This is a genomic window from Mycobacterium sp. HUMS_12744610 (genome assembly GCF_041206865.1).
Taxonomy (GTDB): domain Bacteria; phylum Actinomycetota; class Actinomycetes; order Mycobacteriales; family Mycobacteriaceae; genus Mycobacterium; species Mycobacterium servetii.
Genome location: NZ_JBGEDP010000001.1, coordinates 1885913 through 1941870 on the forward strand (window position 1 = coordinate 1885913; position 55958 = coordinate 1941870).

Annotated in this window: 54 protein-coding genes, 1 tRNA gene, 3 rRNA genes and 1 pseudogene (1 of these 59 cut by a window edge); 41 read left to right on the forward strand and 18 right to left on the reverse strand. The window is 66.9% G+C overall.

Annotated elements, in window-relative coordinates; translation table 11 throughout:
* The 3 genes in view from atpD to AB8998_RS09355 are tightly spaced (at most 40 nt apart) and all read left to right on the forward strand, a layout consistent with a single transcriptional unit that may run on beyond the window.
* On the forward strand, positions 1 to 1016 hold the 3' portion of the coding sequence (atpD, locus tag AB8998_RS09345; protein ID WP_369737634.1) for a F0F1 ATP synthase subunit beta. The gene continues 433 nt to the left of window position 1, outside the view; 1016 of the gene's 1449 nt are visible here — the last part of the coding sequence; its start codon lies off the left edge, out of view; it ends in the stop codon at positions 1014 to 1016.
* 40 nt (positions 1017 to 1056) lie between these two features.
* The gene (locus AB8998_RS09350; protein WP_369737635.1) at positions 1057 to 1422 is read left to right on the forward strand and encodes a F0F1 ATP synthase subunit epsilon; all 366 of its coding nucleotides are present in this window, start codon (positions 1057 to 1059) and stop codon (positions 1420 to 1422) included.
* 6 nt (positions 1423 to 1428) lie between these two features.
* Positions 1429 to 1872, forward strand: a complete 444-nt coding sequence (locus AB8998_RS09355) for a DUF2550 domain-containing protein (protein WP_369737636.1) — start codon at positions 1429 to 1431, stop codon at positions 1870 to 1872.
* Between the two features lie 8 nt (positions 1873 to 1880).
* Here AB8998_RS09355 and AB8998_RS09360 read toward each other — a convergent pair whose 3' ends face one another.
* Entirely contained in the window at positions 1881 to 2465 is a 585-nt protein-coding gene (locus tag AB8998_RS09360; protein ID WP_369737638.1) for a cob(I)yrinic acid a,c-diamide adenosyltransferase, read from the reverse strand.
* 128 nt (positions 2466 to 2593) lie between these two features.
* Here AB8998_RS09360 and murA point away from each other — a divergent pair, with 128 nt between their 5' ends.
* The 4 genes from murA (at position 2594) to rrf (ending at position 9290) form a co-directional block, all read left to right on the forward strand.
* A complete protein-coding gene (gene murA, locus AB8998_RS09365; protein WP_369737639.1) occupies positions 2594 to 3847 on the forward strand; it encodes a UDP-N-acetylglucosamine 1-carboxyvinyltransferase in 1254 nt (417 codons plus the stop codon).
* Between the two features lie 362 nt (positions 3848 to 4209).
* Positions 4210 to 5727: ribosomal RNA gene (locus tag AB8998_RS09370) — 16S ribosomal RNA — on the forward strand.
* Between the two features lie 291 nt (positions 5728 to 6018).
* Positions 6019 to 9106 (forward strand): 23S ribosomal RNA (locus AB8998_RS09375).
* 70 nt (positions 9107 to 9176) lie between these two features.
* Positions 9177 to 9290, forward strand: a 5S ribosomal RNA gene (rrf, locus tag AB8998_RS09380).
* The 16S, 23S and 5S rRNA genes sit together here, the layout of an rRNA operon.
* Positions 9291 to 9567: 277 nt before the next feature.
* Here the strand turns inward: rrf and AB8998_RS09385 are convergent.
* The 3 genes from AB8998_RS09385 to AB8998_RS09395 all read right to left on the reverse strand — a co-directional run bounded on the left by AB8998_RS09385 (position 9568) and on the right by AB8998_RS09395 (position 12165).
* Positions 9568 to 9930, reverse strand: a complete 363-nt coding sequence (locus AB8998_RS09385) for a PE family protein (RefSeq protein WP_369737640.1) — start codon at positions 9928 to 9930, stop codon at positions 9568 to 9570.
* Between the two features lie 271 nt (positions 9931 to 10201).
* The gene (locus AB8998_RS09390; RefSeq protein WP_369737641.1) at positions 10202 to 10684 is read right to left on the reverse strand and encodes a methylated-DNA--[protein]-cysteine S-methyltransferase; all 483 of its coding nucleotides are present in this window, start codon (positions 10682 to 10684) and stop codon (positions 10202 to 10204) included.
* Entirely contained in the window at positions 10681 to 12165 is a 1485-nt protein-coding gene (locus AB8998_RS09395) for an AlkA N-terminal domain-containing protein (RefSeq protein ID WP_369737642.1), read from the reverse strand. The genes AB8998_RS09390 and AB8998_RS09395 overlap by 4 nt, the downstream gene beginning before the upstream one ends.
* A gap of 152 nt (positions 12166 to 12317) precedes the next feature.
* On the opposite strand from AB8998_RS09395, the gene AB8998_RS09400 reads away from it, so the two are divergent.
* The 6 genes from AB8998_RS09400 (at position 12318) to AB8998_RS09425 (ending at position 17895) form a co-directional block, all read left to right on the forward strand.
* Complete coding sequence (locus AB8998_RS09400; RefSeq protein ID WP_369737643.1) at positions 12318 to 12875, forward strand: sigma-70 family RNA polymerase sigma factor; 558 nt, start codon at positions 12318 to 12320, stop codon at positions 12873 to 12875.
* Positions 12872 to 13570: an anti-sigma factor gene (locus tag AB8998_RS09405; protein WP_369737644.1), complete on the forward strand. Its 699-nt coding sequence runs from the start codon at positions 12872 to 12874 to the stop codon at positions 13568 to 13570. Before AB8998_RS09400 ends, AB8998_RS09405 begins: the two co-directional genes overlap by 4 nt.
* 235 nt (positions 13571 to 13805) lie before the next feature.
* On the forward strand, positions 13806 to 14342 hold the full coding sequence (locus tag AB8998_RS09410; protein ID WP_369741490.1) for a fasciclin domain-containing protein: 537 nt from the start codon (positions 13806 to 13808) through the stop codon (positions 14340 to 14342).
* A gap of 90 nt (positions 14343 to 14432) precedes the next feature.
* Entirely contained in the window at positions 14433 to 16145 is a 1713-nt protein-coding gene (locus AB8998_RS09415) for a cytochrome c biogenesis protein DipZ (protein ID WP_369737645.1), read from the forward strand.
* Between the two features lie 138 nt (positions 16146 to 16283).
* Positions 16284 to 16847 carry a fasciclin domain-containing protein gene (locus AB8998_RS09420; protein ID WP_369741491.1) on the forward strand — a complete coding sequence of 188 codons (564 nt, stop codon included), beginning with the start codon at positions 16284 to 16286 and terminating at the stop codon, positions 16845 to 16847.
* Positions 16848 to 16902: 55 nt separating this feature from the next.
* Positions 16903 to 17895, forward strand: coding sequence for a 2-hydroxyacid dehydrogenase (locus AB8998_RS09425; RefSeq protein WP_369741492.1), 993 nt, complete (start codon positions 16903 to 16905; stop codon positions 17893 to 17895).
* 6 nt (positions 17896 to 17901) lie between these two features.
* On the opposite strand, the gene AB8998_RS09430 is transcribed toward AB8998_RS09425, so the two are convergent.
* Positions 17902 to 19527, reverse strand: a complete 1626-nt coding sequence (locus AB8998_RS09430) for an adenylate/guanylate cyclase domain-containing protein (RefSeq protein WP_369737647.1) — start codon at positions 19525 to 19527, stop codon at positions 17902 to 17904.
* 45 nt (positions 19528 to 19572) lie between these two features.
* Here AB8998_RS09430 and nucS point away from each other — a divergent pair, with 45 nt between their 5' ends.
* Both nucS and AB8998_RS09440 read left to right on the forward strand, forming a co-directional pair.
* Positions 19573 to 20244, forward strand: coding sequence for an endonuclease NucS (nucS, locus tag AB8998_RS09435; RefSeq protein WP_369737649.1), 672 nt, complete (start codon positions 19573 to 19575; stop codon positions 20242 to 20244).
* Positions 20245 to 20267: 23 nt separating this feature from the next.
* Positions 20268 to 20564 (forward strand): hypothetical protein, encoded by a 297-nt coding sequence (locus AB8998_RS09440; protein ID WP_369737651.1) that lies wholly within the window; start codon positions 20268 to 20270, stop codon positions 20562 to 20564.
* 22 nt (positions 20565 to 20586) lie between these two features.
* Here AB8998_RS09440 and mce read toward each other — a convergent pair whose 3' ends face one another.
* Positions 20587 to 21051 (reverse strand): methylmalonyl-CoA epimerase, encoded by a 465-nt coding sequence (gene mce, locus AB8998_RS09445; RefSeq protein ID WP_369737653.1) that lies wholly within the window; start codon positions 21049 to 21051, stop codon positions 20587 to 20589.
* A gap of 91 nt (positions 21052 to 21142) precedes the next feature.
* Between mce and AB8998_RS09450 the strand changes: the two genes are divergently transcribed.
* Positions 21143 to 22336: an acetyl-CoA C-acetyltransferase gene (locus tag AB8998_RS09450; protein WP_369737654.1), complete on the forward strand. Its 1194-nt coding sequence runs from the start codon at positions 21143 to 21145 to the stop codon at positions 22334 to 22336.
* 170 nt (positions 22337 to 22506) lie between these two features.
* Positions 22507 to 23418: a tetratricopeptide repeat protein gene (locus tag AB8998_RS09455; RefSeq protein ID WP_369737656.1), complete on the forward strand. Its 912-nt coding sequence runs from the start codon at positions 22507 to 22509 to the stop codon at positions 23416 to 23418.
* Between the two features lie 79 nt (positions 23419 to 23497).
* On the opposite strand, the gene glgB is transcribed toward AB8998_RS09455, so the two are convergent.
* Together glgB and AB8998_RS09465 are read right to left on the reverse strand one after the other, a co-directional pair.
* The gene (gene glgB, locus AB8998_RS09460) at positions 23498 to 25693 is read right to left on the reverse strand and encodes a 1,4-alpha-glucan branching protein GlgB (RefSeq protein WP_369737657.1); all 2196 of its coding nucleotides are present in this window, start codon (positions 25691 to 25693) and stop codon (positions 23498 to 23500) included.
* 22 nt (positions 25694 to 25715) lie between these two features.
* The gene (locus AB8998_RS09465) at positions 25716 to 27812 is read right to left on the reverse strand and encodes an alpha-1,4-glucan--maltose-1-phosphate maltosyltransferase (RefSeq protein ID WP_369741493.1); all 2097 of its coding nucleotides are present in this window, start codon (positions 27810 to 27812) and stop codon (positions 25716 to 25718) included.
* 436 nt (positions 27813 to 28248) lie between these two features.
* On the opposite strand from AB8998_RS09465, the gene glgP reads away from it, so the two are divergent.
* Complete coding sequence (glgP, locus tag AB8998_RS09470) at positions 28249 to 30834, forward strand: alpha-glucan family phosphorylase (protein ID WP_369737658.1); 2586 nt, start codon at positions 28249 to 28251, stop codon at positions 30832 to 30834.
* 10 nt (positions 30835 to 30844) lie between these two features.
* Here the strand turns inward: glgP and AB8998_RS09475 are convergent, their stop codons facing one another.
* Positions 30845 to 32881, reverse strand: coding sequence for an ATP-dependent DNA helicase (locus tag AB8998_RS09475; protein WP_369737659.1), 2037 nt, complete (start codon positions 32879 to 32881; stop codon positions 30845 to 30847).
* Between the two features lie 9 nt (positions 32882 to 32890).
* Positions 32891 to 34198, reverse strand: a complete 1308-nt coding sequence (locus AB8998_RS09480) for a nicotinate phosphoribosyltransferase (protein WP_369737660.1) — start codon at positions 34196 to 34198, stop codon at positions 32891 to 32893.
* A 67-nt stretch (positions 34199 to 34265) separates the two neighbouring features.
* Between AB8998_RS09480 and clpS the strand changes: the two genes are divergently transcribed.
* From clpS to AB8998_RS09525, 9 genes and pseudogenes are all read left to right on the forward strand, one after another.
* Positions 34266 to 34571 (forward strand): ATP-dependent Clp protease adapter ClpS, encoded by a 306-nt coding sequence (gene clpS / locus AB8998_RS09485; RefSeq protein WP_369737661.1) that lies wholly within the window; start codon positions 34266 to 34268, stop codon positions 34569 to 34571.
* 16 nt (positions 34572 to 34587) lie between these two features.
* Positions 34588 to 35175, forward strand: a complete 588-nt coding sequence (aosR, locus tag AB8998_RS09490; RefSeq protein ID WP_369737662.1) for an oxidative stress transcriptional regulator AosR — start codon at positions 34588 to 34590, stop codon at positions 35173 to 35175.
* Positions 35176 to 35186: 11 nt separating this feature from the next.
* Positions 35187 to 36230: a P1 family peptidase gene (locus AB8998_RS09495; RefSeq protein ID WP_369741494.1), complete on the forward strand. Its 1044-nt coding sequence runs from the start codon at positions 35187 to 35189 to the stop codon at positions 36228 to 36230.
* 4 nt (positions 36231 to 36234) lie between these two features.
* Positions 36235 to 36912, forward strand: a complete 678-nt coding sequence (locus AB8998_RS09500) for a rhomboid family intramembrane serine protease (protein WP_369737663.1) — start codon at positions 36235 to 36237, stop codon at positions 36910 to 36912.
* Entirely contained in the window at positions 36909 to 37736 is an 828-nt protein-coding gene (gene murI, locus AB8998_RS09505; protein ID WP_369737664.1) for a glutamate racemase, read from the forward strand. Before AB8998_RS09500 ends, murI begins: the two co-directional genes overlap by 4 nt.
* Before the next feature lie 85 nt (positions 37737 to 37821).
* Positions 37822 to 38604 (forward strand): cyclic nucleotide-degrading phosphodiesterase, encoded by a 783-nt coding sequence (locus AB8998_RS09510; RefSeq protein WP_369737665.1) that lies wholly within the window; start codon positions 37822 to 37824, stop codon positions 38602 to 38604.
* A 33-nt stretch (positions 38605 to 38637) separates the two neighbouring features.
* Positions 38638 to 39417, forward strand: coding sequence for a ribonuclease PH (gene rph / locus AB8998_RS09515; RefSeq protein WP_369737666.1), 780 nt, complete (start codon positions 38638 to 38640; stop codon positions 39415 to 39417).
* Positions 39414 to 39503, forward strand: a pseudogene (locus AB8998_RS09520) (hypothetical protein); the annotation flags it as partial. The gene rph and the pseudogene AB8998_RS09520, both read left to right, overlap by 4 nt.
* Before the next feature lie 264 nt (positions 39504 to 39767).
* Complete coding sequence (locus AB8998_RS09525) at positions 39768 to 40310, forward strand: DUF4395 family protein (protein ID WP_369741495.1); 543 nt, start codon at positions 39768 to 39770, stop codon at positions 40308 to 40310.
* Between the two features lie 10 nt (positions 40311 to 40320).
* On the opposite strand, the gene AB8998_RS09530 is transcribed toward AB8998_RS09525, so the two are convergent.
* Positions 40321 to 41421 carry a ferritin-like domain-containing protein gene (locus AB8998_RS09530; protein WP_369737667.1) on the reverse strand — a complete coding sequence of 367 codons (1101 nt, stop codon included), beginning with the start codon at positions 41419 to 41421 and terminating at the stop codon, positions 40321 to 40323.
* Between the two features lie 207 nt (positions 41422 to 41628).
* Here AB8998_RS09530 and AB8998_RS09535 point away from each other — a divergent pair, with 207 nt between their 5' ends.
* The gene (locus AB8998_RS09535) at positions 41629 to 42252 is read left to right on the forward strand and encodes a non-canonical purine NTP pyrophosphatase (RefSeq protein ID WP_369737668.1); all 624 of its coding nucleotides are present in this window, start codon (positions 41629 to 41631) and stop codon (positions 42250 to 42252) included.
* Between the two features lie 14 nt (positions 42253 to 42266).
* Here the strand turns inward: AB8998_RS09535 and AB8998_RS09540 are convergent, their stop codons facing one another.
* A complete protein-coding gene (locus AB8998_RS09540; RefSeq protein WP_369737669.1) occupies positions 42267 to 42617 on the reverse strand; it encodes a DUF3817 domain-containing protein in 351 nt (116 codons plus the stop codon).
* A complete protein-coding gene (locus AB8998_RS09545; protein ID WP_369737670.1) occupies positions 42614 to 42994 on the reverse strand; it encodes a hypothetical protein in 381 nt (126 codons plus the stop codon). The genes AB8998_RS09540 and AB8998_RS09545 overlap by 4 nt, the downstream gene beginning before the upstream one ends.
* A 74-nt stretch (positions 42995 to 43068) precedes the next feature.
* Between AB8998_RS09545 and AB8998_RS09550 the strand changes: the two genes are divergently transcribed.
* A tRNA-Leu gene (locus AB8998_RS09550) sits at positions 43069 to 43152 on the forward strand.
* A 53-nt stretch (positions 43153 to 43205) separates the two neighbouring features.
* Here the strand turns inward: AB8998_RS09550 and AB8998_RS09555 are convergent.
* Both AB8998_RS09555 and AB8998_RS09560 read right to left on the reverse strand, forming a co-directional pair.
* Positions 43206 to 44357: a tyrosine-type recombinase/integrase gene (locus tag AB8998_RS09555; protein ID WP_369737671.1), complete on the reverse strand. Its 1152-nt coding sequence runs from the start codon at positions 44355 to 44357 to the stop codon at positions 43206 to 43208.
* Complete coding sequence (locus AB8998_RS09560; protein WP_369737673.1) at positions 44344 to 45057, reverse strand: hypothetical protein; 714 nt, start codon at positions 45055 to 45057, stop codon at positions 44344 to 44346. The genes AB8998_RS09555 and AB8998_RS09560 overlap by 14 nt, the downstream gene beginning before the upstream one ends.
* A gap of 114 nt (positions 45058 to 45171) precedes the next feature.
* Here AB8998_RS09560 and AB8998_RS09565 point away from each other — a divergent pair, with 114 nt between their 5' ends.
* From AB8998_RS09565 to AB8998_RS09580, 4 genes are read left to right on the forward strand one after another with little or no spacing between them, the layout of a single operon-like run.
* The gene (locus AB8998_RS09565; protein WP_369737674.1) at positions 45172 to 45393 is read left to right on the forward strand and encodes a helix-turn-helix transcriptional regulator; all 222 of its coding nucleotides are present in this window, start codon (positions 45172 to 45174) and stop codon (positions 45391 to 45393) included.
* Positions 45390 to 46472, forward strand: coding sequence for a hypothetical protein (locus AB8998_RS09570; RefSeq protein WP_369737675.1), 1083 nt, complete (start codon positions 45390 to 45392; stop codon positions 46470 to 46472). Before AB8998_RS09565 ends, AB8998_RS09570 begins: the two co-directional genes overlap by 4 nt.
* Positions 46469 to 46801 (forward strand): DUF2742 domain-containing protein, encoded by a 333-nt coding sequence (locus AB8998_RS09575; protein WP_369737676.1) that lies wholly within the window; start codon positions 46469 to 46471, stop codon positions 46799 to 46801. Before AB8998_RS09570 ends, AB8998_RS09575 begins: the two co-directional genes overlap by 4 nt.
* Positions 46798 to 46959: a hypothetical protein gene (locus AB8998_RS09580; RefSeq protein WP_369737677.1), complete on the forward strand. Its 162-nt coding sequence runs from the start codon at positions 46798 to 46800 to the stop codon at positions 46957 to 46959. The genes AB8998_RS09575 and AB8998_RS09580 overlap by 4 nt, the downstream gene beginning before the upstream one ends.
* Positions 46960 to 47052: 93 nt before the next feature.
* Here AB8998_RS09580 and AB8998_RS09585 read toward each other — a convergent pair whose 3' ends face one another.
* A complete protein-coding gene (locus AB8998_RS09585) occupies positions 47053 to 48312 on the reverse strand; it encodes an ISL3 family transposase (RefSeq protein WP_369737678.1) in 1260 nt (419 codons plus the stop codon).
* Positions 48313 to 48454: 142 nt separating this feature from the next.
* Between AB8998_RS09585 and AB8998_RS09590 the strand changes: the two genes are divergently transcribed.
* From AB8998_RS09590 to AB8998_RS09615, 6 genes are all read left to right on the forward strand, one after another.
* Positions 48455 to 49807, forward strand: coding sequence for a DUF3631 domain-containing protein (locus AB8998_RS09590; RefSeq protein WP_369737679.1), 1353 nt, complete (start codon positions 48455 to 48457; stop codon positions 49805 to 49807).
* 11 nt (positions 49808 to 49818) lie between these two features.
* Positions 49819 to 50127, forward strand: coding sequence for a hypothetical protein (locus tag AB8998_RS09595; RefSeq protein WP_369737680.1), 309 nt, complete (start codon positions 49819 to 49821; stop codon positions 50125 to 50127).
* The gene (locus tag AB8998_RS09600; RefSeq protein ID WP_369737681.1) at positions 50124 to 50567 is read left to right on the forward strand and encodes a helix-turn-helix domain-containing protein; all 444 of its coding nucleotides are present in this window, start codon (positions 50124 to 50126) and stop codon (positions 50565 to 50567) included. The genes AB8998_RS09595 and AB8998_RS09600 overlap by 4 nt, the downstream gene beginning before the upstream one ends.
* A gap of 2 nt (positions 50568 to 50569) precedes the next feature.
* Positions 50570 to 51295, forward strand: coding sequence for a hypothetical protein (locus tag AB8998_RS09605; RefSeq protein WP_369737682.1), 726 nt, complete (start codon positions 50570 to 50572; stop codon positions 51293 to 51295).
* Between the two features lie 12 nt (positions 51296 to 51307).
* Positions 51308 to 51727 carry a hypothetical protein gene (locus AB8998_RS09610; protein WP_369737684.1) on the forward strand — a complete coding sequence of 140 codons (420 nt, stop codon included), beginning with the start codon at positions 51308 to 51310 and terminating at the stop codon, positions 51725 to 51727.
* 138 nt (positions 51728 to 51865) lie between these two features.
* The gene (locus tag AB8998_RS09615) at positions 51866 to 52054 is read left to right on the forward strand and encodes a hypothetical protein (RefSeq protein ID WP_369737685.1); all 189 of its coding nucleotides are present in this window, start codon (positions 51866 to 51868) and stop codon (positions 52052 to 52054) included.
* A gap of 969 nt (positions 52055 to 53023) precedes the next feature.
* On the opposite strand, the gene AB8998_RS09620 is transcribed toward AB8998_RS09615, so the two are convergent.
* Both AB8998_RS09620 and AB8998_RS09625 read right to left on the reverse strand, forming a co-directional pair.
* Positions 53024 to 53278 carry a hypothetical protein gene (locus tag AB8998_RS09620; RefSeq protein ID WP_369737686.1) on the reverse strand — a complete coding sequence of 85 codons (255 nt, stop codon included), beginning with the start codon at positions 53276 to 53278 and terminating at the stop codon, positions 53024 to 53026.
* Entirely contained in the window at positions 53275 to 53907 is a 633-nt protein-coding gene (locus AB8998_RS09625; protein WP_369737688.1) for a RelA/SpoT domain-containing protein, read from the reverse strand. The genes AB8998_RS09620 and AB8998_RS09625 overlap by 4 nt, the downstream gene beginning before the upstream one ends.
* Before the next feature lie 774 nt (positions 53908 to 54681).
* Here AB8998_RS09625 and AB8998_RS09630 point away from each other — a divergent pair.
* Together AB8998_RS09630 and AB8998_RS09635 are read left to right on the forward strand one after the other, a co-directional pair.
* Positions 54682 to 55026, forward strand: coding sequence for a hypothetical protein (locus AB8998_RS09630; RefSeq protein ID WP_369737689.1), 345 nt, complete (start codon positions 54682 to 54684; stop codon positions 55024 to 55026).
* Between the two features lie 51 nt (positions 55027 to 55077).
* Positions 55078 to 55734 (forward strand): GNAT family N-acetyltransferase, encoded by a 657-nt coding sequence (locus AB8998_RS09635; protein ID WP_369737690.1) that lies wholly within the window; start codon positions 55078 to 55080, stop codon positions 55732 to 55734.
* Positions 55735 to 55958 lie beyond the last annotated feature (224 nt).

Genomic DNA, 55958 nt, shown 5'->3' on the forward strand with positions numbered 1-55958 from the left:
AGACCGGTCTGAAGGTCGTCGACCTGCTGACCCCGTACGTGCGTGGCGGCAAGATCGCGCTCTTCGGCGGTGCGGGCGTGGGCAAGACGGTGCTTATCCAGGAGATGATCAACCGCATCGCCCGGAACTTCGGCGGCACCTCGGTGTTCGCCGGTGTGGGCGAGCGCACGCGCGAGGGCAACGACCTGTGGGTGGAGCTGCAGGAAGCCAACGTGCTCAAGGACACCGCGCTCGTGTTCGGCCAGATGGACGAACCGCCCGGCACCCGTATGCGGGTGGCGCTGTCCGCCCTGACCATGGCCGAGTGGTTCCGCGACGAGGCCGGCCAGGACGTGCTGCTGTTCATCGACAACATCTTCCGGTTCACCCAGGCCGGTTCCGAGGTGTCGACGCTGCTCGGTCGCATGCCGTCGGCGGTGGGGTACCAGCCCACGCTGGCCGACGAGATGGGGGAGCTGCAGGAGCGCATCACCTCGACGCGTGGGCGTTCGATCACGTCGATGCAGGCGGTCTACGTGCCCGCCGACGACTACACCGACCCGGCGCCGGCCACGACGTTCGCGCACCTGGACGCCACCACCGAGTTGTCCCGTTCGGTCTTCTCCAAGGGCATCTTCCCCGCGGTGGACCCGCTGGCCTCCAGCTCGACGATCCTCGACCCCGGCGTCGTCGGCGAGGAGCACTACCGCGTGGCGCAGGAGGTCATCCGGGTCCTGCAGCGCTACAAGGACCTTCAGGACATCATCGCCATCCTCGGCATCGACGAGCTGTCCGAGGAGGACAAGCAGTTGGTGAACCGAGCCCGGCGCATCGAGCGTTTCCTCTCCCAGAACATGATGGCCGCCGAGCAGTTCACCGGACAGCCGGGTTCGACGGTGCCGCTGAAGGAGACCATCGAGGCGTTCGACCGGCTGACCAAGGGCGAGTTCGACCACGTGCCCGAGCAGGCGTTCTTCCTGATCGGCGGTCTTGACGACCTGGCCAAGAAGGCCGAGAGCCTCGGCGCCAAGCTGTGATCGGAATCCGGGCCGGAATCAGGGCGAAAGGCGGTGTGAGATGGCGGGATTGAACGTCGAGATAGTCGCCGTGGACCGGAAGATCTGGTCTGGGGAGGCCACCTTCCTGTTCACCCGCACCACCGTCGGCGAAATCGGCATCCTGCCCCATCACATCCCGCTGGTGGCTCAGTTGGTCGATGACGCCATGGTGCGCGTCGAACGGGAGGGCCAAGACGACCTGCGGATCGCGGTGGATGGCGGATTCTTGTCGGTCACCGAGGAGAGCATCAGCATCCTGGCCGAATCCGCGGCGATCGAATCGGAGATCGACGAGAGCTCCGCCAGGGAGGATTCCGAGTCCGACGATCCGCGTATCGCCGCACGGGGTCGCGCGAGATTGCGTGCCGTCGGCGCGATCGACTAGGCGCTGATGAGCGCGCCCATGGGTCTCATGGTCGCGCTCATCGTCGCGCTGGGCGCGGCCGTTCTCGCCTTGAGCTACCGGTTGTGGAAGCTGCGCCAAGGCGGCACCGCGGCGATCATGCGGGACATTCCCGCAGTCGGCGGCCATGGCTGGCGGCACGGTGTGATCCGTTACCGCGGCGGCGAAGCCGCGTTCTACCGGCTGTCCAGTCTGAGGTTGTGGCCGGACCGGCGGCTCAGCCGGCGCGGCGTGGAGATCGTGGGGCGGCGTGCGCCGCGGGGCGACGAATTCGACATCATGACCAACGAGATCGTCGTGCTGGAATTGCGCGACACGACCCAGGACCGCAGGTCGGGATACGAGATCGCCCTGGACAAGGGGGCTTTGACCGCATTCCTGTCCTGGCTGGAGTCCCGGCCGTCGCCCCGCGCCCGGCGGCGCAGCGTCTAGTCTTTCGGTCAGCCCGGTGCCGGTGCGCCACCGCCGGGCTTCCAGAGGACGTCATCGCCGTCATTGGTCACCCGTGCCAGGATGAACAGCAGGTCGGACAACCGGTTGAGGTATTGCGCCGGCACGATGCTGACGGCCTCGCGATCGGCATCCACGGCGGCCCACGCCGAGCGCTCGGCCCGGCGTACGACGGTGCGCGCGACGTGCAACAGCGCGGACAGCGGCGAACCACCCGGCAGCACAAAGGAGTTCAGCGCCGGCAGCGCATCGTTATATGTGTCACACCACTTTTCGAGCCGATCGATGTAGGGCTGAGTGACCCGCAGCGGCGGGTATTCGGGGTTTTCCACCACCGGCGTGGACAGGTCCGCGCCGGCGTCGAACAGGTCGTTCTGGATCTGGCGCAGCACGCCGGAGATTTCCTGGCCGGGCCGGCCGAGTGCGAGGGCGACACCGATCGCGGAGTTGGCCTCGTCGCAGTCTGCGTATGCCACCAGGCGCGGGTCGTTCTTCGAGACCCGCGAGAAGTCGCTCAACCCGGTCGTTCCGTCGTCGCCGGTCCGGGTATATATGCGGGTCAGGTGTATCGCCATGACCAAACCGTACCGCGGCCCGACCGCTCGGCTCGACGGCTTGACCCCACCGCACTCCGCACCACGGAGCGCATCGTCGTCAAGCGGGCTGACTGACAAGCCGATAGGGCTTCACTAGACTGACGCGGGTGGCTGAGCGATTCGTGGTGACCGGTGGCAACCGGTTGTCCGGCAAGGTCGCAGTCGGCGGTGCCAAGAACAGCGTGCTCAAGCTCATGGCCGCGACGCTGTTGGCCGAGGGCACCAGCACCATCACCAACTGCCCCGACATCCTCGACGTGCCGTTGATGGCGGAGGTGCTGCGCGGTCTGGGTGCCACCGTCGAACTCGACGGTGACGTCGCCCGCATCACGTCCCCCGACGAGCCGAAATACGATGCCGACTTCGCGGCGGTGCGCCAGTTCCGGGCGTCGGTCTGTGTGTTGGGACCGCTGGTGGGCCGCTGCAAGCGGGCCAGGGTCGCCCTGCCAGGCGGTGATGCGATCGGATCCCGTCCGCTAGACATGCATCAGGCCGGTCTGCGCCAGCTGGGCGCGCAGTGCAACATCGAGCACGGTTGCGTGGTCGCGCAGGCGGAGACGTTGCGCGGCGCGGAGATTCAGCTGGAGTTCCCGTCGGTGGGGGCGACCGAGAACATCTTGATGGCCGCGGTGGTGGCCGACGGTGTGACCACGATCCACAACGCGGCGCGGGAGCCCGACGTGGTCGATCTGTGCACGATGCTGAACCAGATGGGGGCTCAGGTCGAGGGTGCGGGCTCGCCGACGATGACGATCACCGGCGTCCCACGGCTGTACCCGACCGAACACCGGGTCATCGGGGACCGCATCGTTGCGGCGACCTGGGGTATCGCCGCGGCGATGACCCGCGGTGACATCTCGGTGACCGGGGTCGACCCCGCCCACCTGCAGCTGGTGCTGCACAAGCTGCACGACGCCGGCGCCACCGTGACCCAGACCGAGGACAGCTTCCGGGTAGCCCAGTACGAACGTCCCAAGGCCATCAACGTTGCGACATTGCCGTTTCCGGGTTTTCCGACCGATCTGCAGCCGATGGCCATCGCGCTGGCGTCGATCGCAGACGGCACGTCGATGATCACCGAGAACGTCTTCGAGGCACGCTTCCGCTTCGTCGAGGAGATGATCCGGCTCGGTGCCGATGCCCGTACCGACGGCCATCACGCGGTGGTCCGGGGTCTCCCGCAGCTTTCCAGCGCGCCGGTGTGGTGTTCGGACATTCGCGCCGGCGCCGGCCTGGTGTTGGCGGGGCTGGTGGCCGACGGCGATACCGAGGTGCACGACGTCTTCCACATCGACCGCGGCTACCCATTGTTCGTGGAAAACCTGCAGATTTTGGGAGCGGAGATCGAGCGGGTACAGTAGTCCGAGTCAGCGCCCAAAGGTGCGGCCAGAACGAAGTTGGCCAAAACCGGGCTTGACCCTCCTGCTGGATCTGTACTAACCTGGCGCGGCCCGCCCCGAAGGGGGCCACTTGAAAAGGCCTAAAAACTGGGGCTTGACTCCAAAGCCAAGTTTGTATTAAGCTGGCAGGGTTGCCCCAGAGCGGGTGACAAAAGCAAGAGTGTTGTTTGAGAACTCAATAGTGTGTTTGGTGTTTTTGTTTGTTGTTGTTTTTTGACCATACTTACACGCCCCGTGTGTGGGTATGGTCGTTTTTTGACGCCAGATTTTGGTGTCTTGTCAGGTATCTCTGATTTGAATTCACCTCGTTTGCGAGGAGTTTTTGTTTGGAGAGTTTGATCCTGGCTCAGGACGAACGCTGGCGGCGTGCTTAACACATGCAAGTCGAACGGAAAGGCCTCTTCGGAGGTACTCGAGTGGCGAACGGGTGAGTAACACGTGGGCAATCTGCCCTGCACTTCGGGATAAGCCTGGGAAACTGGGTCTAATACCGAATAGGACCTCGAGACGCATGTCTTGAGGTGGAAAGCTTTTGCGGTGTGGGATGGGCCCGCGGCCTATCAGCTTGTTGGTGGGGTGATGGCCTACCAAGGCGACGACGGGTAGCCGGCCTGAGAGGGTGTCCGGCCACACTGGGACTGAGATACGGCCCAGACTCCTACGGGAGGCAGCAGTGGGGAATATTGCACAATGGGCGCAAGCCTGATGCAGCGACGCCGCGTGGGGGATGACGGCCTTCGGGTTGTAAACCTCTTTCAGCAGGGACGAAGCGCAAGTGACGGTACCTGCAGAAGAAGCACCGGCCAACTACGTGCCAGCAGCCGCGGTAATACGTAGGGTGCGAGCGTTGTCCGGAATTACTGGGCGTAAAGAGCTCGTAGGTGGTTTGTCGCGTTGTTCGTGAAAACCGGGGGCTTAACCCTCGGCGTGCGGGCGATACGGGCAGACTAGAGTACTGCAGGGGAGACTGGAATTCCTGGTGTAGCGGTGGAATGCGCAGATATCAGGAGGAACACCGGTGGCGAAGGCGGGTCTCTGGGCAGTAACTGACGCTGAGGAGCGAAAGCGTGGGGAGCGAACAGGATTAGATACCCTGGTAGTCCACGCCGTAAACGGTGGGTACTAGGTGTGGGTTTCCTTCCTTGGGATCCGTGCCGTAGCTAACGCATTAAGTACCCCGCCTGGGGAGTACGGCCGCAAGGCTAAAACTCAAAGGAATTGACGGGGGCCCGCACAAGCGGCGGAGCATGTGGATTAATTCGATGCAACGCGAAGAACCTTACCTGGGTTTGACATGCACAGGACGCCGGCAGAGATGTCGGTTCCCTTGTGGCCTGTGTGCAGGTGGTGCATGGCTGTCGTCAGCTCGTGTCGTGAGATGTTGGGTTAAGTCCCGCAACGAGCGCAACCCTTGTCTCATGTTGCCAGCACGTAATGGTGGGGACTCGTGAGAGACTGCCGGGGTCAACTCGGAGGAAGGTGGGGATGACGTCAAGTCATCATGCCCCTTATGTCCAGGGCTTCACACATGCTACAATGGCCGGTACAAAAGGCTGCGATGCCGCAAGGTGGAGCGAATCCTTTAAAGCCGGTCTCAGTTCGGATCGGGGTCTGCAACTCGACCCCGTGAAGTCGGAGTCGCTAGTAATCGCAGATCAGCAACGCTGCGGTGAATACGTTCCCGGGCCTTGTACACACCGCCCGTCACGTCATGAAAGTCGGTAACACCCGAAGCCAGTGGCCTAACCCTTGGGAGGGAGCTGTCGAAGGTGGGATCGGCGATTGGGACGAAGTCGTAACAAGGTAGCCGTACCGGAAGGTGCGGCTGGATCACCTCCTTTCTAAGGAGCACCACGAAAAGCACCCCAACAAGTGGGGTGCGAGCCGTGAGGGGTTCTCGTCTGTAGTGGACGGGGCCGGGTGCGCAACAGCAAATGATCGCCAGACACACTATTGGGCCCTGAGACAACACTCGGGCTGTCCTGCTGGGACTGCCTCAGTGGTGTCCCTCCATCTTGGTGGTGGGGTGTGGTGTTTGATTACTGGATAGTGGTTGCGAGCATCTAAGCGGATTCGTCGCTCATAGCAGTGGCGTATTCGTTTTGTGTAATTTCTTCTTGGTTTTTGTGTGTTAGTAAGTGTTTAAGGGCGCATGGTGGATGCCTTGGCATCGAGAGCCGATGAAGGACGTGGGAGGCTGCGATATGCCTCGGGGAGCTGTCAACCGAGCATTGATCCGAGGATTTCCGAATGGGGAAACCCAGCACGAGTCATGTCGTGTTACCCGCATCTGAATATATAGGGTGCGGGAGGTAACGCGGGGAAGTGAAACATCTCAGTACCCGTAGGAGAAGAAAACAATTGTGATTCCGCTAGTAGTGGCGAGCGAACGCGGAACAGGCTAAACCGCACGCATGTGTAACCGGGTAGGGGTTGTGTGTGCGGGGTTGTGGGAATGATATGTCTCAGCTCTACCTGGCTGGGAGGTAGTCATAAAGTGTCGTGGTTAGCGGAAGTGGCCTGGGATGGTCTGCCGTAGACGGTGAGAGCCCGGTACGCGAAAACCCGACACCTACCTAGTATCAACTCCCGAGTAGCAGCGGGCCCGTGGAATCTGCTGTGAATCTGCCGGGACCACCCGGTAAGCCTAAATACTTCTCGATGACCGATAGCGGATTAGTACCGTGAGGGAATGGTGAAAAGTACCCCGGGAGGGGAGTGAAATAGTACCTGAAACCGTGTGCCTACAATCCGTCAGAGCCTCCTCGTGGGGTGATGGCGTGCCTTTTGAAGAATGAGCCTGCGAGTCAGGGACACGTCGCAAGGTTAACCCGTGTGGGGTAGCCGCAGCGAAAGCGAGTCTGAATAGGGCGATTGAGTGGCGTGTTCTGGACCCGAAGCGGAGTGATCTACCCATGACCAGGGTGAAGCGCGGGTAAGACCGCGTGGAGGCCCGAACCCACTTAGGTTGAAGACTGAGGGGATGAGTTGTGGGTAGGGGTGAAAGGCCAATCAAACTCCGTGATAGCTGGTTCTCCCCGAAATGCATTTAGGTGCAGCGTCACGTGTTTCACCACGGAGGTAGAGCTACTGGATGGCCGATGGGCCCTACTAGGTTACTGACGTCAGCCAAACTCCGAATGCCGTGGTGTATAGCGTGGCAGTGAGACGGCGGGGGATAAGCTCCGTACGTCGAAAGGGAAACAGCCCAGATCGCCGGCTAAGGCCCCTAAGCGTGTGCTAAGTGGAAAAGGATGTGCAGTCGCAGAGACAACCAGGAGGTTGGCTTAGAAGCAGCCACCCTTGAAAGAGTGCGTAATAGCTCACTGGTCAAGTGATTGTGCGCCGATAATGTAGCGGGGCTCAAGCACACCGCCGAAGCCGCGGCAACCGCAAGGTTGGGTAGGGGAGCGTCCCTCATTCAGCGAAGCCTCCGGGTAACCGGTGGTGGAGGGTGGGGGAGTGAGAATGCAGGCATGAGTAGCGATTAGGCAAGTGAGAACCTTGCCCGCCGAAAGACCAAGGGTTCCTGGGCCAGGCCAGTCCGCCCAGGGTGAGTCGGGACCTAAGGCGAGGCCGACAGGCGTAGTCGATGGACAACGGGTTGATATTCCCGTACCCGTGTGTGGGCGTCCCTGACGAATCAGCGGTACTAACCACCCAAAACCGCAATGACCGTTCCCCTTCGGGGGCATGGCGTTTCGGGGCTGCGTGGGACCTTCGCTGGTAGTAGTCAAGCAATGGGGTGACGCAGGAAGGTAGCCGTACCAGTCAGTGGAAATACTGGGGTAAACCTGTAGGGAGAGCGATAGGCAAATCCGTCGCTCACTAATCCTGAGAGGTGATGCATAGCCGATTGAGGCGAATTCGGTGATCCTCTGCTGCCAAGAAAAGCCTCTAGCGAGCACACACACGGCCCGTACCCCAAACCGACACAGGTGGTCAGGTAGAGAATACCAAGGCGTACGAGATAACTATGGTTAAGGAACTCGGCAAAATGCCCCCGTAACTTCGGGAGAAGGGGGGCCGGCATGCCGTGAACACCCTCGCGGTGGGAGCGGAAACCGGTCGCAGAAACCAGTGAGAAGCGACTGTTTACTAAAAACACAGGTCCGTGCGAAGTCGCAAGACGATGTATACGGACTGACGCCTGCCCGGTGCTGGAAGGTTAAGAGGACCCGTTAACCGTAAGGTGAAGCGGAGAATTTAAGCCCCAGTAAACGGCGGTGGTAACTATAACCATCCTAAGGTAGCGAAATTCCTTGTCGGGTAAGTTCCGACCTGCACGAATGGCGTAACGACTTCTCAACTGTCTCAACCATAGACTCGGCGAAATTGCACTACGAGTAAAGATGCTCGTTACGCGCGGCAGGACGAAAAGACCCCGGGACCTTCACTACAACTTGGTATTGGTGTTCGGTACGGTTTGTGTAGGATAGGTGGGAGACTGTGAAACTCCAACGCCAGTTGGGGCGGAGTCGTTGTTGAAATACCACTCTGATCGTATTGGACACCTAACGTCGAACCGTATATCCGGTTCACGGACAGTGCCTGGCGGGTAGTTTAACTGGGGCGGTTGCCTCCTAAAATGTAACGGAGGCGCCCAAAGGTTCCCTCAACCTGGACGGCAATCAGGTGTTGAGTGTAAATGCACAAGGGAGCTTGACTGCGAGACCTACAAGTCAAGCAGGGACGAAAGTCGGGATTAGTGATCCGGCACCCCCGAGTGGAAGGGGTGTCGCTCAACGGATAAAAGGTACCCCGGGGATAACAGGCTGATCTTCCCCAAGAGTCCATATCGACGGGATGGTTTGGCACCTCGATGTCGGCTCGTCGCATCCTGGGGCTGGAGCAGGTCCCAAGGGTTGGGCTGTTCGCCCATTAAAGCGGCACGCGAGCTGGGTTTAGAACGTCGTGAGACAGTTCGGTCTCTATCCGCCGCGCGCGTCAGAAACTTGAGGAGTGCTGTCCCTAGTACGAGAGGACCGGGACGGACGAACCTCTGGTCTACCAGTTGTCCCGCCAGGGGCACCGCTGGATAGCCACGTTCGGCTAGGATAACCGCTGAAAGCATCTAAGCGGGAAGCCTTCTCCAAGATCAGGTTTCTCACCCTTTTAGAGGGATAAGGCCCCCCGCAGACCACGGGTTCGATAGGTCAGACCTGGAAGCTCAGCAATGAGTGCAGGGAACTGGCACTAACCGGCCGAAAACTTACCAACACACCTCGCAACCACTGTCTTAAGACACCACACCCCCCACCAGAACACTTTTGTTCAAAATAAATAGAGTTACGGCGGCCAGAGCGACAGGGAAACGCCCGGTCCCATTCCGAACCCGGAAGCTAAGCCTGTCAGCGCCGATGATACTGCCCTTTTCGGGTGGAAAAGTAGGACACCGCCGAACATACACAAAAACACCCCCGGTTTCCCGAGGGTGTTTTTGTGCTTTCTGGTCGAATGAAGGCGAATTTCCGCGGTGCGCGCCTGCGGTCGAGACCGCACGTGACCGGTGTGGCTCCGCCGGCGCCCGGCAACTGTAATGAAAGTTGCCTATAAAAGCCCGGCGATCTTGTCGATGATGCAGAGGAATGGGGCGAGGACTATCGCCAGCCCGATAACGAGCAAGGACGGCGATACCATAAGAGCGTAAAACGGCACCGTGGCAAGTGCTGTCGCGAGAATCAAAGCGGCCTGAATGGAGTAGACCAATTGGCCCCCGCCGCCGCGGCCGCGCCCATACCGGCAGTCAGCGGTTTCAACATCGCGACGTTAGCGGCCTCGGCGCCCGCATAGGGGCCTGCACTGGAAGTCAGGCGCTGCACCAATTGATCGTGGAACGAAGCCGCGCGTGCGGCCAGCGCCTGATAATCCTGGGCATACCGGGAAAACAGCTGTGCGATGGTCGATGACACCGCGTCGGCAGCGGCGGGAACCATGGCGACGGTCGGGGCGGCCGCCGCCAGATGAGCAACATTGACCGCCGACGCGATAGTCGCCAAGTCGGCCGCCGCCCCGGTCATCGATTCGGGGACCGCGATCAACATTGGGCTTCCTCTCGGCTATCCCTGTCGGCTCGGCAAGCAGCCTCGCACGAACCCGTTAGCCGCTCAACGCGAACTGCGGCGCTCGCAGGTTGTTGGCCCGTTAGGCGTCTTTCCTTTCCTTTCTGGCAAGATTCGTCGATCTGTGGGCAGCGAACGGTGAACTCCCCTGCGCCGGGGGGCGTGGCAGCGGTGCGCCCGTCCGTGGGTGTGGGGGGCTCAGGGCAGTCGCCTCGGCGGGCTCTCCAGGATCCCGGTCGCGCCAGCGGGTGTCTCACATGCGCCGGCGCCCGCCTTTCTCCAGTTCCAGCAGGCCACGTTTGCGCTCGAGCCCCCCGCCGTAACCGGTGAGGCTTCCGCCTGCGCCGATGACGCGATGGCAGGGCACGACGATCGCGATCGGGTTCCGGCCGTTGGCCAACCCGACTGCGCGCGCAGCACCGGGGGCGCCGATCTGTGCGGCGATTTGTCCGTACGACCGGGTCTCCGCGTACGGAATCGTCAACAGCGCCTGCCAAACTCGCTGTTGGAACTCGCTTCCCCGCAGGTCGAGGTCGAGGTCGAATTCGACGAGCTCCCCGGCGAAATAAGCGCGGATCTGCTCGACCGCGTGGCCGAACGCCCTCGGCGCCGGTGACCAGCCGGCGCGGCTCGGTTCGTGTGTCTGGTCGACCATGCGCAGGTTGGTCAGAACCGTGCCGTGCCCGGCCAGGGTCAGCGACCCGATCGGGCTGTCGATGGTGCGGTATTCGATCATGCGACCTCCCAATGGTTTACCGCATGTGGCAGCGTGGTCCACAGATGTTGGGTGGCATACGAACGCCGGGGACGCCAACGAGCGCTGTGCTCGACGAGGGTCCGTTGCCGGCTGGGCAAGCCCAGCCGCTCGGCGGCCAGCCTCAAGCCGAGGTCACCGGCGGGAAATGCATCGGGGTCACCGAGCCCGCGCATGGCGATCACCTCCGCGGTCCAGGGGCCGATTCCCGGCAGCGCCAATAATTGGGCACGTGCTCCGCTCCAGTCGCTGCCGGCATCCAGCACGATATGCCCATCGGCGAGGCCGGAGATCAGGGCGGCCAGCGTCCGCCGCGGGGCCCCGGGCACCGCCAGAAGTGCCGGATCGAGCTCTGCGAGTTGATCGACCGAGGGGAACGTGTGGGTCAATTCGCCGTCGGGGTCCTGAATCGGGTCGCCGTAAGCCGATGCCAGCCTGCCGGCGTGAGTCCCTGCGGCCTTGGTGGACACCTGTTGGCCCAGGACCGCGCGCACCGCGAGTTCGGCTTCGTCGACGGTGCGGGGAATGCGCTGCCCCGGGGACCGAGCCACGACGGGCCCGAGCGCCGGGTCGTCGGCCAGCGCGTCGACCACCGCCACGGGATCGGCATCGAGGTCCAGCAGTCGCCGGAAGCGCGCGATCGCGGTGGCGAGATCGCGGAAGTCGTCGAGCACCAGGCGGCAGCGCACTTGGTCGGCGGCGGGCGTGAGGGCTACCACGGCGTTGCCGGCGGGAAGCCGCAGGCTGCGCCGGTAGGCGCCGGCGCGGACCTCTTCGCAACCGGGGACAGCGGTAGCGGCGAGATGGCCGAACACGCCCTGGTAGGCGAACGGTATGCGGACCGGCAGCCGCAGGTTCACCGGCCCCGGGGACGGTTCGCATGTCGAGCGTCGTGGCCCAGTCGCCACGCTCCGGCGCATCGCCGTCGGCGTGCCTTCGAACACCAGACGCACGGTGTCATTGAACTGGCGGATGCTGGAGAACCCGGCGGCGAAAGCGATGTCGGCGAACGGCAGGTCGGTGGTCTCGATCAGCAGCCGCGCGGTCTGCGCCCGCTGCGCGCGGGCCAACGCGAGCGGGCCGGCGCCGGCTTCGGCGCGCAACACACGTTCCAGTTGCCGAGCGGTGTAGCCCAAGCGCGCCGCCAGGCCGCCGACGCCTTCGCGGTCCACCGTGCCGTCGGCGATCAACCGCATGGCGCGGGCGACGAGGTCGCCGCGCACGTTCCATTCGGGGGAGCCCGGCGACGCATCGGGACGGCACCGCTTGCAGGCCCGAAACCCCGCCCGCTGGGCGGCCGCCGCGGTCGGAAGGAACCAGACATTGCGGGCAGAGGGTGGTCGCACGGGGCAGCTGGGCCGGCAGTAGATCCGGGTCGTGAGCACGGCGGTGACGAACCAGCCGTCGAACCGGGCGTCCTTGGACTGCACGGCCCGGTAGCAGCGTTCGAAGTCTTCGTGCACGTCTCCACAGTTACACCCGCCCGCCGACAAAGCTGGCGGGAATGCGACATCAAAGTGGGGTGCGGGGAAGGCTCGTCCGTCTGTCCGGCAGCTTCGAATCACCAGCGTGAAAGAAAGACCGGCGCGCGGGAGCTCACATAGGCTACCCATCGATGAGTGGACGACCGCGCGACGAGCTGGACGCATTGCTGCGTCGAGTCGCGCGCGGCGACGGTGCCGCGTTCGCCGCCGTCTACGACCTCACCGCAAGCCGCGTGTACGGACTGGTGATGCGCGTGCTGCGTGACCCTGGCTACAGCGAGGAAACGACCCAGGAGATCTATTTCGAGTTGTGGCGCACGGCGGGGGAGTACGACCCGGCCAGAGGTTCGGCTCTGGCCTGGCTGCTGACCATGGCGCACCGGCGCGCCGTCGACCGGGTGCGCTCCGAGGAGGCGTTCAGCAGGCGGGAGTCTCGCTACGCCGCCTCCAGCGCCGAGCCGCCGGGCGACGTGGTCGTCGACTCGGCGATCGCCGGTGAGGAACGTCGTGCGGTGACCGAATGCCTGGACGCATTGACCGACACGCAGCGGCAGTGTATCCAGTTGGCGTATTACGAGGGATTGACCTACAGCGAAGTGTCGCAGCGGTTGGACGCGAATCTGTCGACGATCAAATCGCGCATGCGCGACGCGCTGCGGAGCCTGCGGAACTGTCTGGACGTGCGATGACCGAACCGACCGAATTCGAACTGCTCGAACTGGCCGCGCCGTACGCGCTCGACGCCGTGTCGGACGCGGAACGCGTCGACATCGAGCGGCGCGTAGCGGCCGCCCCGCGGCCGCTGGCGGCGGCCTTCGAGGCCGAAGTCCGCGCCATCCGCGAGACGCTGGCAGTCGCGTCGGCGGCGATAGCGGTCGAGCCGCCGCCCCGGCTGCGGGCCGCCACGCTGGCGGCGGCGGAATCCCCCGGCAAGCGGCGGTCGGGTTGGCGGAACGCGGCCGTGGCTTCCGCGGCGGCCGCAATCGTGGTCGGAGCGGTCGCCTTCGGTGTCGGCGTGCTGATGCGGCCGCATCCCCCCGCGACGGTCGCGGCGCAAGTCTTGGCCGCCCCGGACGTGCGAACGGTGTCCCGCCCGCTCGCGGACGGCACGGCCACGGTGGTGTTCTCCCGTGATCGCAACGCGGGCGTGCTGGTGATGAACAACGTCCCGCCACCGTCACCGGGCACCGTCTACCAGATGTGGTTGCTGAGTGCCAAGGGCGCGACCTCGGCGGGGACGATGGGCACGGCGGCGGTAGCGCCCTCGACCACCGCGACGCTGTCCAACCTCGGCGCCTCGACGGCCCTGGCGTTCACCGTCGAACCCGGCACCGGTTCGGCCCAGCCGACCGGGGCGATACTGGCCGAGTTGCCGCTGCGCTGAACGGATCACTGCCCGCACCCATCCGCGGCCGCGGTGTCTCCGAATCACCTGCGTCCGGTCGAAAGGCGGCGCAGGAGGCCGTCCGTGATGAAGGAGTGCAAAAGCGATGAAGGACTCTCGGGCCAGAACAGTCGCCGCGGCAGGTCTGGCGACGATCGCGGTCGTCGGCTTCTCGGCGTGTTCGAGCAACAAGTCGGCGTCCGGGTCGTCGACGACTGAGACGACGCCGTCGAGCATGGCGGCACCCACGACGACGTCGGCCATGGCCGACCCCGCTGCCGACCTGATCGGTACCGGTTGCGCCGCCTACGCCAAGCAGAACCCCAGCGGTCCCGGCTCCGTCGCCGGGATGGCCCAGGACCCGGTTGCCACGGCCGCGTCGAACAACCCGATGCTGACCACCCTGACGTCGGCGCTGTCCGGCAAGCTGAACCCGGACGTCAACCTGGTCGACACGCTGAACAACGGCCAGTACACGGTGTTCGCCCCGACCGACGCCGCCTTCGGCAAGCTGCCGGCCGCCACCATCGACAAACTCAAGACGGACGCCCCGTTGCTCACGAGCATCCTGACCTACCACGTGGTGCAGGGTCAGGAGAGTCCGGCCAGGGTCGACGGCGCCCACCCGACCCTGCAGGGCGCCACCGTGACGGTGACCGGCCAGGGTGACGCCCTCAAGGTCAACGACGCCGGTCTGGTCTGCGGTGGCGTTCGCACCGCCAACGCGACCGTGTACATGATCGACACCGTGCTGATGCCTCCGGGTCAGTAGAGCGGGCGAGACGAGAACAGCCCGGCCACGGTCGGGCTGTTCTTCCCGATAGGCACCAATCCGGGACCGCAGCGGCCACGAATAACTGTCGTGTTGACCGTAGCGCTGATCGGCTTCCTCGGTGGCCTGCTGACGGGCGTCTCGCCGTGCATCCTCCCGGTGCTTCCGGTGATTTTCTTCGTGGGCACCCCAAACGCCGCCAACGACGATGTGCCGCAACGCAAGCGGTCGAGGCCCTTGCGGCCCTACCTGGTCGTCGTCGGCTTGGTGGTCAGCTTCAGCCTGGTCACGCTGACCGGTTCCGCACTGCTGTCCCTGCTGCACCTGCCGCAGGACGCCATCCGCTGGGCCGCGCTCACCGCGCTCGCCGCGATCGGCCTGGGCCTGATCTTCCCGCCGGTCCAGCATCTGCTCGAGCGGCCGTTCGCGCGCATCCCGCAAAAATCCATCGGCATGGACGGCGGCGGGTTCGGCCTGGGTCTGGCGCTGGGCGCGCTCTATGTCCCCTGCGCGGGGCCCGTCCTCGCCGCCATCGCGGTGGCCGGCGCCACGGATTCCATCGGTCCGGTCACCGCGGTGCTGACGGTCGCGTTCGCGCTCGGCGTCGCCGTGCCCTTGCTGGTTTTCGCTCTGGCGGGCCAACGAGTAGCCCAGCGGATCAACGTGTTCCGGCGCAACCAGCGGCAGATCCGCATCGCGGCGGGGCTGCTGATGATCTCGCTCGCGCTGGCCTTGGTGTTCAATGTGGCCGCGGCGCTGCAGACCGCCGTGCCCGACTACACCGGATCGCTGCAGGACAGGCTGGCCGCCGACCCTGGGATCCGGCAGCACCTGCAACTCGGTGGCCTCGTCAACGACCAGAACGCGCAGCTGTCCAACTGCGGCAACGGTGCCACGGAGCTCGAAAACTGCGGCCCGGCACCGGGTCTCAAGGGCATAACCGAATGGCTGAACACACCCGGGGACCGGCCGGTCGAACTCGCGTCGCTGCGCGGCAAGGTTGTCCTGATCGATTTCTGGGCGTACTCGTGCATCAACTGCCAGCGCGCCATCCCCCACGTCGTCGGCTGGTACGACGCGTACAAGGAGTACGGGTTCGAGGTGGTCGGGGTGCACACGCCCGAGTACGCCTTCGAGAAGGTGGCCGGCAATGTCGCCAAAGGCGCCGCCGACCTGGGCATCCGGTATCCGATCGCCCTCGACAACCGGTATTCGACGTGGACGAACTACCGAAACCGCTACTGGCCCGCGGAATATCTGATCGACGGTGCCGGCCAGGTGCGGCACATCAGGTTCGGCGAAGGTGACTACAGCGTCACCGAGAAGCTGATCCGGCGGCTCCTCGTCGACGCGCATCCCGGACTCGAGCTGCCGCCGCCGCGGGACACGACCGGCTCCGCTCCCCGCCGACAGACCACCCCGGAGACTTATTTGGCAGTCGGCAAGGTCGTCAACTACGGCGGTGGCGGCCGTTACGACGAAGGGGCCGCGACGTTCGACTACCCACCGGCCCTCGCCGCCGACAGCTTCGCGCTGCGGGGACGGTGGTCGCTGGACTACCAGGGCGCGACGGCCGACACGGACCGGTGCGGCATCGAACTGAACTACCACGCCCAAGACGTCTATGTCGTCGCCGGTGGAAGGGGAACTCTGACCGTCACGCGCGGCGGACACTCCGTTGCGGTGCCGATCAGCGGTCCGCCGACGTCGCACCAGATCGTCGCCGACGATCGTCTGGCGCCGGGAACGCTCGAGGTTCGCCCCAGCCAGGGGTTGCAGATCTACTCGTTCACCTACGGCTAAACCCCGGCGCGATTGATTTGCACGGTCGGCAGTCCAAACCGGTTCGAGCTCCGAACTACTCGTGTCGATACCAATCCGGCGGCGGATACCGTCGCCGACACGTAGGAGGCCAGACACATGAAAGCACGCACCACCTCAATGTTGGCGACGGGTTTCGCGGCGGCGACCCTCATCGGTCTCACCGTGACCACCGCCCCGACCGCGGCAGCGGCCGACCTGGTGGGGCCCGGATGCGCGGATTACGCGGCGGCAAATCCCAGCGGTCCCGCATCGGTAGAGGGCATGTCGCAGGTCCCCGTCGCGGTGGCGGCGTCGAACAACCCGATGCTGACGACGCTGACCGCCGCGCTTTCCGGCAAGCTGAATCCCGATGTGAACCTGGTCGACACGCTCGACAACGGCCAGTACACGGTGTTCGCACCGACCGACGCCGCCTTCGGCAAGCTGCCGGAGTCGACGATCGGCCAGCTCAAGACCGATTCGAAGCTGCTGACCAGCATCCTGACCTATCACGTGGTGCAGGGGCAGCTGAGTCCGGCTCGGGTGGCGGGTTCCCACAAGACCCTGCAAGGCGCGAACGTGAACGTGACCGGCCAGGGGAACGATCTCAGGGTCGCAAACGCCCGCGTTGTCTGCGGTGGCGTGCCGACGGCGAACGCCACGGTGTACCTGATCGACACGGTGCTGATGCCGCCGATGTAGTCGTTCGGTCGGGAAAAGCTCCGTCACAACGTGATCGGTGGGGAAATTCATCGGCATGGTGGGCGATGATGGAAGCGTGACGCTGAAGAGTCCCGACGGCGTGCTGGGCATCGGCGAGTTCGAGCCCACCTTCGAGGCCGAGCTGGCCGCGCGTTACCGGATCCCCAGGCTGCCCGACGGTCCCGGTCGGGCCGATTTCCTGGCGGGGCGCGCGGCCGGTGTCCGGGTGCTGGTCACGTCCGGGCGGCCCGGCGTCGACGCGGAGATGATAGCGGCGCTGCCCGGCCTGGAGGCGATCGTCAATAACGGCGCCGGTGTGGACCTGATCGACCTGGACGCGGCGGAGCGCTTGGGGGTCGGCGTGAGCAACACCCCCGGCGTGCTCTCGGACACGGTCGCCGATACGGCGCTGGGGCTGATCCTGATGGCGGTGCGGCGTTTCGGCGCCGCCGACCGCTACGTGCGGGGCGGCCGATGGGCGCGCGAGGGCCAGTTCCCGTACGCCAGGGACGTCAGCGGCCTGCGGGTCGGCATCCTGGGCCTCGGTCGCATCGGTTCGGCCATCGCGAGCAGGCTGCTCGGGTTCGACTGTGCCATCGCCTATCACAACCGCAACCGGATCGAAGGGTCGCCGTACCGCTACGCCGAGTCTCCGGTCGAGTTGGCCGAATCGGTCGACGTCCTCGTCGTCGCCACCACGGGTGATCACGAAGCGCGCCACCTGGTCGACCGCAGAGTCCTGCACGCGTTGGGGCCCGAGGGCTACCTGATCAACATCGCGCGCGGCAGCGTGGTCGACCAGGACGCGCTGGTGGAGCTGGTGACCAGCGGCGGGCTGGCCGGCGCGGGCCTGGACGTCTTCGCCGACGAGCCCCGGGTGCCCACGGAGTTGCTCGGGCTCGACAACGTGGTGCTCTTCCCGCACATCGGCAGCGCGACGGCCCGGACGAGACGGGCGATGGCGCAGCTCGCGATCCGCAATCTGGACAGCTATCTCCAGACCGGTCAGCTCGTGACACCCGTGCTGCGGCCCCGCGGCCGGCGGTGACGCGGTCTACTCGGTCGGGGGAGCGGGCTCGGCGGGCGAGGCGAGCCGGGTGGGGCGCTCGTGCCCGCGGAGGGTGACCGTCTCGCCCAGCGACCAACGGGCGCGCTCGTTTTCGCTCGCGCCGTCGAGCGTGCCGGCCGTCGCGAGCAACCGGCCCGGATATGACTTGGCCAGCTCGCACAGCCGCGCGGCCTCGTTGACCGGCTCACCGATCACGGTGTACTCGAAGCGTTCCCGGGCGCCGACGTTGCCGGCGACCACTTGGCCCGCCGCGACGCCGATGCCGGCCTGGCATTCGGGCATCTCCTCGCCGAGCCGCTCGGCGATGCGGCGGGCAGCCGCCAGCGCCTCCTCTTCGGGGCGCTCGAGGCGGTTCGGGGCGCCGAACACGGCCAGCGTCGCATCTCCCTCGAACTTGTTGACCAGGCCGCGGTGTCGGTCGACCTCCTCGACGACGATGCCGAAAAACCCGTTGAGCACCGCGACGACTTCGGCGGGCGGGCGGCTGGTCACCAACTGGGTGGAGCCGACGATGTCGATGAACACGACGGCGACGTGGCGTTCTTCCCCGCCCAGCTTCGGGCGCTCGCGTTCGGCGGCGGCGGCCACCTCGCGTCCGACGTGCCGGCCGAACAGGTCGCGCACGCGTTCCCGTTCACGCAGGCCGTCGACCATCGCGTTGAAACCGCGTTGCAACTCGCCGAGTTCGGTCCCGTCGAACACCACCAGGTTGCCCCGCAGATCGCCGCGCTCGACCCGCTCGAGCGCCGTGCGCACCACCCGCACCGGCGTTGCCGTCAGCCACGCCAGGATCCACATCAACAGGCAACCGAAAATCAGCGTGGCGGTGGAGATCATCACCACGCCGACGGCGAACTCGGTTTCGGTCATGTTGCGCATCAGGAGCTGGAAGAAGGCCACCAGCGCGATACCGATCACCGGGACGCCCGAGCCGAAGAACCAGACCATCATGGTCCGGCCCATGATGCCCGCGGTCAGCCGCTGGGGCGGACGTCCCGCCTCGAGCGCCTGCGCGGCCACCGGACGTAGCGCGAACTCGGTTGCCAGATAGCTCCCGGTGGCGACCAGGACGCCCGCAAACGTCACGACGAACAGGAACCGCGGGACGAACAAGACGTTGACCAGCCCGTAGAGGGTGGTCAGCAGCGCCGCGCCGGATCCCCACAGGACGATGTCGACGATCGCGACCCGCCACGGCGCCAGGAACGTGTTGCGCTCGTCCTCGCGGGTCGGTGTGCGCTCCTCGATCGACCAGCGCAGCGCGATCACGGTCCGCCGGGTGATCCAGAACGCGCCCAGTGCCAGCGCTACCGCGATGTAGGCGGGCACCACCGCGAACGTGAGCCAGAGCGGCGCGTCGTCGAACACGCTCGGCTCGGGGATCGCGACCGTCACCAACAGCAGGGCGACGCCGATGCCGATCAGGTTCACGGCCACGACGAGCACGGTCAGGATCACCTGGATGCGGATGCGCCGGCGCCGTTGGCTTTCGGTGACCCGCCCGAGCAGCAGCGAGCCGTACGCCGGGGTCTCCGACAGCCGGCCGCTCTGACGGGTGACCGCTTCGAGCACCCGGCCCAGGCGCCGTGCCACCGTCTTTTCTGCCGACATGGTGGCGTCAGCCTAATTTGTCGGCCACGCTCTAAGGTGAGTCGGGTGCGACTCGTGATTGCCCAATGCACCGTCGACTACGTCGGCCGGCTCACCGCGCATTTACCGTCCGCGCGCAGGTTGTTGCTGTTCAAGGCCGACGGGTCGGTCAGCGTGCACGCCGACGACCGCGCCTACAAGCCGTTGAACTGGATGAGTCCGCCGTGCCGGCTGACCGAGGAGCCCGTCGGCGAGGCGCCGGTGTGGGTGGTGGAAAACAAAGCAGGAGAACAGCTGCGCATCACCGTCGAAGCGGTCGAGCATGACTCCAGCCACGACCTGGGCGTCGATCCCGGGTTGGTCAAGGACGGCGTCGAGGCCCACCTGCAGGCGTTGCTCGCCGAGCACGTGCAGCTGCTGGGCGAGGGGTACACGTTAGTGCGCCGGGAGTACATGACCGCGATCGGGCCCGTCGATCTGCTCTGCCGCGACGAGCGGGGCGGGGCGGTCGCGGTGGAGATCAAGCGGCGCGGCGAGATCGACGGCGTCGAGCAGCTCACCCGTTATCTCGAGCTGCTCAACCGCGACAGCCTGCTGGCCCCGGTCCACGGGGTGTTCGCCGCCCAGCAGATCAAACCGCAGGCGCGCACGCTGGCCGAGGACCGCGGGATTCGTTGTCTCACACTGGATTACGACAAGATGCGGGGCATGGACAGCGACGAGTACCGGCTGTTCTGAGGGCCCCGGATTAGACTGGCCGCATGGCACGGCGCCGCACACCGCCGCGACGACAGCGGCCCGTGCCGTTGTCGGCAGTCTCGCGGCGGGTCGAGACGGGACCCGACGGGCACGAATACGAGGTTCGCCCGGTCGCGGCGGCGCGTGCCGTCAAGATCTACCGCTGCCCCGGCTGTGACCACGAGATCCGTTCGGGCACCGCGCATGTGGTGGTCTGGCCGACCGATACTCACGACGCCGGGATCGGGGACCGCCGGCACTGGCACACGGGGTGCTGGGCCGCCCGCGCGACGCGCCGGCCTACCCGGAAATGGTCGTGAGGCCCTTCAATGCCGCAGCCGTTCAGGAAGCGGGTTCGACGAGCTCGATGAGGACTCCGCCGGCATCCTTGGGATGGACGAAGTTGATGCGGGAGTTGGCCGTACCGCGGCGGGGTGCTTCGTACACCAGACGGACCCCGTGGGAGCGCAGGTGCTCGCTGATGACGTCGAGGTCGCCGACCCGGACGGCCATCTGCTGGATGCCCGGCCCGCGCTTGTCGAGGAACTTGGCGATCGTCGACGAGTCGTCGATCGGGGCCATCAGCTGAATCTGTGCGGTGCCGGGCGGCGCGTCGCGCACCGCCAGCATGGCCTCACGGATACCCTGATCGTCGTTGACTTCCTCGTGCACCAGGATCATGCCGAGGTGGTCGTGGTACCAGGCGATGGCCGCGTCGAGGTCGGGGACTGCGATGCCGACATGATCAACCGCCGTCACGAGCGTGGTAGACAGCAACTGACGGGCGTCAACTTGATCCGTCGTCATCTCACAACGGTAACCTGACGGCAAAGATTTCGCTTCTTCGGGGATCGGAATCGGCCCCCAGTGAGCGCCTAGTAGGCCTAAGGAGATAGTCATGACGACGTCGGTGATCGTTGCTGGAGCCCGTACTCCCATCGGCAAGCTGATGGGTTCGCTGAAGGACTTTTCGGCCAGTGACCTGGGCGCCATCGCGATTTCCGGCGCGCTGGAAAAGGCCTTCCCGAACGTCGAGGCGCCGGCGTCGCTGGTCGAGTACGTGATCATGGGCCAGGTGCTGACCGCCGGAGCCGGTCAGATGCCCGCGCGCCAGGCGGCGGTGGCGGCCGGCATCGGCTGGGACGTCCCGGCACTGACGATCAACAAGATGTGCCTGTCCGGTATCGACGCCATCGCCCTGGCTGACCAGCTGATTCGCGCCGGAGAGTTCGACGTGGTGGTGGCCGGTGGGCAGGAGTCCATGACCAAGGCGCCGCACCTGCTGATGGACAGCCGCTCGGGCTACAAGTACGGCGACGTCACCGTGCTGGACCACATGGCCTACGACGGCCTGTACGACGTGTTCACCGACCAGCCGATGGGCGCGCTCACCGAGCAGCGCAACGACGTCGACAAATTCACCCGCGAGGAGCAGGACTCCTACGCCGCGCGTTCGCATCAGCGGGCGGCCGCGGCGTGGAAGGACGGGGTGTTTGCCGACGAGGTGGTGCCGGTCAACATCCCGCAGCGCAAGGGTGACCCGCTGCAGTTCGCCGAGGACGAGGGCATCCGCGCCAACACCACCGCCGAATCGCTGGCCGGTCTCAAGCCGGCGTTCCGCCGTGACGGCACCATCACCGCGGGTTCGGCGTCGCAGATCTCCGACGGCGCGGCCGCGGTCGTGGTGATGAACAAGGAGAAAGCCCAGGCGCTGGGCCTGACGTGGCTGGCCGAGATCGGTGCGCACGGCGTCGTGGCCGGACCGGATTCGACGCTGCAGTCGCAGCCGGCCAACGCGATCAGGAAGGCGCTCGGGCGCGAAGGCATCTCGGTCGACCAACTCGACGTGGTGGAGATCAACGAGGCGTTCGCGGCGGTCGCGCTGGCCTCGACCCGCGAGCTGGGGCTGAATCCCGACATCGTCAACGTCAACGGCGGCGCGATCGCCGTCGGGCACCCGATCGGCATGTCGGGAGCCCGCATCGCGCTGCACGTCGCCCTGGAGTTGGCGCGCCGCGGCTCCGGCTACGGTGTCGCCGCCCTGTGCGGGGCGGGTGGACAGGGCGACGCGCTGATTCTGCGGGCCGGGTAACGGCCCGCGCGCCGCGTTGCTGGCGCGCGGTTCGCGCGCACACGTGTGATGTTCGTCATATCGGGCGCTCAGGAGCCTTTCGGCGGGGGCCGCGGCCGGATTTTCACTTTGCGCGAGTGTCCGCGCGACCGGGTGGATCGGGCGCCGATGTGCATGACAGACTTGACGGCGTGACGCGTCCGCGATCCTCCATAGGGCCTGCGCTGGCTGGTGCGGTCGACCTGTCCGGCCTCAAGCAGCGCGCTCAGCAAAAAGCATCGGCAGCTGGGGCCGGCGGCCGGGCGGCGCCGGCGGCGGGGGTGACCGAGGTCACCGAGGCCAATTTCGAAGACGAGGTGCTGATCCGGTCCGGCGAAGTGCCGGTCGTGGTGCTGTTGTGGTTGCCGCGCAACGACGCGTGTGCCCAGCTGGCCGAAACGCTGTCCGCGCTGGCCGCCGAGGACAACGGCAAATGGTCGCTGGCCACGGTGGACGTCGAGGTGGCTCCCCGGGTCGCCCAGGCGTTCGGTGTGGAGGCGGTTCCGACCGTGGTGGCGTTGGCCGCCGGGCAGCCGTTGTCCAGTTTCGAGGGCGTGCAACCGGCCGACCAGCTGCGCCGTTGGGTGGATTCGCTGCTCGCGGCAACGGACGGCAAGCTCAGGGGCCCGGGGGAGGCCGGGGAGTCGCCGCAAACCGATCCGGAGCTGTTGCAGGCGCGCCAGCGACTCGAGGCCGGCGACTTCGAGGCCGCCAAGGAGTCGTACCAGGCGATCCTGGACGCCAACCCCGGCAGCGTCGAGGCGAAGGCCGCGATCAGGCGGATCGACTTCCTCACGCGCGCAACGGCTCAAGTCCCCGACGCGGTCGCGGTGGCCGATGCGGCGCCGGGTGACATCGACGCCGCCTTCGCGGCCGCCGACGTGCAGATCCTCAACCAGGACGTCGGCGCCGCCTTCGAACGTCTGATCACGTTGGTGCGCAAGACATCCGGGGACGAGCGCGCCAAGGTGCGCACCCGCCTCGTCGAGTTGTTCGAACTGTTCGATCCGGCCGATCCGGAGGTCGTCGCCGGCCGGCGCAACCTCGCCAACGCGCTGTACTGACGCGGCGAGCAGACGCAAAATCGCCCTGAAACCTCCGGTTTAGGGCGATTTTGCGTCTGCTCGCGCTGAATGCCGAGCGCTACTCGGGCGCCAGCCACAGCGCCGACGTGGGCGGCAACACCAGACACGCCGACGCCGGCCGCCCGTGCCACGGGTCCTCGGTCGCGTCGACGCCACCCATGTTGCCGACCCCGGAACCGTTGTAGTCCGTGGCGTCGGTGTTGAGCACCTCGCGCCACCGGCCGGCGCACGGCAGTCCGAGCCGGTAGCCGCTGTGCTCGGCACCCGCGAAGTTGAAGACGCAGGCCATGACCGAACCGTCGCTGCCGTAACGCAGGAAGCTCAGCACGTTGTTGGCGGAGTCGTTGGCGTCGATCCAGGAGTAGCCGTCGGGAACGGTGTCCTGGCTCCACAGCGCCGGATGACTGCGGTAGATGGCGTTGATGTCGCGCACCATCCGCAGGATGCCGTTGGAGAAGCCCTGCTCGTCGAGTTGCCACCAATCCAGGCCGTGCTCCTCGGACCACTCGTTGCGCTGGCCGAATTCCTGGCCCATGAACAACAACTGCTTGCCCGGGTGCGCCCACTGGTAGGCGAGCAGGCTGCGCAGGCCGGCGGCCTTGACGTGGTTGTTGCCCGGCATCCGCCCCCACAGCGTGCCCTTGCCGTGCACCACCTCGTCGTGGCTGATCGGCAGGACGTAGTTCTCGCTGAACGCATAGAGCATCGAGAACGTCATCTCGTGGTGGTGGTAGCTGCGATAGATCGGGTCGCGACTGATGTAGTCCAGGGTGTCGTGCATCCAGCCCATGTTCCACTTCATCGAAAAGCCCAGGCCGCCAAGGCTTGTCGGACGCGTCACGCCTGGCCACGACGTCGACTCCTCGGCGATGGTGACGATCCCCGGCGCCGTCTTGTGCACCGTGGCGTTCATCTCCTGCAGGAACTGGACCGCCTCGAGGTTCTCGCGCCCGCCGTAGACGTTGGGCGTCCAGCCGCCGGCCGGGCGCGAGTAGTCCAGGTAGAGCATCGAGGCGACGGCGTCCACGCGCAGGCCGTCGACATGGAACTCCTCGATCCAGTACAGCGCGTTGGCCACCAGGAAGTTGCGCACCTCGCGGCGGCCAAAGTCGAACACGTAAGTGCCCCAGTCGAGTTGCTCGCCGCGTCGTGGATCGGAGTGCTCGTAGAGTGCGGTGCCGTCGAAGCGGCCCAGCGCCCACGCGTCCTTGGGAAAGTGTGCGGGCACCCAATCCACAATGACCCCGATGCCGGCCCGGTGCAGGGCGTCGACGAGTTCGCGGAACTCGTCGGGTGTGCCGAACCGCGACGTGGGCGCGTAGTAGGAGGTGACCTGGTATCCCCACGAGCCGGCGAACGGGTGCTCGGCCACCGGCAACAGTTCGACGTGGGTGAAGCCGTGCTCCACCACATAGTCCGTGAGCTCGCGGGCGAGCTGGCGGTAGCTGAGCCCCGGGCGCCACGAACCCAGGTGGACCTCGTAGGTGCTCATCGGCTCGAACACCGGATTGCGCTCGGCGCGTCGGGTCATCCAGTCCTCGTCGCTCCAGCGGTAGCTGCTGACCGCCACGCGTGACGCGGTGTGCGGGGGCACCTCGGTAGCAAACGCCATCGGGTCAGCCCGTTCGGTCACCACGCCGTCGGCGCCGTGCACGCGGAACTTGTAGAGGCCGCCGACGGAGAACCCGGGCCAGAACAACTCCCACACGCCCGAGGAGCCCAGTTCCCGCATGGGCGCGTCGGTGCCCGTCCAGCCGTTGAACTCCCCGATCAGGCTGACGCCTTTGGCGTTGGGTGCCCAGACGGCGAAGGAGACACCGTCGACCACACCGTCGGCCGTGGTGAAGGAGCGGGGATGGGCGCCGAGGACTTCCCAGAGCCGCTCGTGACGTCCTTCGCCGAACAGGTGCAGGTCCATCTCGCCCAGGGTGGGCAGGAAGCGGTAGGCGTCGGCGACCGTGTACGGGTCGGAGCCCTCATAGCTGATCTGCAGCCGGTAGTCGATCAGGTCCGTGAAGGGCAGCGCCACGGCGAACAGGCCTGATTCGATGTGACGCATCGGGTACCGGTCGTCACCGACGAGCGCGACGACCTCGGTGGCGTGCGGCCGGTATGCCCGGATAACGGTGTGGTCGGCATACTCGTGGGCGCCCAGAATGCTGTGCGGGTTGTAATGGGTGCCGGCCACCAGAAGCGACAGGTCGTCATGGTCGGGCGCCAGGTGCGTTTCGGCGAGTTGATCGGCATTGCTCATATCCCTTTCACCTCCGGTGCGTTCAACCCCTGCGTAGCAGCGTGATTCGGGATTCGTGCGGTATGAGGGGCATGTTGATGACGTGCGCGACTGCTTGCGCCGGGTCTAGGCGAACGTAATTGGCTTGGCCCCATTGGAATTCGTGTCCTGTTATCTCGTCGCGCACCCAGAATCGTTCGTAGGGCTCCATACCCAGTGCGGCCATGTCCAACCACAGGGTGGCTTCCTCGGGCCCGAACGCGTTGAGACTCACCACCACCAGCACGCAGTCGCCGGTGGCGGGGTCGAACTTGCTGTAGGCCAACAGGGCGTCGTTGTCCACGTTGTGGAAATGTATGGTGCGCAGCTGCTGCAGCGCAGGATGACGCCGGCGGATCTCGTTGAGCTGGGAGATGAACGGCTCGAGCGACCGACCCTCGGCGAGTGCGCCCGCGTAGTCGCGGGGACGCAGTTCGTACTTCTCCGAGTCCAGGTACTCTTCGCTGCCCTCCCGCACCGCCCGGTGCTCGAAGAGTTCGTAGCCGGAGTACATGCCCCAGGCCGGGCCCATCGTGGCGGCCAGCACGGCGCGGATGGCGAACATGCCGGGACCGTTGTGCTGCAGGATCGCGTGCAGGATGTCGGGGGTGTTGACGAACAGGTTGGGCCGGCGGAAGTCGGCGAGCGCGGCGATGTCGTTGCCGAACTCGGTGAGTTCCCACTTGGCCGTGCGCCAGGTGAAGTAGCTGTAGGACTGGGTGAAACCGAGCTTGGCCAGCCCGTATTGCCGGGCCGGCGGCGTGAACGCCTCGGAGAGGAACAACACGTCGGGGTCGCGGTCTTTGATCTGGGCGATCAGCCAGGCCCAGAAGTTCGGTGGCTTGGTGTGCGGGTTGTCGACCCGAAATATCTTGACGCCGTGATCGATCCAGTGCCGGCACACGCGCAGAACCTCCTCGTAGAGGCCGGCGGGGTCGTTGTCGAAGTTGAGCGGATAGATGTCCTGGTACTTCTTCGGCGGGTTCTCGGCGTAGGCGATGGTGCCGTCCGGCAGCTCGGTGAACCACTCCCGGTGTTCGCGGGCCCAGGGGTGATCCGGCGCGCATTGCAGTGCCAGATCCAGCGCCACTTCCATGCCCAAAGCCCTTGTCGCGGCCACGAAGTCGTCGAAGTCATCGATGGTGCCCAGGCTGGGGTGGATGGCGTCGTGGCCGCCCTCGTCGCTGCCGATCGCCCACGGCGAGCCCACGTCCCCGGGTGCCGCGGTGGGGGAGTTGTTGCGGCCCTTGCGGTGCACCTTGCCGATCGGATGGATCGGCGGAAGGTACACGACGTCGAACCCCATGTCGGCGATGCGTGGCAGCTGGGCGGTCGTCGTGGCGAAGGTGCCGTGCACCGGGTTGCCGTCGGCGTCCCATCCGCCGGTGGAGCGCGGAAACAGTTCGTACCAGGCGCCGAAGCGGGCCAGCGGCCGGTCCACCCAGATCGCGAACTGTTCGCCGTGGGTCACCAGGTCGCGCAACGGGTGCTCGGCCAGCAGTTCGTCGATCTCGGGCGCCAGGGCCAGCGCGGTGCGGGTGACCGGGTCGCCGGGGGCCCGCAGCGTTGCGGCCGCGGCCAGCAGCGGATCGCGGAGCGCGCGGGGCACCCCGGCCGCGGCGCGCTCGAACAGCCCGGCACCGACCAGCAGGTCGTTGGACAGTTCGGTCTCGCCCTGGCCGGCGTCCAACTTCGCGATCAGCCCGTGCTTCCACGTGGCGATCGGGTCGCCCCACCCGTCGACGCGGAACATCCACAGGCCGACCCGGTCGGGGGTGAACTGGCCGTGGAACACGTAGGGCTCTTCGCCCATCGTCATGGGGAACAGCTGCGGCTTGACCCGCTGCTGATCGGCCGCGCCCGCCTCGTGCGCCCCGGCTGGCCGCGTGGGGGCCTCGACCGCCTTGATTTGACGGACCTCGGTCACCTGCGGATAGCGCTGTCCGAGGTGGCGCACCACCAAGGTCGCCGCGACGGCGTCGTGGCCCTCCCGCCACACCGCCGCGCTGACCGGGACGACCTCGCCGACCACCGCCTTGGCGGGGTACGCGCCGCACGAAACGACGGGCTGGACGTTATCGATCTCGACGCGACCCGGCACCACCACTCCATTCAATCTGCCCGGCTCCTCCTCCGCCCGCTGCTCGGGCGGATTCGTCGCCGGGGGATTCAATCTGCCCGGCTCCTCCTCCGCCCGCTGCTCGGGCGGATTCGTCGCCGGGGGATTCAATCTGCCCGGCTCCTCCTCCGCCCGCTGCTCGGGCGGATTCGTCGCCGGGGGATTCAATCTGCCCGGCTCGTCGGCGGCCCGCGGTAGTGGCCGGGGCCGTTCCGGTTGTGCGGCACGACCGCGGGGTCCCTCGTCGCGGAATGCCTTTCGTGCGGGAAAACTCGTTTCGTGGGGGACCACGCCTGGAAAGTCTCGCCGCGCCCCCATTACTTCCCGATACCCACCCTAGGGTCCGGCCACACCACTGAAGGTAAACGCTGGGTTAGTAGCGCTGCACCGGTTGGCAGCCTCAGTAAGGTAAGGACGTGTGAAAGCCCTCCGCCGCTTTACCGTCCGTGCTCATCTACCCGAGCGCCTGGTCGCGCTGGAACAGCTCTCCACCAACCTGAGGTGGTCGTGGGACAAGCCGACACAGGACCTGTTCGCCACCATCGACCCGACGCTGTGGGCCCAGTGCGGCTCCGATCCGGTTGCGCTGCTGGGGGCGGTGAGCCCCGCCCGGCTTGACGAATTGGCCGTCGACGAGGGATTTCTCAGTCGGCTCGACGCCCTGGCCGCCGACCTGCGCGACTACCTGAGCCGTCCGCTCTGGTACCAGCAGCAGCAGGACAACGGGGTGGCGATGCCGACGGCGATCGCCTACTTCTCGATGGAGTTCGGCGTCGCCGAGGTGTTGCCCAACTACTCGGGCGGGTTGGGGATCCTGGCCGGCGACCACCTGAAGTCCGCCTCCGATCTGGGGGTGCCGTTGGTGGCCGTGGGCCTCTATTACCGCTCCGGATACTTCCGGCAGTCGCTGACCGCCGACGGCTGGCAGATGGAGACCTACCCGTCGCTGGACCCGCAGGGGTTGCCGCTGCGGCTGCTCACCGACACCAGCACCGGCGATCCGGTGCTGGTGGAGCTGGACCTGCCCGACTCGGCGCAGTTGCGAGCCCGGGTCTGGGTCGCGCAGGTCGGTCGCGTTCCGCTGCTGCTGCTGGATTCCGACGTGCCCGAGAACGAACACGAGCTGCGCGGCGTCACCGACCGCCTCTACGGGGGCGACCAGGAACACCGCATCAAACAGGAGATCCTGGCCGGCGTCGGCGGGGTGCGGGCGATCCGCGCGTTCACGGCCAACGCGGGCCTGCCCGCGCCCGAGGTATTCCACATGAACGAGGGGCACGCGGGCTTCCTCGGTGCGGAGCGCATCCGTGAGCTGGTCACCGACTCGGGACTGGACTTCGACACCGCGCTGACCGTCGTCCGCTCCAGCACGGTGTTCACCACCCACACCCCGGTGCCCGCCGGAATCGACCGGTTCCCGCTAGAGATGGTGCAGCGCTACTTCGACGACCAACGCGAGGCGACGTTGCTGCCGGGCCTGCCGACCGCCCGGATTCTCGAACTGGGCGCCGAGGCCGACCCGGCCAAGTTCAACATGGCCCACATGGGCCTGCGGCTGGCCCAGCGCGCCAACGGCGTCTCCCTGCTACACGGGCGGGTGAGCCGCGCCATGTTCAGCGAGCTGTGGCCCGGGTTCGACCGGGGCGAGGTCCCGATCGGCTCGATCACCAACGGCGTGCACGCACCCACCTGGGCCGCGCCGCAGTGGCTGGAGTTGGGTCGCGAGCTGGCCGGCTCGGACTCGCTGAGCGAACCCACGGTCTGGCAGCGGCTGCAGCAGGTCGACCCCGGCCACCTGTGGTGGATCCGCTCCCAGTTGCGTTCGCTGCTGGTCGAGGACGTGCGGGCGCGGCTGCGCCGGTCGTGGCGGGAGCGCGGCGCGGCCGACGCCGAGCTGGCCTGGATCGGGACGGCCTTCGACCCGGACGTGCTGACCATCGGGTTCGCCCGGCGGGTGCCGACCTACAAGCGGCTGACCCTGATGCTGCGCGATCCCGACCGGCTGGAACGACTGCTGCTCGACGAGGAGCGGCCGATCCAGCTGATCGTGGCCGGGAAGTCCCACCCCGCCGACGACGGCGGCAAGGCGCTGATCCAGCAGGTCGTGCGCTTCGCCGACCGCCCGCAGGTGCGCCACCGCATCGCCTTCCTGCCCGACTACGACATGTCGATGGCCCGGCTGCTGTATTGGGGCTGCGATGTCTGGCTCAACAACCCGCTGCGTCCCCTGGAGGCGTGCGGCACCTCCGGGATGAAGAGCGCGCTGAACGGCGGACTGAACCTGTCCATCCGCGACGGCTGGTGGGACGAGTGGTACGACGGCGAAAACGGCTGGGAGATACCGTCGGCCACGGGGCTGGCCGACGAGGTGCGCCGCGACGACCTGGAGGCCAACGCGCTCTACACGCTGCTCGAAGAGGCGGTGGCACCGAAGTTCTACGAGCGCGACCAACACGGGGTGCCGCCGCGGTGGGTCGAGATGGTGCGCCACACCCTGCAGGCGCTGGGGCCCAAAGTGCTGGCCTCCCGAATGGTGCGGGACTACGTCGAGCAGTACTACATGCCCGCGGCGCAGTCGCTGCGCAAGACCATCGGCGGCGAGAAGCCCTTCGGCGCCGCGCGGGAGCTGGCCGTCTACCGTCGGCGCGTCGAGGAGGCGTGGCCCAAGATCGAGGTCACCGACGTCGACAGCACCGGCCTGCCGGACACCCCGCTGCTCGGGTCGAAGCTGACCCTGACCGCGACCGTGCGGCTGGGCGGACTGCGGCCCGACGAGGTGGCCGTGCAGGCGGTGCTCGGCCGGGTGGACTCCAGCGACGTGTTGCAGGACCCGGTGACGGTCGACATGCCGCACACCGGCAGCGCCGACGGCGGGAAAGCGGTGTTCGCGACGACGACGCCACTGCCGATGGCCGGTGCGGTCGGATACACGGTGCGGGTGCTGCCCCGCCATCCGATGCTCGCCGGCAGCGCCGAGCTCGGTCTGGTGGCCCTGGCCGGATGACCGCCTACGGTCAGGCCGGCACGCCGTCGGGCGCGGTGCGTAGCCGCTCCAGCGCCCCCCGCACCTGGGCGGCATCGGTTGTCGGCCAGAACGGCGGCAGCGAGGCCCGCAGGTAGGCGCCGTAGCCGGCCGTGACCATTCGAGAGTCGAGTACGGCGACGACGCCGCGGTCGGTCACCCGACGCAGCAGCCGGCCGGACCCCTGTGCCAGCAGCAACGCCGCGTGGCTGGCGGCCACCGCCATGAAACCGTTGCCGCCGCGGGCGGCGACGGCCCGCTGCCGCGCGCCCAGCAGGGGATCGTCCGGCCGGGGAAAGGGGATGCGGTCGATCAGCACCAGCGACAGCGACGGGCCCGGCACGTCGACGCCCTGCCACAGCGACAGCGTGCCGAACAGCGAGGTCTCCGGGTCGGCGCTGAAACGTTCGACCAGCGCCGAGGTGCTGTCGTCGCCCTGACACAACACCGGTGTCGACAACCGTTCGCGCATGGCCTCGGCGGCGGCCCGGGCGGCCCGCATCGACGAGAACAGCCCCAGTGTGCGCCCGCCGGCGGCGGTGATGAGCTCGGCGATCTCGGTGAGCTGCTCGGCCGACCCGGTGCCGTCGCGACCGGGCGGCGGCAGGTGGGCGGCGACGTAGAGGATTCCCGCTTTGGCGTGCTCGAACGGCGACCCGACGTCGAGACCCCGCCATTTGGGCCACGTCGGATCGCCGCCGGGCTCCGATCCGGTCAGGCCCCACGCGGCCGCCATTGCGTCGAAGGACCCGCCGACCGTCAGCGTCGCCGACGTCAACACGGTCGTCGACCGTGAGAAAACCCGGTCGCGCAGCAGGCCGGAGACCGACAGCGGCGCCACGCGCAGCACGGGCCGCGGCGAACCCCGGTTGTCCTCGTGCTCCAGCCAGACCACGTCGGTCCGATCCGGGATGGCCGGAGCGAACGAGACAAGGATGCGAGACGCGGTGTCGAATATCTCGCCGAGCGCGGCGACCGCCTCGGCACGGGCCGATGCCGCTCCGGGGTCAGCCCGCACCGGGCCGGTGGCGTCGATCGCCGAGCGTGCCGCGCTCGCCGCGTCGCGCAGCGCCGTCAGGTAGGTCGCGAGCTCGTCGTCGAGTCGGTCGATGCGGCCGGGCCGCGCGTCGTGGATCGCGGCGGCGAGGTTGGCGGTGGCCGCCTCCAACCGCTGGGTCAGTTCCGGACCGACCATCCGGGCGATCCGGCGCGTGGCCGCCCCGAGGGTGGCCGGGGTCAGCTCCGCGGTGGCCACCGACGTCACCCGGTCGACCAACTCGTGCGCCTCGTCGACCACCAGCAGCGCGTGCTCCGGCAGCACCGCCGATTCGGCGACGGCGTCGATGGCCAGCAGCGCGTGGTTGGTGACCACAATGTCGACGCCGCCGGCGCGGCCACGCGCCCGTTCCGAGAAGCATTCGCCGCCGAAGGGGCAGCGAGCCACGCCGATGCATTCGCGCGCGGAGACGCTGACCTGCGACCAGGACCGGTCGGGAACGCCGGGCCGCAGGTCGTCGCGGTCGCCCGAGTCGGTCGTCGACGCCCAGGCGGTGAGCCGCTGCAAGTCGCGACCCAGCGAGGTCGCGGCCACCGGATCGAAGAGCTCCTCCTGCGGTCTGTCCTCAGGCTCGCCGTCGATGGCGCTTCCATTGTGGATTTTGTTCAGGCACAGGTAGTTTCGCCGGCCCTTCAGCAGCGCGAACCGCGGCGCGCGGGGCAGCGTCCGGGCCAGCGACTCGGCCAGCCGCGGCAGGTCGCGGTCGACGAGCTGACGTTGCAGGGCGATCGTGGCCGTGGACACGACGACGGGCGATTCGTCGCTGACGGCGCGGACGATCGCGGGGACCAGATACGCCAGCGACTTACCGGTGCCGGTGCCGGCCTGCACGGCCAGGTGCTCGCCGGTATCGAAGGCGCGCGCCACCGCGACGGCCATCTCGAGCTGGCCTTGGCGTTCACTGCCGCCGAGCCCGGCCACCGCGGCGGCCAGCAGCTCCGGCACGCTCGGGCAGGCGTCGGAGGTGGTCACTGTTCGCGCTCAGGCCGGGATCTGGCTGGTGGGGATCGCCGGATCGCCGGGCGCCAATGCCAGCCCCTCCCACGGCAGGCTGCGCAGGCCGGCCGCGGCCAGCTTGCGTGCGGGGGCCAGGGCGCAGGCGCCCGTTTCCGCGACGACGCGGCCGCCGCGGACCAGGGGAGTGGTCAGGGGCCGGGACGGTTCGCCCACCGTGGGCGGGCGTCCGGCCGGGTGTACGACCTCCTCGGTGACGATGCCGCTCGGACGCGACAGGCGCAGCGCCTCTTTGCGGCCGCCGTGCGATTCCTTGTGGGTGCTGCGCTTCTGCACCGGCATGCCGTCCACTTCGACGAGCTTGTACACCATGTACGCGGTCGGGGCGCCCGCGCCGGTCACCAGCGAGGTACCGACGCCGTAGCTGTCGACGGGCTCGGCGCGCAACGCGGCGATGGAGAACTCGTCGAGGTCGCCGGACACCACGATCCGCGTCCGGCCGGCGCCCAGCTCGTCGAGCTGGGCACGCGCCTGGCGGGCGAGCACGCCCAGCTCGCCGGAGTCGATCCGGACCGCGCCCAGCGACGTGCCGGCGGCCGCCACGGCGTTGGCCACGCCGGCCGTCACGTCGTAGGTGTCCACCAGCAGCGTGGTGTCGACGCCCAGTGCCCGGACCTGGGCGCGGAACGCGGCCGGCTCGTCAGGTCCGTCCTGCGTGGTGTGCAGCATGGTGAACGCGTGCGCGGCGGTGCCCTCGGTGGGGATTCCGTATCGCCGCTGGGCCTCCAGGTTGGAGGTGGCGGCGAAGCCGACGATGTAGGCGGCACGGGCCGCGGCGATCGCGGCGTGCTCGTGGGTCCGGCGCGATCCCATCTCGATCAGCGGACGTCCGCCGGCGGCGCTGACCATCCGCGCGGCCGCCGACGCGACCGCGGTGTCGTGGTTGAAGATCGACAACGCCAGCGTTTCGAGCACCACGCATTCGGCGAAGCTGCCCGTGACCGAGAGCACGGGCGACCCGGGAAAGTACAGCTCCCCTTCCGCATAGCCGTCGATGTCGCCGCCGAACCGGAAGTCCCGCAGGTAGCCGACCGTGTCGGGATCGAGGAATTCGGCGAGCAGCCGGCACTGGTCGTCGTCGAAGCTGAAGTGCGGCAACGCTTCCAGCAGGCGCCCGGTTCCGGCGACCACGCCGTAGCGGCGCCCCGGCGGAAGCTTGCGCGCGAACAGCTCGAAGGTGGTCCGTCGCGCGGCGGTGCCGTCGCGCAGCGCCGCCGCCAGCATCGTCAACTCGTACTTGTCGGTCAACAGCCCAGCGGGGACCGGGTCGATCATTCCGTTACGGTATCCGCCCCCGTGCGGGGTTCGGTATTCAGATGCGGGGCTCGCTATCCTGGGAGCCATGGTTGTTGCGTCAGCGCCCACCAAACCGGGCACTACCGGACAACGCGAGGCTGACCCCGTCGACGTGACGGCCAGTCCATGGGTCACGATCGTGTGGGACGACCCGGTCAACCTGATGACCTATGTCACGTATGTGTTCCAGAAGTTGTTCGGTTACAGCGAGCCACACGCCACCAAGCTGATGCTTCAGGTGCACAACGAGGGCAAGGCGGTGGTGTCGGCGGGCAGCCGGGAGTCGATGGAAGCCGACGTATCCAAACTGCACGCCGCGGGGTTATGGGCGACCCTGCAGCAGGACCGGTGAGGGCACCCGATTCCCTGTGCGCAAATGGAAGCGCGTCGAGACCCCCGAGGGTCCTCGCTTTCGGTCCTCCCTGGCCACCCACGAGGCCGAGTTGCTCCGAAACCTCGTCAGCGCGATGATCGGCCTGCTCGACGAGCGCGAATCCTCCGCTCCGGCAGACGAACTCGAAGAGATCACCGGCATGAAGACCGGGAACTCCGAGCCGCCGCACGATCCGACGCTGCGCCGCCTGCTGCCTGACTTCTACCGGGCCGACGCCGAGGACGAGCCCTCGCCCGAGGTTCCCGAAGACCTGAACGCCGCGCTGCGCAGCCTGCATGAGCCGGAGATCATCGATGCCAAACGCGTTGCAGCGCAACAGTTGTTGAAGACCATCCCGGCCCGGGCCGGCAAGTTCGAGCTGACCGAGGACGAGGCGAACGCCTGGGTCTCGGCGGTCAATGACATCCGGCTGACGCTGGGCGTGATGCTCGACATCGGGCCGCAAGGCCCCGATCGCCTGCCGCCCGACCACCCGTTGGCCTCCCACTTCGACGTCTACCAGTGGCTGACGGTCCTGCAGGAATACCTGGTCCTGGTGCTGATGGGTCCCCGGTCAACTTGACGGCGCCGCCGCTGGGCTCCATCGCCGACGTCGGAGGCGTCCGCGTCGGCCACCACCACCGCTTGGATCCCGACGCGTCGCCGGGCGCCGGATGGGCCAGCGGCGTCACCGTGGTTCTCACCCCGCCCGGGACCGTCGGCGCGGTCGACTGCCGCGGTGGCGCACCGGGCACCCGGGAAACCGATCTGCTCGATCCCGCCAACACCGTGCGCTTCGTCGACGCGGTGCTGCTCGCCGGTGGCAGCGCCTACGGCCTGGCCGCCGCCGACGGCGTCATGCGCTGGCTGGAGGAACGCGGACGCGGTGTCGCGATGGAGGGCGGGGTGGTGCCCATCGTGCCCGGTGCGGTGATCTTCGATCTCCCGGTGGGCGGCTGGGACCGCCGGCCGACGGCCGACTTCGGCTATGCGGCGTGTGAGGCCGCCCGGGGTGGTGAGGCGGTGCCGGCGGTCGGCACGGTCGGCGCGGGGGTCGGGGCGCGGGCCGGGGTGCTCAAAGGCGGCGTCGGGACGGCCTCGACGACGCTGCCGTCCGGCGTGACCGTCGGCGCGATCGTCGTGGTGAACTCCGCGGGCGATGTCGCCGACCGGGCCACCGGCCTGCCCTGGATGGCGGACCTGATCCGCGAGTTCGCGCTGCGGCCGCCGCCGCCCGAACAGGTCGAGGCGTTCGCGCTGCTGCCGCCCAAGCTGAGCCCGCTGGACAATCCTCTCAACACGACGATCGGCGTCGTGGCGACCGACGCCGCGCTCAGCCCGGCGGCCTGCCGGCGCCTCGCCACCGCCGCCCAGGACGGCCTGGCCCGCGCGGTGCGCCCGGCGCACACCCCGCTGGACGGCGACACGGTGTTCGCGCTGGCCACCGGCGCCCTCGAGGTACCGCTCGCGGCTGATACGCCCGCCGCCTTCTCCCCGGAGGCGGGGCTGGTCAGCGAGCTGGGCGCCGCGGCCGCCGATTGCGTGGCGCGGGCGGTGCTGGCCGGTGTGCTCGGTGCCGAGTCGGTGGCCGGAATACCGACCTACCACGGCATGTTGCCCGGAGCGTTCGGCCGATGAGGGGATGCGCATGACTAGACGAGGGGGAAGGTCGGGCACCCCGGCGCCTCGGGAGGCGTCGCGGCCGGCGTGGATGGTCGGCGCGGCCACGATCCTCACCTTCGTGGCGCTGCTCTACCTCGTCGAACTGATCGACCAGCTGACGCGGCACTCGCTGGACTCCAACGGCATCAGGCCGCTGCAGGCCGACGGCCTGTGGGGCATCGTGTTCGCTCCGGTCTTGCACGCCGGCTGGGAACACCTGATGGCCAACACCGTGCCGCTGTTGGTGCTGGGATTCCTCATGACGCTGTTCGGGTTGTCGCGCTTCGTCTGGGCCACCGCGATCGTCTGGATCGTGGGCGGGTTCGGTACCTGGCTGATCGGCGACCTGGGCAGCAGCTGCGGCCCCACCGACCACATCGGGGCCTCGGGCCTGATCTTCGGGTGGCTGGCCTTTCTGCTCGTGTTCGGGATATTCGTGCGCCGGGTGTGGGACATCATCATCGGCCTGGTGGTCTTGTTGGTCTACGGCGGCATCCTGCTCGGCGCCATGCCGGTGCTGGGCAGGTGCGGCGGCGTGTCGTGGCAGGGCCACCTGTGCGGAGCGGTCGCCGGCGTGGTGGCCGCCTACGCGTTGTCCGCCCCGGAGCGCAAGGCACGTGCCGTCAAGAAGGCCTCGACCCAGCGGCGCAGCGCGTGATCTCGTCCCTGGCTCCCATCGGGATCTTCGATTCCGGTGTCGGCGGGCTGACGGTGGCCCGGGCCATCATCGACCAGCTGCCCGACGAGGACATCATCTACGTCGGCGACACCGCGCACGGCCCCTACGGGCCGCTCCCCATTCCCGAGATCCGCGCGCACGCGCTCGCGATCGGCGACGACCTGGTCGACCGCGGCGTCAAGGCGCTGGTGATCGCCTGCAACACGGCCTCGGCGGCATGCCTGCGCGATGCGCGCGAACGCTACGCCGTGCCCGTCGTCGAGGTGATCCTGCCGGCGGTGCGGCGTGCGGTCGCCACCACCCGCAACGGCCGCATCGGGGTGATCGGGACGCAGGCGACCATCGCCTCGCACGCGTACCAGGACGCCTTCGCCGCCGCCCGCGACGCCGAGATCACCGCGGTGGCCTGCCCGCGTTTCGTGGACTTCGTGGAGCGCGGGGTCACCAGCGGACGTCAGGTGCTGGGGCTGGCCGAGGGCTACCTGGAGCCGTTGCAGCGCGCCGGGGTCGACACGCTGGTGCTGGGTTGCACGCACTACCCGCTGCTGTCCGGGTTGATCCAGCTGGCGATGGGTGACACCGTGACGCTCGTCTCGAGCGCGGAGGAAACCGCCAAGGAGGTGCTTCGGGTGCTCACCGAACGAGACTTGTTGCGCCCGCACCCCGAGCGTCCCGGCGCGCCGCCGGCGAGCCGGGTGTTCGAGGCCACCGGCGACCCCGAGGCGTTCACCAAACTCGCGGCGCGGTTCCTGGGTCCGTCGGTGACGGGGGTGCGGCCGCTTCGCCACCCGTCCGAGCGCTAGCGTCCGAGCGCCGATGGCGAGGGAGATTCTGGTCACATAAATGCGGCCATGTTTTCGTCATGGTAGTACCGGGCATGGCACAGTAGTGTCCGTGCGAATCACCGTGCTCGGCTGCTCAGGCAGCGTGGTGGGCCCGGATTCGCCTGCGTCGGGCTACCTGCTCCGCGCGCCGGACACCCCGCCGCTGGTGCTCGACTTCGGCGGCGGCGTGTTGGGTGCGTTGCAGCGCTACGCCGATCCCAGTTCGGTACACGTGCTGCTGTCGCACCTGCACGCCGACCACTGCCTGGACATGCCGGGACTGTTCGTCTGGCGCCGGTACCACCCGATCCGCCCCGAAGGCAAGGCGATGCTGTACGGCCCCAGCGATACCTGGTCGCGGTTGGGGGCGGCGTCCTCACCCTACGGCGGCGAGATCGACGACTGCTCCGACATTTTCGACGTCCGCCACTGGGTCGACGGCGAACCCGTGACGTTCGGCGCACTGACGGTGGTGCCACGGGTGGTGGCTCACCCGTGCGAGTCGTACGGGTTGCGGGTCACCGACCCCACCGGCGCGTCGTTCGTCTACAGCGGCGACACCGGCGTCTGCGACCAGCTCGTCGAACTCGCGCGCGATGCGGACGTGTTCCTCTGCGAGGCCTCCTGGACGCATTCGCCGGACCGCCCGCCCGCGTTGCACCTGTCGGGCACCGAGGCCGGCAGGGCCGCGGCGCAGGCCGGCGTGCGGGAGCTGTTGCTGACGCACATCCCACCGTGGACCTCGCGGGAGGACGTGATCAGCGAGGCCAAGGCCGAGTTCGACGGCCCGGTGCACGCCGTCGTGTGCGGCGAGACGTTCGACATCCGCCGCTCCGAACGGGTCTGAGCGCCCGGCCGCAGGCTTGGCTAGGGTTGGTGGGTGTCCAAACGAGAAGACGGTCGCCTCGACGACGAGCTTCGCCCCGTGGTCATCACCCGGGGGTTCACCGACCACCCTGCCGGTTCGGTCCTGATCGAATTCGGCCACACCAAGGTCATGTGCACCGCCAGCGTCACCGACGGCGTCCCGCGCTGGCGCAAGGGATCCGGCCTGGGATGGCTCACCGCGGAATACGCGATGCTGCCCTCGGCGACCCACACCCGCTCCGACCGTGAATCGGTGAAGGGCCGGCTGTCCGGGCGCACCCAGGAGATCAGCCGGCTGATCGGCCGGTCGCTGCGGGCCTGCATCGACCTCGCCGCGTTGGGGGAGAACACCATCGCCGTCGACTGCGACGTCCTGCAGGCCGACGGCGGCACGCGCACCGCGGCCATCACGGGCGCCTACGTCGCGCTGGCCGACGCGGTGACCTACCTCTCGGCGGCGGGCAAGCTGTCGGATCCGCGGCCGTTGTCGTGTGCCATCGCGGCCTGCAGCGTCGGGGTGGTCGACGGCCGGATCCGGGTGGACCTGCCCTACGAGGAGGATTCGCGCGCCGAGGTCGACATGAACGTCGTGGCCACCGATACCGGGACGTTGGTCGAGGTTCAGGGCACCGGTGAGGGTGCGACGTTCCCGCGTTCGACGCTGGACAAGCTGCTCGACGCGGCACTGGGCGCCTGCGACACGCTGTTCGCCGCCCAGCGCGACGCCCTGGCGCTGCCCTACCCGGGCGTGCTGCCCGAGGGTCCGCCACCGTCGAAGGCGTTCGGCAGCTGACCGCGCCGGCGACGATGCAGAGCGAAGCGATGCGGAGGAGCGGCGCTTCGGTCAAGCCGGCGACGATGCAGAGCGAAGCGATGCGGAGGAGCGGCGCTTCGGTCAAGCCGGCGACGATGCAGAGCGAAGCGATGCGGAGGAGCGGCGCTTCGGTCAAGCCGGCGACGATGTGGAGCGAAGCGATGCGGAGGAGCGGCGCTTCGGTCAATCCGCTGGTGTTTCTCGCTGAGTGTTCGCGGTGAGTGTGACCGGGGCCGTAGTCAATACCTCAGTGCATCCTTAGGATCAAATTCATGGTTAATCGGGGCGTCCCACTCGAGCATGCGTTTCTCAATCGGCCGTGGTGGGCAATGGGACAAGTGACACACGAGCATGCGGAACCGCGGGTCAACGAGGTCGCGACCCGCGCGAGGGCGGGTTTGCTGAACATCATCTCGGCAATCACGATCGCGTTATTGCTCCTGCGCCCGGAAACCGATCCGGTGATCATTGTCGGTCCGCTCGTGCTTTTCGACATGTTGGCCGCGGCGGTTACCGGATTGACCCCGTTCAGCCCCACCGGCATTCTGGGCACGGCGTTGACGATGAACATCCGTCCGGTGTGGAAGCCAACGCGGCCGAAACGGTTCGCATGGTTGCTCGGTGCCGCTTTGGCCGCGACGTGCCTAGCCATGCGCCTGTTGGGCGCCTCGCCCGTGGCGATGGCGGCCGTCGTTGCGGTCTGTTTCGTCCTGACATGGTCGGAGGCCACGCTGGGCTTTTGCGTCGGCTGCTACATGCACAAATTGATCTGGGGCTGTGAAGACTGCGAAGTCCCCTATGACAGGAAAATAGCGGCACAGCCGGTGCTGAGCCAGGACATTCCCCCGCTGAACCAGAAAACCCGCGCGTAGGCCGAGCGGCTCAGCTCGCGCCCGCCGCGATCACCTGGCCCACCTCGAGGGCCCGGTCCGCCATGTCGGCGTGTGCCTTGTCCAGGGCGTCGGCCTGATCCTCGTCGGCCTTCATCAGCGCCTCGATGTCGAAGCCGGCCATGTCGAGAACACCCATGTCTTTGAAGGCCTTCTGCACCTTGTCGCCCCACAGTCCGATGTCCTTGACGATCGGCACGATGCGGCTGAACAGATGCGAGCGGAACTGGATCATCAGCGGCGACGTGTCGACCCACTCGGCACACGCCTTGACATCGAGGCCGAGGGTTTCGAAGACCTCCTCGCCGCGGAACCGGTCGCGCATCAGGTAGCAGGCGTCCACGACGAACTCTTCCCGCTCGCCCCGCTCGGCGTCCGTCAACGCGGAGTAGTAGTCCTTCAACGAGATTCGGCCGAAGGCGACATGCCGGGCTTCGTCCTGCATGACGTAGGCCAGCAGCTGTTTGGCCAGCGACTCCTGCGGCGCCATGTCACGCAGCACCCCGAAGGCGGCGAGTGCGAGGCCTTCGATGAGGACCTGCATGCCCAGATAGGGCATGTCCCAGCGTGAGTCGCGCAGGGTGTCGTCCAGCAGCGCGGTCAGGTGCTTGTTGATCGGGTAGACCAGCTCGACCTTGTCCTGCAGGAAGCGCGAGAACGCCTCGACGTGCCGCGCCTCGTCCATGGTCTGGGTGGCCGCGTAGAACTTCGCGTCCAGGTCCGGGACGACCTCGACGATCTTGGCCGAGCACACCATCGCCCCCTGCTCGCCGTGCAGGAACTGCGAGAACTGCCAGGCCTGGAAGTGCTGGCGCATCTCGGCGCGACGTGCGTCGTCCGCGGCGTCCCACATCGGGCTGCCGAACAGCGGATGGAACTCGTCGGGCAACCCGACCGGGTTCTCGGGGTCGACGTCCTGTGCCCAGTCGATGCGCGACTGGGCGTCCCACTGCTTGTCCTTCCCCTTTTGGTACAGGGAGAGCAGGCGCGCGCGTCCCTCGTCGTACTCCCAGGTGAAACGCGCGTCGCCGGCGCTGGGAACCTCCCACGAGTACGGCGTGGGCACGTCCGTGTACTTGTCCCTCGTGGTCATGGGCTTCCGCCTCTCTGCCGAATGTGACCAGTGGTCATATGACCAGTATCACATTGCACCTCGTTCCCCGGTGCCGTCAACGCCTATGAATTCGGCATGTCCCTGTGGGCCGACCGGGCGCGCAGGCCGGGCTGACCGTTCCGGCTAACTTGGTCGTGTGCACATAGGCTTCCTACGGAGGGTGACCGCCATGTCCCGGATCGAGCGGTGACCCGGCTTCTGGTCGCCAGCCGCAACCGCAAGAAGTTGGCCGAGCTGCGCCGGGTGCTCGACGGTGCCGGGCTGTCGGGCCTGACGCTGCTGTCGCTGGACGACGTTCCGCCGTTCGCCGAAGCGCCGGAAACCGGTGCGACGTTTGAGGAGAACGCCTTGGCCAAGGCGCGGGACGGGTTCGCCGCCACCGGGCTGGCGTGCGTGGCCGACGACTCCGGTCTGGAGGTGGCCGCCTTGAACGGGATGCCCGGTGTGCTGTCGGCGCGCTGGTCGGGTGACCACGGCGCGGACACCGCCAACACCGCGCTGTTGCTGGCCCAGTTGCGCGACGTTCCCGACGAACGGCGCGGCGCGGCCTTCGTCTCCGCGTGCGCGCTGGTCTGGGCATCCGGCGAGGTGGTCGTCCGAGGCGAGTGGACGGGCCGGATCGGGCGAGAACCCCGGGGCGACGGCGGGTTCGGCTACGACCCGGTGTTCGTCCCCGACGGCCCCGGCAGCGATGACCGCACCGCGGCGCAGCTCACCCCGGCGCAGAAGGATGCGGTGTCGCATCGGGGTCGCGCGTTGGCGCTGTTGGTGCCGTCGCTGCGGGAGCTGGCGGCTCGCGGCCGGGCGTGAGCAACGTTCGGCCTCTACAGCCCGAAGCGCGCTTTGATGTCCCGGGTCTGGAAATGCTCGACGATGATGCCCAGCAGTGGGATGGTCCCGGAGAGCAGCACCCCGATGGTTTTGCCGATCGGCCACCTGACCTTGATCGCGAGGTTGAAGGCGGTCAGCACGTAGACGAAGTAGACCCAGCCGTGCACCACTTCGATCCACCGGATCTGGTGGTGGAAGACCAGGTGCGACACGATCTCGTAGCACAGCGCGATCAACCACAGGCCCGTCGTCCACGCCATGATCCGGTAGCCGAGCAGCGCGGGGCGCAGCTTGTCGGCGGGCACCGTGGGCGCCGGCGCCCCGGGGGTCTCGGGTGTCGTCATGCGGTCGTCCTTTTCTGCTGCTGGGTGTCTTTCCTGGCGAGCTCGGCGAGGTAGGCGTTGTACTCCGCAAGCGCGGGGTCGTCGGGCGGCCGCTGGGTCGGATGGGGCCGCTCGGGCAGCACTCCCGCAGGTATCTCGGTCGCGCCCTGGTTGTCGCGCGGCTCCGGCGGCGTCTCCTCGTACCGCACGAACTTGCGGTAGGCGTAGACGCAGAACCACGCGAACATCGGCCACTGCAACGCATACCCCAGGTTCTGGAACGTACCCGAGACGGATTGGAACCTGGACCACTGCCACCAGCCCAGGGCCAGGCAGCCGCACGCCGCCACGACCACCAACGCGATCAGCGCGGGCCTGCGGCGACGGGGACTGGGCACCCCTTGACGGTACCGCGGGCACGAGTGCGCAGCACCGCACCGTCTCCCGCGGCAGGCGGTACGATCGGCAGGCTGCGGGCGTGGCGAAATTGGCATACGCACCGGCTTTAGGTGCCGGCGCTCGAGAGAGCGTGAGGGTTCGAGTCCCTCCGCCCGCACCGACGCGGTAGGGGTATCTGCCCAGGTAGATAGCGGTTTTCATGTTTGCCAGCTAAGCCTCTGGCCGCCCCGTGGCCGCATTTTGGCCACAACTTGCGAGTAACTTCGGCGAGTCACAGTTATCTCCCGTGGAGTACCGGGCGTGCAGGCTGACCGCGACGGCATCGAGGTCGTCGTCGAACAAATCCGCATACGTATCGAGGGTGATCTTGGCGGACTTGTGGCCCAGCATCCGTTGCAGTGCAAGCACGTTCACGCCGGCCGACACCGCCAGCGACGCGCACGTGTGCCGCAGGTCATGCGGCGTCACCTTCTGGACCTTCGCCCGTTTCACAGCCGCCTGAAACCAGCCCGTCGACGACTTCGGCCGCTGCAAATAGCCGCCGCCGCGGCCGGCGAAAACGAGATCGCCGGGTGCCTTGCCCTTGCACTGCTCCGCAAGCTCATTCAGCACGAATTCAGGCACCGGGACCGAGCGCGCCTGGCGTCCCTTCGTCGGGCCGACCGCGTGCCTGGTGCCGAGTTGCACGGCATTCTCCGAGACGTTCAGACGGCGCCGCAGGAACTCCACATCGGCCACCCGTAGGCCAATCGCCTCGCCCCACCGCAACCCGCAGTACGCCAGCAACAGGACCAATGCCCGGTACTCGCCCGCTTCGTCCGCCAGTCGGCGCACGTCATCAGCGGACAGGTAGACGTGTCGACGAGCCAGCTTGCGCGGCAGGTTCTCGATGCCTTTGCAGGGATTGGCGGCCAAGCGCTTCGCCTTCACGGCATCGGCCAAGATCCCGGACAGCACGCCGTGCGCGCGCAGCACCGTCGTCGCCCCTCCGCCGTCGCGGCCCATGGCGGCGATCCACGCCTCGATGCCCAGCACGTCGACATCGGCGACGGCTACCGATCCCCACCGTGGTTGCACATGCACTCGCCAGGCCGATTCGATCATCCGATAGTGAGATGGCGCGGTAGCCCGCTCTTTGCGCTCAAGCCAGCCTGGCGCCAATTCGCCAACCGGGATGCGACCAAGGGACGGCTTGACGTACTGGCCGGTGAGCTTCTCGACCTCGACGCTGTTAGCGAACGACTCGGCATCTCGCTTGGTTTTGAAACCGCGCTTCTGTGTCTCGCCGCGGTCGGGAGCGCGATAGCGTACGCGGTAAAGCGTTGCGCCACTGGCGGTTTGGTATTTGCTAATCGTTGCCATTGCCCAGGGCTTCCTCGAGTTCCGCACGAAGCTCACGCGATACCCGACCGCGCTTCTGCTGATTGGCGTCCGGCCCGGCGCGCCGGTCGCGCTCCTCGCTGAAGGTGCTCTGCCAGAGCCGGAACGACACGGCGGCCAGACGATCGCGGCTAATCCCGAGCCGCTGAGCTAGCCGATCCTCAGTCAAGCCAGACCGTTGGCGCGTGAGCGCCAGGTCTGCTGCTGCAACGTCCGGATCAAGGTAGCCGTCCACGATTGCCCTGGATAACGCGTGGCCTCCGATGCTCGTATGTACCTGGTGCACGCCGACTTCATCGGCGCCCAACAGCTCTGTAAGGTCGAGCGGCCACGGGCGTCCGTGACACACACCTGCAACTACCGCACCAAGCGGGTCGGGTCCGTCAGGCGTCAACACTATGTTGCCGTCAAACTGCACCAACTCGGCCAACGTCACTGGACGGCCAACGGGGATTCCGCGCTCTTTTGCGTCGGCGTGCGCCTTCGACAACGCCAAGCTGACCGCGAGAGCGGTACCGAAGGTCAGCTCCCGCCGGCCGCGCTCGAAGTCGCCCACCTTCGAGGCAGTCCAGCGTAGGCCAACCTCGCGCGCATAACGCACGAACTGCTCTTGGGTGACACCGAGCCTCGACCGGATCGCCTGGCAGTTCCGGCCGATCACCACAGCGAGCGGCTCACGCATGACACGGACTATAACGCACAAGCGCGTCGCTTGACAGTAATTGCATGCTTGTGATTCGCTCTAATCACAAGCTACGCATCAGTGCGTAGCGAACGATAGAGAGGACGGTAGCCGATGGCTATCCCTGATGGCATCGACACGGCAACCCCCGCGGAGGTGGCACCAACGCTAGGCACCAGCGAAGCGGGTCTCGCTCAAATGCGTTATCGCGGAACGGGGCCCAGATTCGTCAAGGTAGGCAAGAAGGTGCTCTACCGCTGGTCTGACGTCCGGAAATACCTGGACGCCAACACCGTGCAGCGCACGGACGACCCGCGAGGCGCCGGTGTGATATGAGCCCTCCACCAAAAGAAGTCGGCCCGGGCACTCAGTCCCGGGCCACCTCGACGTCGCGAAACGCTACCTCCATCCTAACGGACGAATCTGGCGGCCTACTCGGGGAACTAACGATCGCCGAGCCGCCCGATTATGTCTTCACTGGCGCCCCAGTGATGACCAAAGATCTTGCTCGCCGGATGACCAATTACATCAGGCTGACGACGGAGGTCCTTTGGGATGTCGTTGTTACGGTCTACAGGGGCGGCGCTTGGAAGGTCCTCGGCTACTCGTCCTGGGACGACTACTGCACCCAAGAGTTCGGCCCGACTCGGTTGCGGTTACCGCGCGAGGAGCGCGCCGAAGTGGTGGCTTCACTGCGGGAGTCGGGGCTGAGCATCCGGGCTATCGCATCGGCGACCGGCACGGGAACGCGGCAGGTTCAAGAAGCCCTACGCGAGCAGGTGTGTTCCCAGACCACACCTGCCGAGCCCGACGAGGACGCGCTTGCCGATGAGTTGATCGTCGCCGAGCAGGAGTTGCCTCCGCTGCTGCCTGAGAACGTGCCCGGCGCGCCAACGGAATCGACACCGGGGCAGACGGGTCGCGTAGTGGAGGCACTGGACCGGGCTCGGCGCTCTGAAGCCAAACCCGCGCCGATCATTGGCACGGACGGCAAGCGCTATCAACCCAAACCGGCACCGCTGCAGCGGGAGCCGCAGAAGCCCCGTCGGCGACCGCTCACCCAACAGGCGGACGCACTGTCGCTAGAACTCAACCGGATCAACCGGCGGTTGGAGAAGTTGGTCACTGACGACAGGTTCTCCCACAACAGGGAGATGATCGGCTGCCGCATCCGGCCGGCGGTCAAGACGGGGCTGGACGTCCTCGGACGCCTGGACCGGGGGATCAACGGCCCCAAGAACTCCGCCGACGACAAACTGTCCGCCCTGGCGGACGTGCTCCAACAGTGTGTCGTGTTCGCGGCGGGCATCGACTTCTCCGACGTCACCAGCAACGCCGCGCCGCAACACATCGCCGCCGTTCTCGACAACCTCGACGGCATTCATGACATCCTCGAGCAGCGGGGCGTCCGGTGACCGTCCCCGTGACGCGCTCCCAGCAGGTCTCTTGGTACGAGACCCACGAATTCATGCAGGCCTTGCTCGCCCAGGCGAATTGCGGGCCTCTTCCCTGGCCTGGCACCCCGAGCTGGTGTGAGCTAGCTGACGGAGATCCGCGAAAATTATTGTCCTTGGCGGCTTTTGGTGTTCACAACGCTTTGCGTGTCGAAACGGCGCAGGCCGCCCTCGCCGAGGCGAGTCGGGCTGTCAGCGCGGCGGCCGACTGGCCGAAGATCAGCCAAGAAGTCAGACAGCGCAACGAGTTCCGGGCCGAGCACACCTGGGCGAAACGGGTTTCGTCATGACCGCCGCGATTTATGGGACTAGAGCGATGCGGGATCTCGTACGCGAGGCGATTGAGTTCTGGATTGACGATGAGGCGCTGCGGCTGACTCGGCTCGCCGAGGAATCCGAACGCGAGGTGCTGCACCGTATCGCCGGACGCGGCTGGTGTGTCGAGTGACCGACACCGACCGCTCCGACGAGCTGCGCGAGCTGTGGGCAGAGGACAACCCGGACGGCGCCGAGTTGCTCGACGACGTACAACAATTTGGCTCTATTGACATGAATGTGGGTGGCCCCTGGTGTGGTATGGGAGTTCGAGGGTGACCGGTCCGCAAGCCAGGAGGATGAGAGCGAGGGCAGCTTGAGCGCTGTGGAAGCCGTAGGCACGGCGCACGAGGAGACGCACCTTGGTGTTGAGCCCTTCGTGGCGTCCGTTCGACAGGTTCCTCTCGATGGCGGCGTTGATGCCGGCGCGGTGTTTGCGGATGGTGCGCCCGGCCTTGACGAACTCCGGGATGCGGCTGCGTTGGGCTCGCGAGCACCAACGATCCAGCAGTTCGGCGACGGTGGCGGCGTCGAGGTCGCCGGCGAAGACCTCGCGCAACGCTTCTTTGAGTTGATAGGCGCGCCAAAGGATCCCGCCGCTGCGTTTCATTTCCCGCAGGGTTTCGGCTTGGGTGTCGGTGAGGTCGGCGGGGTTCTTCAGCAGCGCCCAGCGCGCACCCTTGAACGTGCGAGCGATGCGCTGATCGGGCAGCGTGCGGGCGGCCTGCCACACCTGGCGGCGCACCGCATCGAGCGCGTCGGTGACGAGCTTGACAACGTGGAACGGGTCGACGCAGATCACCGCCGCCGGCACCCGCTGGCGCACCGCTTTGGCGTAGGCGGGTCCCATGTCCATCGACACCGCTTCGATGGACGCACCTTCGTCGGGCAGTTCATCGAAGAAGGCGTCCAAGGTGTCGCTGTCCTTGCCGGGTTTGCCCCACACGATGGTGCCGCTGTCGTGGTCGGAGACCAGCGTCAAATACCGGTGGTGTTTGCACCAGGAGATCTCGTCGACGCCGATGTCGACCAGCCCGCACAGCCGGTTGGGGTCGAGCACGTCGGGGGCGAGGCGTTCGCAGATTGCGCCTACGGTGCGCCAGGCCACCCTGGCGAAGGTGCTGACGGTGGTTTTGTCGGTCTTGGTGACCAGCCAGGCCACCAGGTCCTCGAAGTCGCGGGTGTGGCGGGAGCCGGGGCGGGCGAACGGCACCGCTTCGGCCAGCACACCATGTGTCGGGCAGCGCAGCCGCCTGCGCCGCAACAGGATCCGGCATATCCGCCCGGCGGTGTCCAGATGCCGCCACGACGAGTCCACCTCCCGGGTGTCATAGCGATGCCGGGTCGTAAACGAGCAGTGCGGGCAGCCAAGCCGGCGCCGGCGCAAGCTAACCGTGACGCGCAGCTCACCACCGTGCACAGCGGCCGCGCCGACGCGCACGCCAGGCAGATCGAGCAGGGAATTGAGTAGGGTTGATGCGCGCACGGACGGCTCCAGGATCGATCGGGGTTAAGGCCATCGAACCTAGATCACCGTCCGTGCGCCCCGCTCACCATCCCCGCCGCCATACCACACGCTCCCTGATCCACATGAACGTCAGGAGAGCCAACAATTTGCGAGTGCTTTCTTGGCGCTGCCAAGCCCGCATCATCTGACGGTGCTGTGCCTGTGGAGTTTGCACACCTGGTGCGTCGGTGCGTTTTACGTGACCCCCAGGTTGGTCCTCGACTCTCCCGAGCCCGGTTCGGGAAAGACCCGCGTACTGGAAGTGCTTGCGCTGCTGTGCTGCAACGCGAAGTTGACCTTATCGACGACCACGGCAGCCCTGTATCGGCGGATTGCAGCGGCCGGCGAGAGGCCGCCGACGATCTTGCAGGACGAGGCCGACGCGGTTTGGGGGCGCACAACCAACCCGCAAGCCGAGGACTTACGGGCGATCTTCAACGCCGGGTACAAGCGCGGCGCCACGGTAGACCGATGCGAGGGCGACTCCAAGAACATGCGCGTGGTTGAGTTCCCGGTTTTCGCCCCGGCCGTGTTGGCGGGTTTGGCCGGGAAGATGCCGAAGACGATCATCGACCGGGCTGCCGCGGTCTTCCACATGCGACGCCGCGCGCCTGATGAGCACATTGCCGAATTTCGAGAGCGGGACGCCGCCGCTGCCGCTGCGCCGCTGCGCGACCGCATGGAGCGGTGGGCTGCCGCCAATTTCGACACTCTGGCGGCAGCGCGACCCGCCATGCCCGAGGGGGTGCGCGACCGCCCGGCCGAGTGCTGGGAGTCGCTGCTGGCGATTGCCGATGCGGCCGGCGATGGTTGGCCGGAACGCGCCCGCGCGGCCTGCCGTCACTTCGTGTTCGATAGCGACCCTGACGAGCTCTCGTTCGGCGCCCGGCTGTTGCGCGACGTGCACACCGCCTTCGGCGACCGGGACCGCATGTTCTCGGCAGACATCGTGGCCGCACTGGTCACCGACGACGAGGCCGAATGGGCAGACCTCTGGGGCAAGCCGCTCGATCAGAAGCGTCTGGCAAAGGAGTTGAAGCGCTACGGGGTGCGGTCGAACACCATCCGCATCGGCGAAGGGCGCGCCAAGGGGTACCAGGTCGACGGCGACGACGGGCTGGGCCAAGCATGGCGGCGGTACCTACCCGGCGCACTTGTGCGTGACATCCGTGACCACCGTGACATTGCAGGTCAGCGCGTCACGGATAAATCCGGCGACCGTGACAGCGGTGCCATCCGTGACGCATCCGTGACAACCGAAATGCCCTCTGAACAGGCGTTATTCGATGGCGTCACGGCTGTCACGGCTGTCACGCGCACCAATGGAAACTCGCCTACGCCAGCCACACCCGAACAGAACGCCGCCTACCGAAGCGGCCTCTGCATCGACTGCCGCGAGCGGCCGCCGTCAGCGGGGCGCCCTCGCTGCAACGCCTGCCACCGCGCATATGTCCGCACCTCAGCAAACCCGTGAAGGAACTCCCGATGAAACTCGTCCTCTCAGACAGGCCCGACAGTATCGACTACTTGAAGATTGCCGCGGCGTGGCGCATGGCCCGCGACACCGACCGCTCGGTGGTCGTCCATCGCGTGTGCTTCGAGTGCCCGGCGGTCGCGACCATTGCGCCCGCAGCGGCCGGTGGGGCCCACCGCATCGCCGCGGAGCACGAGGGCTGGTGCCCGGTGCTCGCGGCCCACGGGGGGCGTGCCCTGACGGCGCGCGAGCGGCGGCGGCACCGGCGCTACATGGACGGCGAGCAGCTCGCTGACCCCGCAGGCGAGGCGCAGTCGTGAGTGGCCGCCGGACCGCGGACGAGCGCACCCGGATCGCCGCTTCCGTTCAACGAATCGATAGCGTCGCGCTCAGCCTCGACGCGGCGCGGCTCGTCGTGCACTGGCTCGGCCAACTCGCCGAGATCACCCGCCAGCGCAACGGCTGCCCGCCTGAAGGTCTCGTCGAGTTCCAGCACGCAATCGCCGAGGAACTCGTGGCCGACTCGCGCCGACGCGAACAGGGCGGCTCGAGACCGCACGAGCTTGTAGGTTTCGAGCATGAGCAGCGATACATGGAACCTGCCGAAGCGGCAACAGCGCTTGGCGTTTCAGCCGATACGGTCCGCTGGCACTGCCGAAAAGGCAACCTCGATGGCCGCAAGTTCGGGCGCCAGGTGATGGTCACCGCGGCGTCGGTCGAGGCGCTGAAAGCGCGGCGCAGCGAGCAGAGAGGAGCCTAGAAGTGGCAGAGAAAGTGGTGGTCCCGCGCGCTGAAGTCGTTCGCCTGCTTGGCCTTCCGGCCGATGTGAATGAGGAGACGATGCAGCGTGAACTTGCTATTCAGCTCGCCGAAATCGAGGCTGCGAAAGAGGCTCGGCGGGTGTCGGCGGCCGAGCAGGCGGCCCGCGCCGAGGACCGGCGGATCGTGCTGGCCGCGGTGAACGCCGGCAAGTTCCCCCGCTCGCGCATCGAGTTCTGGACGGACGCGCTTCAGCGGGATCGCGAGAACGGCCGTGCCATCATCGCGTCGTTGGCGCCGGGACTACGGCCAGCCGAGCAGCTCGTCGTCGATGCCGAGGTTGAAGCGACACACCGCCGCGTGCTTGAGCGCTTGGGTGTCCGGGCGCCGCAGACAGTGGCGGCCAGCGACGGGACAACGACGTACCAGCAGGCCGTGCGCAACGCAGACAAGTTCGGGCGCAGCTCTGGCGAGCACTTGCCCGATCCGTTCGTGGTTCCGGCCATCCCGCCGCCGGTGCGGATCCGCACCGGCAAGCCGGCGTCCGAACTGACCGAGCGTGAGCGGGCGGACGCGATGCAGCGTCGCCTTGGACCCAGGTTCTACGCGGGCACGCAGCCGCCTCCGCAGGGCGACAAGTGGTTTCAGCCATCCCCCAACCAGCCCTACGTGTTCGACGAGGACTCGCAGCAGTGGCGCGAGAATCCGAACTACCGACCCACCAACTAAGGAGAGAGATAAATGCTCGGAACGATGGCCGTCAACTTAGCCATGGGCGTGAGCGGAGAATGGCGGCCGGCGTACCGCGTGGTTGCCCCCTTGGTCATCGTCAAGGATCAGACCGGCAAGCTGCACCACGCCTACAAGGGCAGCCAGTTGGCGTGGCTCAACGACGAGCAGCGGGACCACTTCCTGCGCAAGGGATTGGTGGAAGAGCTCGACAGCGGCGACGCGCCGATCCTGCCGTCCAGCGACCAGATCGGCAACTGTGTCGCCCAGCTTTCAAGCCTTGGCGTGGACCCCAGGGCCGGGCGACCGACGGCTCGCAAGGCGCTCGAAGCCGCCGGCCATCGGTGGTCGAACGAAGTGATCGCCGAAGCGGTCAAGATCCGCCAGTTCAGCGCACCTCATGATGAGCGCGAGAGCTTCCCCATCGCGTGAGGTAGAGCAGGTTTCCCGCGCGGCTTTCCGTGGCGGCTTCCCGCGCGGGTAGGTGCCGGCCGGCGCCCACAGCCAAAGGTCAATTGGGTAGGCCCCCGGCGCGGACCGGCCGGCACCGCACACACAGAAAGGAGCCGCATGGACGCGCAGACAGCGCAGCAGCGCTACATCGAGACGACGGCCCTGCAGGGTGCGCTGCAGGGCATGAGCGACGACGACCCCAGACGACGATTCCGCCACGACCCGCTGATGGCGTTGATCAACCAGGCCCACCGGGCGCGCACCGACCACGATGGCGGCATGAACTACATGTCAGTGCCGTTCTGATTTCGGCTCCGTGTGGGGAACTGGACCTACGCGGCGATACTCCGCGCGGGCTCGGAATCGAACTCCGGCCCCCGGCGTCGTCGGAGTATCGAAGCGCTGACCATGCGCGTTGGTCGTCCTCACACCGTGCGACGGGCGACCTCCAGCGGCTGCCATGGGTCGCCGGTCCTCCTACCCCCCCCCCGAAAAAATCAGGACCCAGGGGGGGTGCGCGACCGCCGCTCCGTCACGAATTTTTTTACACAGGACCCAAAAAATCGGGGAACCTGCCCCCTCTCCAGAGGGAAATCCCCTGGTGAGAGCCCCTTTTTGGACATGCCTGCTCATGCCGCGTGCGGGGGGATTTCCCCCCGCGCCCGCTCATGCCGCGTGAGGCGATTTCCCTTCGGTGGCGCGCCGCTGTCCGAGCTGTCCCGGACAGGTCATTTCGCCTGGTCACTTGCCCGAAGGGAGTCGGTGACCTCAATCCGGCTTAGGCCATCGGCGAGGAGCCGGTCGGCGACCATCGTGGGGTTCGACAGGCCGAGCACCCGGTCGGTGTCCCGCGCGAAACCCGGCGGCGTTGGGAATCCGGGTTGAATCCAGTGTGGACTGGTCAAGGCGTTGGATGCGTCCGAAGGGGAGTCTTCGATTGGGGTACGTCTGGCGTACCTCATCGTCAAGGCGCTCGCTTCAAGCGCCCGAGCGCGGCGACGGCGACACTGTGCCCGCGCTGTCCGGGACAGTTGTAGCCGGCCGGGCGGCAGCCCTGGGGCACGTGCGCTGGGTCGCGCCATGTCGCTGCTGTCGATCGGCGTTCCACTCGCCGCCGTGATCATTGTCGCGGGCTGGACGCTGGCCCGGACCGAGCAGCTGGTGTTGCGCCACGCGCACGAGATGTGCGAGCTGTTCCGGGAAGGCGCGACGGTCGACCAGGTGAACCAGCGGGACGAGGCGGGAGGGCGAGCGCCAGCATCGGCGACGCTGCAGTCAGATACCGGCGAAATACTTCGAGACTGCGACTGTGCCGTCGAAGTAGTTCGCGTGGGTGACCTTCACGGTTTCCAGCGAGTCCGAACCGATCAATACGATCTCAATCGAGTCAGCCGCGGCCATGTGTGTGCGTTCTAGCCTGGCGTACTCGGCCATCGCGCCCTTGGCGTCGGTGCCGAATTCCTTCAAGTCGACCAGCTCGGCGCGGTTATGGTCGAACACGAGCAAGAAGTGCTTCAGCGATGCACTCATCGACGTACTCCTTGCAGAAATGGTTGGGCAGCCTGTCTCAGTGTATATACCCGGTCCAAAAGCTCCGGCCCCACGGGTTGACCGTGTTCTTCAAGCGCCATCGCCTCTGACACCGCCGCGAACCAGTCTCGCACCTGTGGCGGCCCTCCGCCAGCCTTGATATCTAGCCCGAACCGAGATGTGACGCTCTCGACCGTGTAGGCCCACTCGTGCTGGACCTCTGTGCGCAGCTGGACTTCGATCAGTCGGCTCTGGTAGCGGACAATTATGTGCACGGCGCGGTAACCGTCTGGTTTTGGCTGGTCAACGTAGTCCTTGGTCCGGACTGTGACGGTGTCGCCTCTGTACCGGGACTGGACACTTCGGACTTCATCCAGGCTTTTCAACACGGCGCGGCAGCCGCCGATGTCGGCCATGCGGCCAAGATTCATGCCGGGTTCACGACGCAACTTGTCGATGATCGTGGGTATGCGCTTGAGCCGTTGTGACACTTCGATTTGAGAGCAGCCCATGGTCCCGACGCGGGACCGCAAGCCCATCGTTGCGGCACCAAGGGGACGAGCATGTGCTGCGCGCCAGGCTTCCAACGTATCCAGCGCTTCGGAGATCTGCTCAGCAGTGATCTCCATCGGCGCGGCGATTGTGGCCAGGTTCCCGCTCACTCGCAATTGGCGCAAGACGTTGCCCACGCGGTTCACCGCAGAAACGCTCGGTACGGAATTAACTGCCACGTCGGGCAACTTACCGCCCGACCCAGCCGCAATCCTTATGCAGGCACGCGGGTGCGCGGGCACTTGGGGCCGGCGGCATCGTGGCGACGAGGCACCGCGCGGTGATCACCGGGAGCGTGACATTCGCCTGAAATAAGTTTCGCGGGAATGTCACACCCGACCTCGCGAAGGCCACGTCCGTGCACCCCATGTGCGACGAGCTTGTGCAACGCACAAGGAACATGCATGGCGCGGTCAGGATGGGCGCCCTGGTCACAATCGTCGACCCCCGGGCCCCGGCAAAGCCTCAGGTCAGCGCCGGTGGGCTTTGGCCATGGCAGCCGGACACCGCTGCGCCCCGCTCGCGTGCGCCGCGGCTGCTAGTGGTGCGGGTCTAGCCGCGACCAACACCCTGGGGATAGCCCCACCGAAACGGCCTCGCCGGGTTGGCGTAGCGTGTCCGCCGGCAGGCCGACTGTCCCGTCGTGTGCATGTCGCACACGTCACGGCCTGCAATGATTGGCCCTGAGCTGTGGAAATATTGCGAGTACGTCAACACGTTGTTATGTCCATTGCGTGCATACTGCAAACGCACGCATACTGGGGTCGTTAACGTGCATACTGCACAGACACACGCATGCCGGGGTCGTGTACACGAGACTGCGCGTCCCCCGTAGTGGTTAGGAGAAGGAAATGATGTCGCTGCTTGCAGTCGACATCGGCAGCGTCGAGGCGGCCGAGGGGACGCGGGTCAAGAGCCTGGAAACCCTTCACGAGGCTTTGACGTATGCCGTGAGGGTCGACCTCGACCGAGACGACTTCCATAAGCTCTTTGTCCTTGCCGTTCGAGTGTTGGAGCTCGATCAGGACGCGACCGCCCGGATAGTCAAGGCTAGCCGGCCGACGATTAGTCGTTGGATCTCTGGCCGCGCGGTTCCTCATCGCGTGGGTCGCTCGTCGGTGTTCCGGGAGCTTCGCAAGGTTGCTGCTGACAAGCTGAAGCAGCATTCTGCGCTGGGAGCAGCAGCCCCCGCGTAAAAACGCGCCGCCTTCATCAGGCCCCGTAGTCGTTGGCTATTGTCATGCAGCATGTCGGTCGTCATTTCCCATGTACGCCCCGAGGAGGCTGGGGGCGCGTACGAATGGCACCGCGGATTCGCAGCTTCGAATGACCACCTCTTTCCTCGGACGCGCGAACATTACGCGGAGCTGGCCGAGAACTACCAAGCGTTCGCGGCACGCGAAGACGGCGATTACCTAGGGCTCTGTTACTACGCGCAGGACGAGCAGAGTACGGAATGGGAAGTCGGCGGCCTTATGGTTGCCGCTAACCAGCGAGGACGCCGGTTAGGGATGACGCTAATGGCCGTCACCCTCGGAAATCTGCTGATCGACGTGAACCCCTTGGAGGCAGTGGAAGGCGAAGCGCCGCAATGGATTATCAGCCACGTGATCAAAGGAAACGATGCTCCGCGCGGCATCATTGTTGATCGACTGAAATTTGCTCACCGCAAGCCGGTCAAGATCCCCTCAGAAGTGCTGCCTGGCCTCAGAACCCAAGAGGATGGCATGGTTCATGGTGACGAATTTGAGATGACCGTTCCGGCGACACTTATTGCTCTTGCCGAATGGTGCGATGGGTGGACAGGGCAGCTGGGGGACGGCACGCCAGCCGAAATCGAACTCAGGGAAATGCTGACGCTCCGCGACTGGGCGGAAGCATTTCGGGAGATGGCCAGCGCCTAGGATCTCGCTGGCCTCCTGCCCGCTGGGGTCCAATATGCCCGGCGTGTTGAGGTCGAGGTAGATGTAGGCGACCCTGAGCGCGTTGTCCGCACCGCCTTTGCGACCGTATCGAGCTAGCGGCCATGCCAGGCCAGATAGCTCTAGACCGCAGACGAGCAGCCCGGGCAACCGCGGATCTGCCGGTCGACTTCGCGCCAGCCGGTGTCGTCCTCTTCGAGGCTGGC

Excerpts from the sequence above, each read along its gene's own strand:
- AB8998_RS09350 (WP_369737635.1), top strand. The coding sequence starts at position 1,057 with ATGGCGGGATTGAACGTCGAGATAGTCGCCGTGGACCGGAAGATCTGG.
- AB8998_RS09355 (WP_369737636.1), top strand. The coding sequence starts at position 1,429 with ATGAGCGCGCCCATGGGTCTCATGGTCGCGCTCATCGTCGCGCTGGGC.
- AB8998_RS09360 (WP_369737638.1), bottom strand. The coding sequence starts at position 2,465 with ATGGCGATACACCTGACCCGCATATATACCCGGACCGGCGACGACGGA.
- AB8998_RS09385 (WP_369737640.1), bottom strand. The coding sequence starts at position 9,930 with ATGTTGATCGCGGTCCCCGAATCGATGACCGGGGCGGCGGCCGACTTG.
- AB8998_RS09390 (WP_369737641.1), bottom strand. The coding sequence starts at position 10,684 with ATGATCGAATACCGCACCATCGACAGCCCGATCGGGTCGCTGACCCTG.
- AB8998_RS09400 (WP_369737643.1), top strand. The coding sequence starts at position 12,318 with ATGAGTGGACGACCGCGCGACGAGCTGGACGCATTGCTGCGTCGAGTC.
- AB8998_RS09405 (WP_369737644.1), top strand. The coding sequence starts at position 12,872 with ATGACCGAACCGACCGAATTCGAACTGCTCGAACTGGCCGCGCCGTAC.
- AB8998_RS09410 (WP_369741490.1), top strand. The coding sequence starts at position 13,806 with ATGGCGGCACCCACGACGACGTCGGCCATGGCCGACCCCGCTGCCGAC.
- AB8998_RS09420 (WP_369741491.1), top strand. The coding sequence starts at position 16,284 with ATGTTGGCGACGGGTTTCGCGGCGGCGACCCTCATCGGTCTCACCGTG.
- AB8998_RS09425 (WP_369741492.1), top strand. The coding sequence starts at position 16,903 with ATGGTGGGCGATGATGGAAGCGTGACGCTGAAGAGTCCCGACGGCGTG.
- AB8998_RS09430 (WP_369737647.1), bottom strand. The coding sequence starts at position 19,527 with ATGTCGGCAGAAAAGACGGTGGCACGGCGCCTGGGCCGGGTGCTCGAA.
- AB8998_RS09440 (WP_369737651.1), top strand. The coding sequence starts at position 20,268 with ATGGCACGGCGCCGCACACCGCCGCGACGACAGCGGCCCGTGCCGTTG.
- mce (WP_369737653.1), bottom strand. The coding sequence starts at position 21,051 with ATGACGACGGATCAAGTTGACGCCCGTCAGTTGCTGTCTACCACGCTC.
- AB8998_RS09450 (WP_369737654.1), top strand. The coding sequence starts at position 21,143 with ATGACGACGTCGGTGATCGTTGCTGGAGCCCGTACTCCCATCGGCAAG.
- glgB (WP_369737657.1), bottom strand. The coding sequence starts at position 25,693 with ATGAGCAATGCCGATCAACTCGCCGAAACGCACCTGGCGCCCGACCAT.
- AB8998_RS09480 (WP_369737660.1), bottom strand. The coding sequence starts at position 34,198 with ATGATCGACCCGGTCCCCGCTGGGCTGTTGACCGACAAGTACGAGTTG.
- clpS (WP_369737661.1), top strand. The coding sequence starts at position 34,266 with ATGGTTGTTGCGTCAGCGCCCACCAAACCGGGCACTACCGGACAACGC.
- AB8998_RS09500 (WP_369737663.1), top strand. The coding sequence starts at position 36,235 with ATGCGCATGACTAGACGAGGGGGAAGGTCGGGCACCCCGGCGCCTCGG.
- AB8998_RS09525 (WP_369741495.1), top strand. The coding sequence starts at position 39,768 with ATGGGACAAGTGACACACGAGCATGCGGAACCGCGGGTCAACGAGGTC.
- AB8998_RS09530 (WP_369737667.1), bottom strand. The coding sequence starts at position 41,421 with ATGACCACGAGGGACAAGTACACGGACGTGCCCACGCCGTACTCGTGG.
- AB8998_RS09540 (WP_369737669.1), bottom strand. The coding sequence starts at position 42,617 with ATGACGACACCCGAGACCCCCGGGGCGCCGGCGCCCACGGTGCCCGCC.
- AB8998_RS09555 (WP_369737671.1), bottom strand. The coding sequence starts at position 44,357 with ATGGCAACGATTAGCAAATACCAAACCGCCAGTGGCGCAACGCTTTAC.
- AB8998_RS09560 (WP_369737673.1), bottom strand. The coding sequence starts at position 45,057 with ATGCGTGAGCCGCTCGCTGTGGTGATCGGCCGGAACTGCCAGGCGATC.
- AB8998_RS09565 (WP_369737674.1), top strand. The coding sequence starts at position 45,172 with ATGGCTATCCCTGATGGCATCGACACGGCAACCCCCGCGGAGGTGGCA.
- AB8998_RS09570 (WP_369737675.1), top strand. The coding sequence starts at position 45,390 with ATGAGCCCTCCACCAAAAGAAGTCGGCCCGGGCACTCAGTCCCGGGCC.
- AB8998_RS09580 (WP_369737677.1), top strand. The coding sequence starts at position 46,798 with ATGACCGCCGCGATTTATGGGACTAGAGCGATGCGGGATCTCGTACGC.
- AB8998_RS09595 (WP_369737680.1), top strand. The coding sequence starts at position 49,819 with ATGAAACTCGTCCTCTCAGACAGGCCCGACAGTATCGACTACTTGAAG.
- AB8998_RS09610 (WP_369737684.1), top strand. The coding sequence starts at position 51,308 with ATGCTCGGAACGATGGCCGTCAACTTAGCCATGGGCGTGAGCGGAGAA.
- AB8998_RS09615 (WP_369737685.1), top strand. The coding sequence starts at position 51,866 with ATGGACGCGCAGACAGCGCAGCAGCGCTACATCGAGACGACGGCCCTG.
- AB8998_RS09620 (WP_369737686.1), bottom strand. The coding sequence starts at position 53,278 with ATGAGTGCATCGCTGAAGCACTTCTTGCTCGTGTTCGACCATAACCGC.
- AB8998_RS09625 (WP_369737688.1), bottom strand. The coding sequence starts at position 53,907 with ATGGAGATCACTGCTGAGCAGATCTCCGAAGCGCTGGATACGTTGGAA.
- AB8998_RS09630 (WP_369737689.1), top strand. The coding sequence starts at position 54,682 with ATGATGTCGCTGCTTGCAGTCGACATCGGCAGCGTCGAGGCGGCCGAG.
- AB8998_RS09635 (WP_369737690.1), top strand. The coding sequence starts at position 55,078 with ATGTCGGTCGTCATTTCCCATGTACGCCCCGAGGAGGCTGGGGGCGCG.